The 57,671-nt window shown below is 47.8% G+C and carries 55 protein-coding genes and 3 riboswitches (2 of these 58 only partly in view); of the genes, 30 read left to right on the forward strand and 25 right to left on the reverse strand.

What is annotated here, in order from left to right; genetic code table 11:
• Window positions 1-29 carry the end of a DUF2268 domain-containing protein gene (locus NSQ37_RS03865; RefSeq protein WP_326133998.1) on the forward strand. The gene continues 814 nt to the left of window position 1, outside the view, so only the last 29 of its 843 coding nucleotides appear in the window; its start codon lies beyond the left edge, outside the window; it ends in the stop codon at window positions 27-29.
• 82 nt (window positions 30-111) lie between these two features.
• Here NSQ37_RS03865 and NSQ37_RS03870 read toward each other — a convergent pair whose 3' ends face one another.
• Window positions 112-1,299, reverse strand: a complete 1,188-nt coding sequence (locus NSQ37_RS03870; protein ID WP_326161309.1) for a class I SAM-dependent rRNA methyltransferase — start codon at window positions 1,297-1,299, stop codon at window positions 112-114.
• 94 nt (window positions 1,300-1,393) lie between these two features.
• Here NSQ37_RS03870 and NSQ37_RS03875 point away from each other — a divergent pair, with 94 nt between their 5' ends.
• Window positions 1,394-1,777 carry a VOC family protein gene (locus NSQ37_RS03875; protein WP_341123240.1) on the forward strand — a complete coding sequence of 128 codons (384 nt, stop codon included), beginning with the start codon at window positions 1,394-1,396 and terminating at the stop codon, window positions 1,775-1,777.
• Window positions 1,778-1,805: 28 nt separating this feature from the next.
• On the opposite strand, the gene celB (NSQ37_RS03880) is transcribed toward NSQ37_RS03875, so the two are convergent.
• Window positions 1,806-3,140 (reverse strand): PTS cellobiose transporter subunit IIC, encoded by a 1,335-nt coding sequence (gene celB, locus NSQ37_RS03880; RefSeq protein ID WP_007407728.1) that lies wholly within the window; start codon window positions 3,138-3,140, stop codon window positions 1,806-1,808.
• A gap of 161 nt (window positions 3,141-3,301) precedes the next feature.
• Here celB (NSQ37_RS03880) and NSQ37_RS03885 point away from each other — a divergent pair, with 161 nt between their 5' ends.
• Entirely contained in the window at window positions 3,302-5,047 is a 1,746-nt protein-coding gene (locus tag NSQ37_RS03885; protein WP_335433093.1) for a S8 family peptidase, read from the forward strand.
• Between the two features lie 55 nt (window positions 5,048-5,102).
• Here the strand turns inward: NSQ37_RS03885 and NSQ37_RS03890 are convergent, their stop codons facing one another.
• The 3 genes from NSQ37_RS03890 to NSQ37_RS03900 all read right to left on the reverse strand — a co-directional run bounded on the left by NSQ37_RS03890 (window position 5,103) and on the right by NSQ37_RS03900 (window position 7,922).
• On the reverse strand, window positions 5,103-5,963 hold the full coding sequence (locus tag NSQ37_RS03890) for a glycosyltransferase family 8 protein (RefSeq protein ID WP_041482227.1): 861 nt from the start codon (window positions 5,961-5,963) through the stop codon (window positions 5,103-5,105).
• Window positions 5,964-6,222: 259 nt separating this feature from the next.
• On the reverse strand, window positions 6,223-6,855 hold the full coding sequence (locus NSQ37_RS03895; RefSeq protein WP_015418501.1) for a GTP pyrophosphokinase: 633 nt from the start codon (window positions 6,853-6,855) through the stop codon (window positions 6,223-6,225).
• A 131-nt stretch (window positions 6,856-6,986) separates the two neighbouring features.
• A complete protein-coding gene (locus NSQ37_RS03900; RefSeq protein ID WP_003150884.1) occupies window positions 6,987-7,922 on the reverse strand; it encodes a 1,4-dihydroxy-2-naphthoate polyprenyltransferase in 936 nt (311 codons plus the stop codon).
• A 443-nt stretch (window positions 7,923-8,365) separates the two neighbouring features.
• On the opposite strand from NSQ37_RS03900, the gene NSQ37_RS03905 reads away from it, so the two are divergent.
• The 6 genes from NSQ37_RS03905 (at window position 8,366) to NSQ37_RS03930 (ending at window position 13,928) form a co-directional block, all read left to right on the forward strand.
• Window positions 8,366-8,515 (forward strand): teichoic acid D-Ala incorporation-associated protein DltX, encoded by a 150-nt coding sequence (locus NSQ37_RS03905; RefSeq protein ID WP_003150882.1) that lies wholly within the window; start codon window positions 8,366-8,368, stop codon window positions 8,513-8,515.
• Between the two features lie 15 nt (window positions 8,516-8,530).
• Window positions 8,531-10,042 (forward strand): D-alanine--poly(phosphoribitol) ligase subunit DltA, encoded by a 1,512-nt coding sequence (gene dltA / locus NSQ37_RS03910; protein ID WP_076424732.1) that lies wholly within the window; start codon window positions 8,531-8,533, stop codon window positions 10,040-10,042.
• A complete protein-coding gene (gene dltB / locus NSQ37_RS03915) occupies window positions 10,039-11,220 on the forward strand; it encodes a D-alanyl-lipoteichoic acid biosynthesis protein DltB (RefSeq protein WP_012118762.1) in 1,182 nt (393 codons plus the stop codon). The genes dltA and dltB overlap by 4 nt, the downstream gene beginning before the upstream one ends.
• Before the next feature lie 16 nt (window positions 11,221-11,236).
• Entirely contained in the window at window positions 11,237-11,473 is a 237-nt protein-coding gene (dltC, locus tag NSQ37_RS03920; RefSeq protein ID WP_003150875.1) for a D-alanine--poly(phosphoribitol) ligase subunit 2, read from the forward strand.
• Window positions 11,474-12,652: a D-alanyl-lipoteichoic acid biosynthesis protein DltD gene (dltD, locus tag NSQ37_RS03925; protein ID WP_012118763.1), complete on the forward strand. Its 1,179-nt coding sequence runs from the start codon at window positions 11,474-11,476 to the stop codon at window positions 12,650-12,652.
• Window positions 12,653-12,836: 184 nt separating this feature from the next.
• Window positions 12,837-13,928: a branched-chain amino acid aminotransferase gene (locus NSQ37_RS03930; protein ID WP_025650062.1), complete on the forward strand. Its 1,092-nt coding sequence runs from the start codon at window positions 12,837-12,839 to the stop codon at window positions 13,926-13,928.
• A 41-nt stretch (window positions 13,929-13,969) separates the two neighbouring features.
• On the opposite strand, the gene licH is transcribed toward NSQ37_RS03930, so the two are convergent.
• The 7 genes from licH to NSQ37_RS03965 all read right to left on the reverse strand — a co-directional run bounded on the left by licH (window position 13,970) and on the right by NSQ37_RS03965 (window position 20,305).
• Window positions 13,970-15,298 (reverse strand): 6-phospho-beta-glucosidase LicH, encoded by a 1,329-nt coding sequence (gene licH, locus NSQ37_RS03935; RefSeq protein WP_015240832.1) that lies wholly within the window; start codon window positions 15,296-15,298, stop codon window positions 13,970-13,972.
• Window positions 15,295-15,627, reverse strand: coding sequence for a PTS lichenan transporter subunit IIA (gene licA, locus NSQ37_RS03940; RefSeq protein ID WP_007407739.1), 333 nt, complete (start codon window positions 15,625-15,627; stop codon window positions 15,295-15,297). The genes licH and licA overlap by 4 nt, the downstream gene beginning before the upstream one ends.
• 18 nt (window positions 15,628-15,645) lie before the next feature.
• Window positions 15,646-17,004, reverse strand: coding sequence for a PTS cellobiose transporter subunit IIC (gene celB, locus NSQ37_RS03945; RefSeq protein ID WP_015240833.1), 1,359 nt, complete (start codon window positions 17,002-17,004; stop codon window positions 15,646-15,648).
• 15 nt (window positions 17,005-17,019) lie between these two features.
• The gene (gene licB / locus NSQ37_RS03950; RefSeq protein ID WP_003150863.1) at window positions 17,020-17,328 is read right to left on the reverse strand and encodes a PTS lichenan transporter subunit IIB; all 309 of its coding nucleotides are present in this window, start codon (window positions 17,326-17,328) and stop codon (window positions 17,020-17,022) included.
• Between the two features lie 98 nt (window positions 17,329-17,426).
• Window positions 17,427-19,382 carry a transcriptional regulator LicR gene (gene licR / locus NSQ37_RS03955; protein WP_341123247.1) on the reverse strand — a complete coding sequence of 652 codons (1,956 nt, stop codon included), beginning with the start codon at window positions 19,380-19,382 and terminating at the stop codon, window positions 17,427-17,429.
• Window positions 19,383-19,528: 146 nt separating this feature from the next.
• Window positions 19,529-19,663 carry a hypothetical protein gene (locus NSQ37_RS03960; protein WP_369719122.1) on the reverse strand — a complete coding sequence of 45 codons (135 nt, stop codon included), beginning with the start codon at window positions 19,661-19,663 and terminating at the stop codon, window positions 19,529-19,531.
• A gap of 51 nt (window positions 19,664-19,714) precedes the next feature.
• Window positions 19,715-20,305, reverse strand: coding sequence for a DNA-3-methyladenine glycosylase (locus NSQ37_RS03965; RefSeq protein ID WP_007407743.1), 591 nt, complete (start codon window positions 20,303-20,305; stop codon window positions 19,715-19,717).
• A 242-nt stretch (window positions 20,306-20,547) separates the two neighbouring features.
• Between NSQ37_RS03965 and NSQ37_RS03970 the strand changes: the two genes are divergently transcribed.
• The 13 genes from NSQ37_RS03970 (at window position 20,548) to katX (ending at window position 33,437) form a co-directional block, all read left to right on the forward strand.
• Window positions 20,548-21,546 carry a FecCD family ABC transporter permease gene (locus tag NSQ37_RS03970; protein WP_042635747.1) on the forward strand — a complete coding sequence of 333 codons (999 nt, stop codon included), beginning with the start codon at window positions 20,548-20,550 and terminating at the stop codon, window positions 21,544-21,546.
• Window positions 21,547-22,560, forward strand: coding sequence for a FecCD family ABC transporter permease (locus NSQ37_RS03975; RefSeq protein ID WP_007407745.1), 1,014 nt, complete (start codon window positions 21,547-21,549; stop codon window positions 22,558-22,560).
• Between the two features lie 16 nt (window positions 22,561-22,576).
• Window positions 22,577-23,473, forward strand: a complete 897-nt coding sequence (locus tag NSQ37_RS03980) for an ABC transporter substrate-binding protein (RefSeq protein ID WP_007407746.1) — start codon at window positions 22,577-22,579, stop codon at window positions 23,471-23,473.
• Between the two features lie 102 nt (window positions 23,474-23,575).
• On the forward strand, window positions 23,576-23,926 hold the full coding sequence (locus tag NSQ37_RS03985) for an ArsR/SmtB family transcription factor (protein WP_025285481.1): 351 nt from the start codon (window positions 23,576-23,578) through the stop codon (window positions 23,924-23,926).
• Between the two features lie 12 nt (window positions 23,927-23,938).
• The gene (locus NSQ37_RS03990; protein ID WP_015240839.1) at window positions 23,939-25,237 is read left to right on the forward strand and encodes an arsenical efflux pump membrane protein ArsB; all 1,299 of its coding nucleotides are present in this window, start codon (window positions 23,939-23,941) and stop codon (window positions 25,235-25,237) included.
• A gap of 153 nt (window positions 25,238-25,390) precedes the next feature.
• Window positions 25,391-25,702 (forward strand): PTS sugar transporter subunit IIB, encoded by a 312-nt coding sequence (locus tag NSQ37_RS03995; RefSeq protein ID WP_007614670.1) that lies wholly within the window; start codon window positions 25,391-25,393, stop codon window positions 25,700-25,702.
• 14 nt (window positions 25,703-25,716) lie between these two features.
• Entirely contained in the window at window positions 25,717-26,034 is a 318-nt protein-coding gene (locus NSQ37_RS04000) for a PTS lactose/cellobiose transporter subunit IIA (protein ID WP_012118771.1), read from the forward strand.
• Between the two features lie 18 nt (window positions 26,035-26,052).
• A complete protein-coding gene (gene celB, locus NSQ37_RS04005; RefSeq protein ID WP_012118772.1) occupies window positions 26,053-27,372 on the forward strand; it encodes a PTS cellobiose transporter subunit IIC in 1,320 nt (439 codons plus the stop codon).
• A 29-nt stretch (window positions 27,373-27,401) separates the two neighbouring features.
• Entirely contained in the window at window positions 27,402-28,838 is a 1,437-nt protein-coding gene (locus NSQ37_RS04010) for a glycoside hydrolase family 1 protein (RefSeq protein WP_341123250.1), read from the forward strand.
• Window positions 28,822-29,703 (forward strand): ROK family protein, encoded by an 882-nt coding sequence (locus NSQ37_RS04015; RefSeq protein ID WP_341123252.1) that lies wholly within the window; start codon window positions 28,822-28,824, stop codon window positions 29,701-29,703. The genes NSQ37_RS04010 and NSQ37_RS04015 overlap by 17 nt, the downstream gene beginning before the upstream one ends.
• The gene (manA, locus tag NSQ37_RS04020; protein ID WP_160242413.1) at window positions 29,700-30,644 is read left to right on the forward strand and encodes a mannose-6-phosphate isomerase, class I; all 945 of its coding nucleotides are present in this window, start codon (window positions 29,700-29,702) and stop codon (window positions 30,642-30,644) included. The genes NSQ37_RS04015 and manA overlap by 4 nt, the downstream gene beginning before the upstream one ends.
• A 19-nt stretch (window positions 30,645-30,663) precedes the next feature.
• Window positions 30,664-31,746, forward strand: a complete 1,083-nt coding sequence (locus NSQ37_RS04025) for a glycosyl hydrolase (protein ID WP_251248127.1) — start codon at window positions 30,664-30,666, stop codon at window positions 31,744-31,746.
• 77 nt (window positions 31,747-31,823) lie between these two features.
• The gene (gene katX / locus NSQ37_RS04030; RefSeq protein WP_012118777.1) at window positions 31,824-33,437 is read left to right on the forward strand and encodes a catalase KatX; all 1,614 of its coding nucleotides are present in this window, start codon (window positions 31,824-31,826) and stop codon (window positions 33,435-33,437) included.
• Window positions 33,438-33,476: 39 nt separating this feature from the next.
• Here the strand turns inward: katX and NSQ37_RS04035 are convergent, their stop codons facing one another.
• Window positions 33,477-34,463 (reverse strand): choloylglycine hydrolase family protein, encoded by a 987-nt coding sequence (locus NSQ37_RS04035; protein ID WP_025285486.1) that lies wholly within the window; start codon window positions 34,461-34,463, stop codon window positions 33,477-33,479.
• 316 nt (window positions 34,464-34,779) lie between these two features.
• Between NSQ37_RS04035 and NSQ37_RS04040 the strand changes: the two genes are divergently transcribed.
• Window positions 34,780-36,138, forward strand: a complete 1,359-nt coding sequence (locus NSQ37_RS04040) for a purine-cytosine permease family protein (RefSeq protein ID WP_015240847.1) — start codon at window positions 34,780-34,782, stop codon at window positions 36,136-36,138.
• Window positions 36,139-36,151: 13 nt separating this feature from the next.
• Here the strand turns inward: NSQ37_RS04040 and NSQ37_RS04045 are convergent, their stop codons facing one another.
• The 5 genes from NSQ37_RS04045 to NSQ37_RS04065 form a co-directional block, all read right to left on the reverse strand.
• On the reverse strand, window positions 36,152-36,982 hold the full coding sequence (locus NSQ37_RS04045; protein ID WP_040238716.1) for an NAD(P)H-hydrate dehydratase: 831 nt from the start codon (window positions 36,980-36,982) through the stop codon (window positions 36,152-36,154).
• A 91-nt stretch (window positions 36,983-37,073) separates the two neighbouring features.
• Window positions 37,074-38,804 carry a thiol reductant ABC exporter subunit CydC gene (cydC, locus tag NSQ37_RS04050; protein WP_015240849.1) on the reverse strand — a complete coding sequence of 577 codons (1,731 nt, stop codon included), beginning with the start codon at window positions 38,802-38,804 and terminating at the stop codon, window positions 37,074-37,076.
• The gene (cydD, locus tag NSQ37_RS04055; protein ID WP_015240850.1) at window positions 38,801-40,504 is read right to left on the reverse strand and encodes a thiol reductant ABC exporter subunit CydD; all 1,704 of its coding nucleotides are present in this window, start codon (window positions 40,502-40,504) and stop codon (window positions 38,801-38,803) included. The genes cydC and cydD overlap by 4 nt, the downstream gene beginning before the upstream one ends.
• A complete protein-coding gene (gene cydB, locus NSQ37_RS04060) occupies window positions 40,504-41,520 on the reverse strand; it encodes a cytochrome d ubiquinol oxidase subunit II (protein WP_012118783.1) in 1,017 nt (338 codons plus the stop codon). Before cydB ends, cydD begins: the two co-directional genes overlap by 1 nt.
• Window positions 41,504-42,910 carry a cytochrome ubiquinol oxidase subunit I gene (locus NSQ37_RS04065; protein ID WP_007614697.1) on the reverse strand — a complete coding sequence of 469 codons (1,407 nt, stop codon included), beginning with the start codon at window positions 42,908-42,910 and terminating at the stop codon, window positions 41,504-41,506. Before NSQ37_RS04065 ends, cydB begins: the two co-directional genes overlap by 17 nt.
• Window positions 42,911-43,412: 502 nt before the next feature.
• Between NSQ37_RS04065 and NSQ37_RS04070 the strand changes: the two genes are divergently transcribed.
• On the forward strand, window positions 43,413-44,756 hold the full coding sequence (locus NSQ37_RS04070; protein WP_012118784.1) for a 2-hydroxycarboxylate transporter family protein: 1,344 nt from the start codon (window positions 43,413-43,415) through the stop codon (window positions 44,754-44,756).
• 34 nt (window positions 44,757-44,790) lie between these two features.
• On the opposite strand, the gene NSQ37_RS04075 is transcribed toward NSQ37_RS04070, so the two are convergent.
• The 4 genes from NSQ37_RS04075 to NSQ37_RS04090 all read right to left on the reverse strand — a co-directional run bounded on the left by NSQ37_RS04075 (window position 44,791) and on the right by NSQ37_RS04090 (window position 48,846).
• The gene (locus NSQ37_RS04075; protein ID WP_012118785.1) at window positions 44,791-45,633 is read right to left on the reverse strand and encodes a polysaccharide deacetylase family protein; all 843 of its coding nucleotides are present in this window, start codon (window positions 45,631-45,633) and stop codon (window positions 44,791-44,793) included.
• 99 nt (window positions 45,634-45,732) lie between these two features.
• Entirely contained in the window at window positions 45,733-46,833 is a 1,101-nt protein-coding gene (locus tag NSQ37_RS04080; RefSeq protein WP_061581619.1) for an ABC transporter ATP-binding protein, read from the reverse strand.
• A 116-nt stretch (window positions 46,834-46,949) separates the two neighbouring features.
• On the reverse strand, window positions 46,950-47,843 hold the full coding sequence (locus tag NSQ37_RS04085) for a PucR family transcriptional regulator (protein ID WP_094032018.1): 894 nt from the start codon (window positions 47,841-47,843) through the stop codon (window positions 46,950-46,952).
• 166 nt (window positions 47,844-48,009) lie between these two features.
• Window positions 48,010-48,846 carry a YitT family protein gene (locus tag NSQ37_RS04090; protein WP_003150818.1) on the reverse strand — a complete coding sequence of 279 codons (837 nt, stop codon included), beginning with the start codon at window positions 48,844-48,846 and terminating at the stop codon, window positions 48,010-48,012.
• 65 nt (window positions 48,847-48,911) lie between these two features.
• Window positions 48,912-49,013, reverse strand: a riboswitch (guanidine-I (ykkC/yxkD leader).
• Between the two features lie 345 nt (window positions 49,014-49,358).
• On the opposite strand from NSQ37_RS04090, the gene NSQ37_RS04095 reads away from it, so the two are divergent.
• Complete coding sequence (locus NSQ37_RS04095; RefSeq protein ID WP_119834765.1) at window positions 49,359-49,898, forward strand: DUF4352 domain-containing protein; 540 nt, start codon at window positions 49,359-49,361, stop codon at window positions 49,896-49,898.
• Between the two features lie 46 nt (window positions 49,899-49,944).
• Here NSQ37_RS04095 and galE read toward each other — a convergent pair whose 3' ends face one another.
• Window positions 49,945-50,961, reverse strand: a complete 1,017-nt coding sequence (gene galE, locus NSQ37_RS04100; RefSeq protein ID WP_014419237.1) for a UDP-glucose 4-epimerase GalE — start codon at window positions 50,959-50,961, stop codon at window positions 49,945-49,947.
• Between the two features lie 210 nt (window positions 50,962-51,171).
• On the opposite strand from galE, the gene pepT reads away from it, so the two are divergent.
• From pepT to NSQ37_RS04120, 4 genes are all read left to right on the forward strand, one after another.
• Entirely contained in the window at window positions 51,172-52,404 is a 1,233-nt protein-coding gene (pepT, locus tag NSQ37_RS04105) for a peptidase T (protein WP_341123261.1), read from the forward strand.
• A gap of 576 nt (window positions 52,405-52,980) precedes the next feature.
• Complete coding sequence (locus tag NSQ37_RS04110) at window positions 52,981-53,148, forward strand: hypothetical protein (RefSeq protein WP_003150808.1); 168 nt, start codon at window positions 52,981-52,983, stop codon at window positions 53,146-53,148.
• Between the two features lie 103 nt (window positions 53,149-53,251).
• A complete protein-coding gene (locus NSQ37_RS04115; protein WP_341123262.1) occupies window positions 53,252-53,728 on the forward strand; it encodes an LURP-one-related/scramblase family protein in 477 nt (158 codons plus the stop codon).
• A gap of 84 nt (window positions 53,729-53,812) precedes the next feature.
• Window positions 53,813-53,899: riboswitch (SAM riboswitch) on the forward strand.
• A gap of 78 nt (window positions 53,900-53,977) precedes the next feature.
• Entirely contained in the window at window positions 53,978-55,114 is a 1,137-nt protein-coding gene (locus NSQ37_RS04120; protein ID WP_220007607.1) for a 5-methyltetrahydropteroyltriglutamate--homocysteine S-methyltransferase, read from the forward strand.
• A gap of 35 nt (window positions 55,115-55,149) precedes the next feature.
• On the opposite strand, the gene NSQ37_RS21200 is transcribed toward NSQ37_RS04120, so the two are convergent.
• Together NSQ37_RS21200 and NSQ37_RS21205 are read right to left on the reverse strand one after the other, a co-directional pair.
• The gene (locus NSQ37_RS21200; protein WP_445661281.1) at window positions 55,150-55,515 is read right to left on the reverse strand and encodes a methyltransferase domain-containing protein; all 366 of its coding nucleotides are present in this window, start codon (window positions 55,513-55,515) and stop codon (window positions 55,150-55,152) included.
• The gene (locus NSQ37_RS21205; protein ID WP_445661282.1) at window positions 55,496-55,897 is read right to left on the reverse strand and encodes a putative RNA methyltransferase; all 402 of its coding nucleotides are present in this window, start codon (window positions 55,895-55,897) and stop codon (window positions 55,496-55,498) included. The genes NSQ37_RS21200 and NSQ37_RS21205 overlap by 20 nt, the downstream gene beginning before the upstream one ends.
• A gap of 362 nt (window positions 55,898-56,259) precedes the next feature.
• A riboswitch (purine riboswitch) is annotated at window positions 56,260-56,360 on the forward strand.
• 135 nt (window positions 56,361-56,495) lie between these two features.
• Between NSQ37_RS21205 and NSQ37_RS04130 the strand changes: the two genes are divergently transcribed.
• A protein-coding gene (locus tag NSQ37_RS04130; protein WP_007407776.1) for a NupC/NupG family nucleoside CNT transporter crosses the window boundary here: on the forward strand, window positions 56,496-57,671 show its 5' portion. Its footprint extends 18 nt past the window's final position; only the first 1,176 of its 1,194 coding nucleotides appear in the window; its start codon is at window positions 56,496-56,498; its stop codon lies beyond the right edge, outside the window.

Here is a 57,671-nt window from a genome sequence, read left to right on the forward strand (position 1 = left end):
TACTAAGTAATAGCGGGTTGTTTCTTTAAGATATGAAGATTATTTTATCCCGTATTAACGCGATGAAAGAGGGTTTTCTTTTCCCCTCTTTCCACGCTATAAATGGTCATTCTATTTTTTCCGCAAGAAAACAACCTTCAAATAGTTCCCTTCTTTAAACGCGGGAATCGTTTTGAAATCTTCCGGAAGCGTGTATTCTTCCAAAATGTCGTAATGCTCATTTGTTTCTTTAAAGGCGGTCTCTATAAAGCCTTTAAATTTCTTCATATTGAAGGCGCTGCTGTTTGTCGAAGCGACGATGATGCCGTTTTTTGCGGTGATGGCGATCGTTTCCTTCAGCAGATTTTTATAATCTTTCGCCGCGCTGAACGTCCGTTTTTTTGTGCGGGCGAAAGAAGGCGGATCAAGGATGATGAGGTCAAACTCCAGCCCTTTTTTCTCCGCATAGCCGAAGTATTTGAAAACATCCATGACTTTAATGTCATGCGCCTCATAATCAATTCCGTTGGCGCTGAACTGTTCAATCGTTTTTGCGAGACTGCGGTTGGCGACATCGACGCTGGTCGTTTTCTCAGCTCCTCCAAGCGCCGCCGCAACGGAAAATGCCCCCGTATAAGAGAACGTATTCAGCACCCGTCTGCCGTTTGCATACTTGTCCCGAATCGCTTTGCGCACATGACGCTGGTCTAAGAAAATGCCCGTCATCGCCCCGTCGTTTAAATCCACCGCGTACCGTATGCCGTTTTCTTGAACAATGACCGGAAAATCTCCTCTTTCGCCTTTGACAAAATCGTCGTCTTCCACGTATTGCCCGGCAGTATCGAATCGTTTCTTTTCATAGATCGCTTTATAAGAAAGCTCCAGTCCGTCAATCGCCTCAATCATGCTGTCCTTATAAGCGTAAATGCCTTTACTGTACCATTGAATCAGCAGATAACCATCATAAAAGTCAATCGTGACGCCGCCGATGCCGTCGCCCTCACCGTTGAACAGCCGGAACGCCGTCGTGTCGGGCGCCTTAAACAGATGGGCTCTTGCTTCAGCCGCTTTTTTCAGCTTGTCCAGAAAGAAACGTCCGTCGATCCGTTCATCTCTCGCGCGTGACAGCACCCAGCCGACTCCTTTATTCTGCAAACCGTAATAGCCTTTTCCGATAAACTCACCCTTCTCGGATGTCACATCAAAAAGATCGCCCTCTGTTAAATGAGCAGAGCTTCCGGACAGAGCGTCTTTTTCAATCAGGGGGAATCCTTTTTTCAGCTTTCCGGCAAATGTATCTTTCACTGTAAGTAGCTTCATTGTGCATTCCTCTTTCGTTTTGCTTTCTCTTATCGTACCATAAAACATGATCAACACCGCATTGTCCCGAAAAATTCAAAACAGGGGGAAAACCATGACAGCCAAAAGAATCGACCATACAGGCATTATGGTCAAAGATATTGAAACATCCATCGCCTTTTATCAAGACGTTCTCGGTATGCAGTTAAAGGATCGTATCACTCATACGAACGGCATTATTGAACTTGCCTTTCTCGGCTTTCAGGAAGGGCCGGAGACAGAAATTGAGCTGATCAAGGGCTACAGCAGCGAGCTTCCCGCAGAAGGAAAAGTCCACCACTTCGCTTTATTAACTGAAGATATCGCGGCGGAGTTCACGCATGCGAAGCGTCAGGGCGCCGTATTTATCGATAAAGAAATCACGACGCTTCCGAACGGGTACCGCTACTTTTACATTGAAGGACCTGACGGCGAATGGATTGAATTTTTCCAGCGTTAAAAAAAACGGGCGAAAGCGCCCGTTTTTTTTATGTTTCTTCAGTGACGTTTTGTTCCGCCGCCCGTTCCTCTCTCCATTTTTGAAGATCCCAAATTCGGAAAAACGGATAATAGATGATAAATGTAATCAGGAGATTGATCAGCTGCATGACCGAACCGGAGATTTTCCCGCCCGTCGCTAAATAACCGGAAATCAGCGGCGGCATCGTCCACGGCACGGCGATTCCCGCCGGTTTTGCCACCATCCCCGTGCTCATCCCGATGTACGTCGCCGTAATGGTCAAGAGCGGCGCAATGATAAAGGGCACGATTAATAGCGGATTCATGACGAGCGGCATCCCGAAAATAATCGGTTCGTTAATGTTAAAAATCGCGGGCCCGATGCCGAGACGGCCGAGCTGTTTCATCTGTTTGCTTCTGGAGCGCACAAGCATGGTCAGCACAAGGGCAAGCGTCGCTCCGCTTCCGCCGACATTAATCCATATTTGAAAGAACTGTGTCGTAAAAATGCTCGGCAGCGCTTCTCCCGCCTGAAAAGCCAAACGGTTGGCGTCCATCGCCCCGTACCAGATCGGCGACATGACGCCGCCGATAATGGACGCGCCGTGTATGCCGCACGACCAAAGCAGCATTTGCACGAATTCGGCGATAAGACTTCCGCCGAGACTCCCGCCCAGAATAGACAGCGGGGTGCCCAGCAGATCGCCTACGACATTGTGGAGGCTTTTAAAAGGAGTTATTTCAATAAACAGACGGGCCAGCCATACAAGCGTAATAATAATGAAACCGGGGATGAGCGCAACGAACGATTTGCTGACCGCAGGCGGCACTCCGTCAGGCATTTTAATGACGATATTTCTTTGTATGATAAACCGGTACACTTCCGTAGACAGCATTGCAATGATCATCGCGACAAACAGACCTTTGCTTCCGAGCAGCGAAATCGGAATGCCGCCTCCCACCATAATCTCTGTTGCCGAGCCGTCAGGAATAAACGGAATCTGATACGGCGTCGCCAATAAAAAGGCGGCAAGGGCAATGGCTCCCGACGACAGGGCATCCACCTCATAGCTTTCCGCAAGCCGGTAGGCAATCCCAAAGGCGGCGACAAGCGCCATAATATCAAAGGACGCATTCACGGGATACCCGAGCTTTTCAACCCAATTTTCACCGAAAAGACCAGCCATAAAATCGGCATAACCGGGAATCGGAAGACTCGTCAGAATCAGAAAAACCGATCCGATGATGATAAGCGGCATAGTCAAAATAATGCCGTCCCGCAAAGCTCTTAAGTGCCTTTGGCCGGCGACTTTTCCGGCGACAGGCATGATTTTTTCTTCCATGACCCGATTGAACGTACTCATTTATCAAAAACCCCCTTTTTGAGTTCATTGCGCAGATGTCTTAAAGCATTTTCTCCATCATATTTTGGAAACGCTTACATTTGCATACAGAAATTTTCCTTATCCCTCAGGAAAAAAAGAATTCCGCACTGCCGATATATAAAGAAAAAGGGGGAATCACAATGTATCACACCCTGAAACCGATAATGGCCGCGGCCTTGTGCGCCGGCCTGTTCTCCGCCGCGGCGCCCGCGCACGCCGAGACGCACGACCGGGACGTTATCGTGGTGTACAAAAATCAAAACGGCAAGGAATCCGCCATAGACAGCAGAGCGGATGTGGAACAGACCTATCAGCATCTCCCGGCAGTCGCCGTGTCAGCCGATTCACAAACGGTGAAAGACCTGAAACAGGACCCTGACATCTTATATGTAGAAGACAATGTATCCTTTCAGGCAGCAGGCGGTTCTGATATCCGCCCGTTATCAGCGGTCCAAAGCAGCAGTTACGCGCTGCCGCAATGGGATATAGAACCGACTCAGGTCAAGCAGGCGTGGAAAGAAGGCTTGACGGGAAAAAAGGTGAAAGTGGCTGTCATTGACAGCGGCATTTATCCTCATGATGATCTGTCCATTGCGGGAGGCTATTCCGCAGTCAGCTATACTTCCTCATACAAAGATGACAACGGACACGGGACGCATGTCGCCGGAATCATTGCGGCCAAACATGACGGAGACGGCATTGACGGCATCGCGCCGGATGTCCGGTTATATGCGGTTAAAGCATTAGACAGAAAGGGTGCAGGGGATCTTAAAAGCCTTCTTAAAGCGATCGACTGGTCGATCGCCAACAAAATGGACATCATCAATATGAGCCTCGGAACTAACGCAGACAGCAAAATTCTTCACGACGCCGTAGACAAAGCATACAAAAAAGGAATCGTGATCGTAGCCGCCGCAGGAAACGACGGCAACAAAAAACCCGTCAATTATCCGGGTGCCTACAGCAGCGTAACGGCAGTCTCAGCGTCAACTGAAAAAAACGGGCTCGCGGCTTTTTCCACGACCGGAAAACAAATTGAGTTTACCGCACCCGGCACCAATATTACGAGCACGTATCTGAACCAAATGTACGCCACGGCTGACGGCACATCTCAAGCCGCGCCCCACGTCACCGGCATGTTCGCGCTGCTCAGGCAGAAATATCCCGAGGAAACAAATACACAGCTCCGGCAGCAGATGCAGCAAAACGTCAAAGATCTGGGCGCTCCCGGACGTGACAGCCGATTTGGGTACGGCCTGGTGCAATATCATGTAAAGCAAAAGAGCTATGCCGAACGGGCCGTAATAAAAGCGGAAAAGACGAAAAAACAGGCAGATATCAATCAAGCAAAAATTGCCGTCAGCAAGCTGTCCAAGTCAAAGGGAAAAACCGCTCTCGAGTCCCGGATCAATAAAGTTCAGACGGCAAGAAATGTGACGGACGCAAGATACAAAGTCCGGACTGCCGAAAAACAAAAGAAAAAAACCGCCGTCAATGCCGCACAAAGCGCCATTCGCAAATTACCGGCCGGTTCAGAGAAAAAAGGGCTGCAAAAGCGGCTTAACGCTGTCAACTCAAGCCTTTTGAAAACAGCTGAGGCCAGCGTCAAGCAGGCGGAAAAAAAGACCTCTGAGGCCAGCACCGCAAAAGCCCAAAAAGCAGTCAGCGAAATCCAGCCGGGAAAAGAAAAAAACGCTCTGGAAAAACGGCTTGACCGGATAAAAGATAAACTCAACCGGCAGCAGGCTAGAGACAAAGTAAAAACGGCTGAAAAAACCAAGACGAAAAAAGCAAAATCAGCGGCGCAAACGGCAGTCAGCCGATTGAAGCCGTCTGCCGAAAAGACCAGCCTGCAAAAACGCGTGCGTGCGATTCGGGTGAAATAGCAAAAAAACGCTTATGAGCCGGATAACGGCTTCACAAGCGTTTCATCACACCTGCCTATTGGTTCATGGCCGGGCGGTCGATCGTGTTCCATTTCGTATAGGACATATATCGGAAATAATGATCACGATACGGGTGCGAGGTGCCTGTATTCCAAGGCTTGTCACTGCCGCAGAAATGGACGATGGCCGGTTCGGCACGTGTTTCTCTGTAACGTATACGGTCGATCAGTTCAGGAGGCGTTTTCTCATTCATGATAATATGCGTCTGCGCGTTCCAGCGCGGATGCAGTTCATGCCATTGATCATATAAGATCGCGTTAAGCGCGTCCTGATCATGAAACACGAGAAAATCCTCCGAGCTGTTTTCGTTAATAAAATCAATCACCTTTTCGGAAATATTTTGTTTTCTCCAAGGTTCGAAATCTATAATCATAATACCGGAATTAAAATACTTGGCAGTGTCGCTGATATTCATTTTTTTCAGTCTTTCATGCTGTCCGGCGTCTTCTACCGCCGCAACTATTGCCGGGGAAATATCCAAGTCCCATAAAACCGAAATATCTTCCATCACAATTGCATCGCAATCAATGTAAATCATCCGCTTTACGGACTCATCCTTAATTAAATCAGGGATGGAAATGCGGTAATAAGCCGCTTTTGTAATGTGGCTGCTTTCGACTGCATGCTTGTATTGATCAGCGTCTACTTCTAAAAATTCAAGCGGCGTCCCGAATGACATCGCGGTCTGTTCAAGCTTGTCCTTGTTTTCGGCAGTAATTCCGCCGTCAATCACATATAATTTCGCATCCCTTGTTTTATCCATATTCATCAATAAAGAAGCGAACATCCCACCCAAATGACGAGCATAATGATCATCGGCACATGATACGATATGCATTGTTTCATTCTTTCCCACTGATATTCATCTCCCTTTTTGTTGTACAAATGTCTTTCCCTTTTTTTAAAAAGTAAACCTCGATCTTACACATTTTTTCTGCGGGAATGTGCTGTTTGCGATTTGATATCTATTGCATTCCCTGTTCAAATTCAATCAGGATTTCAGCCTGAATCATCGTCAGAATATATCGCGCAGGAAAGCGAAAACACGTAAACATAAAAACAACCAGCCGGACTGCATATAAAAGCGGTCCGGCTGGTTGTGATGCGTCAATCGTTTAATCGACTTCTTTCTTAATCCCAAGCATCTTTTCGTCTAAGTAATGGGCGATGTCCGCCGCTTCCTTCAGCTCGTCGGTCAGATGCTTTGGGACTTCGTTATTTAATTTGTAATAAATTTTATGTTCAAGACTCGCCCAAAAATCCATGGCGATGGTGCGGATTTGAATTTCCGCCTTCACATATTCCACACGATTCGTCAAATAAACGGGAATTTCAATAATCAAATGCAGGCTGCGGTAGCCGTTCGGCTTCGGTTGTTTGATATAATCCTTCACCTTTACGATCTTCAGGTCCTTATGCTGCTTCAAAACCTCAGCGACATTATAAATATCGGAAATAAAGGAACAGATAATCCTGACACCCGCAATATCATGAATATGCTCTTTCATTTCCTGCGTCGTCACATCACAGCCTTTGCGCATCAGTTTATTGACGATACTCTCAAAACTTTTCACGCGTGATTTTGTATGCTCGATCGGGTTATGCCCGTGAATCAGATTATATTCCTGGCTGATGATAGAAAACTTCGTATCCAGCTCATCTAAAGCGAATTTATAAACTAATAATTCATTTTTCCAATCTTCCATGACCGTTTTCAAATCATCCATATGGGCTGTTGACAAGTCCATTTTTTTCATCTCCTTGCTTTGCTGTCCGTATATAAGACGGGTCAGTCCGCGGTCAGGTTCTTTACAAAATCGTGAAGATTATGTCATAAAAAAAAGCAAATGCCGGTTATGGCATTTGCCCTTTCATTTGATCAGCGGAAATAACTGATCAGGAGCCCGATGGAAAGCAGGAATCCGAAGAATGTATTGGTTTGCGCCGTTGATTTCATCGCAATAATCATGTTCATCGGCATTTCGTTTTTCACAAAGCCTTTCACGGCCTGAACGGGTTTCGGCACGCTCAGGAAGACCAGGAACAGCCACGGGCTTGTGTAACCCATGATGACAAGACCGACAATCCAGATGTAAGCGATGGCAAAAGATGCGGCCAGTATCATAACGGCCCCTCTATGCCCCATCAAAATGGCCAGGGTTTTACGTCCGCCCTTTTTATCTTCCTCAATATCACGGATATTGTTGGACAGATTAATGGCTCCGACCAAGATGGCGATCGGGATGGAAATCAAAATGCTCTGTTCATTAATTCTGCCTGTCTGAATGAAGAAAGAAATAAGAACAAATACAGAGCCCATGCAAATGCCGGAGAACAGTTCCCCGAACGGTGTATACGCAATCGGCAGCGGGCCGCCCGTATACAGATAGCCGATCAGCATGCCGGCAAGGCCGATAGCCGCAAGCCACCAGCTGCTGCTCATGCAGATATAAACACCGAGCACGAGGGCAATCGCATAAGAGCCGAGCGCCAGCTGCAGAATTGTTTTCGGCTTCATGCCGTGGCGGACGATCGCTCCGCCGATACCGACGGAATCCTCCGTATCTAAACCGCGTTTAAAATCGTAATATTCATTGAATAAGTTCGTGGCGATCTGAATCCAAAGACAGGAAAACAGCATGGCCAAAAACAGCAGGAAATCAACCTTTACGTAAAACATCGCCAATACGGTGCCGAGAAGTACGGGCACAAACGATGCCGTCAATGTATGAGGGCGGGTTAGCTGCCACAAAATGCGGCCCATGCTTTCTTTCTCGGGCGTCTTTTGGCTGCCCCCCATATTGTTTTGATTCATTTTCCTCTTCCTTTCTATTAAAAGGCTTTCACAGTCAGCCGATAACAGTAGTGTTGAATTGGGGTTTTCACGTTTTCTGCTACCTTATCTATCATAATAATTTCTTCCTCATTTCACAAGATGCGGCGCTTTATCGGCTATCCTGCCGGAAACGGCTTTTCGCCCTTCTCCATTGGGGTTCGGCACAAGCCTGCTTAAGAAAAAGCCGCCAAAATTTTTTTACCTCGTTTATATTTACGATAAGTTAAAAATCCCGCCTGAACAGCGCCTTTTTAGTATGATCATTTGCCAATTTATACATGCGTGTTTTCCATCCTTTTGTTTCTCATTCATTTTTAAGGAAATTTTAAGCTTAGGATATTAGACATATTTTGAAACTTTTTGTTAATCTAATCGTCATATACTGGTGTAATTATTGAATACGCGGGGAAGGAATTTTGAATATGATGCAAAAATTAAAACGTGCTTATGAAAATACATTGATCAAATGGACGTTTCATACGGGCTTTTATTTTCTGATATTAGTATTGCTCTTTTGGATGTATGGATTTCATACAGCGAATACCGGCACTTATATTTACAACGATTTCTAATCGGGGAGGATAACTATGAAACTACTTGATGCTATAAAAACATACGCAGACGCCAAGCCGCAGGCCGAAGCGTTTCGTTCCTTAGATCATTCCCTCACTTACGGGGAATTATGGGATTTGTCGGAGCGGGTTGCGTCCGGCATTCAAAAACATACAGCTGACGGTTCGAAAGCGCCTGTCCTGGTTTACGGACATATGGAGCCGAATATGATCGTTTCTTTCTTAGGAAGCGTCAAAGCGGGCCGCCCTTACATCCCTGTCGATGTTTCCATTCCGGCGGAGCGGATCGTCAAAATCATTGAAAGCTCAGGCGCAGAGCTGCTTATCACCGTATCGGGCGATGCAGTCGATACGGGAAGCAATCTGATTAAAACCGTTACGCCCGAAGAGCTTGCAGCTGACGGAGATGCAGACCTCAGCCGTGAGAACTGGGTAAAAGAGCTGGACACGTTTTACATTATTTACACGTCCGGCAGCACGGGAAATCCGAAGGGCGTGCAGATATCGGCTGATAACCTGCAAAGCTTCACTGACTGGATCTGCAGGGATTTTCCTGTGGGCGAGGGTAAGACATTCTTAAACCAAGCTCCGTTTTCTTTTGATTTATCTGTCATGGACATTTTCCCGTCGCTTCAAACGGGAGGTACGCTGCACTGCGTAACGAAAGACAAAATCAATAAACCGAAAGTACTATTTGAAGAGCTGGAGAAATCCAAACTGAACGTCTGGACATCGACGCCGTCTTTCGTCCAAATGTGTCTGATGGACCCCGGCTTTACGCAGGAGCTCCTGCCTGAGGCAGAAGTATTTATGTTTTGCGGAGAAGCGCTTCCGGCTGCCGTGGCACAGGAGCTGTTAAACCGTTTTCCGAAGGCCCGCGTATTCAATACATACGGCCCGACTGAAACAACGGTTGCCGTCACCTCCGTTGAAATCACGCAGCAGATCATCGATGAAAATGAATCTCTGCCTGTCGGTTTTGCAAAACCCGATATGGATATCTTCATCATGGATGAAAACGGGAATAAGCTTCCGGACGGAGAAAAAGGGGAAATCATCATCGCGGGCCCGAGCGTAAGCAAAGGCTATCTCGGAGAACCTTCTCTGACGGAAAAAGCGTTTTTCCCGATCGACGGCCAGTGGGCATATCACACGGGTGATGCCGGTTATGTTCAGGATGGTCAGATTTTCTGCCAAGGACGCCTTGATTTCCAGATTAAGCTTCACGGCTACCGCATGGAGCTGGAGGAAATCGAAGTACATGTAAGGCAGTCTCAATATGTGCGCACGGCGGTTGTCATCCCGTATCAGCCTAACGGACCTGTCGAATATTTAATTGCCGCCATCGTGCCTGAAAAACATGATTTTGAAAAAGAATTCCAGCTGACAAGCGCCATTAAGAAAGAACTGGCCGCTTCGCTTCCGGCCTACATGATTCCGAGAAAATTCATTTATCAGGATCACATTCAAATGACTGCGAACGGAAAAATCGACCGTAAACGCATTGGCGAAGAGGTTCTTGTATGACGCCTTACAGCTCGTTTTTCTTCTTTATCTTACTTGGAATCCTTCTTTTGCCGACGATTATTTTAGGGCTGAACGGCAAGAGATTCCAAGGATACAACATGTTTATATCCATCATCGTATTGGCTTTGATTTTCGCGCATGATCTGCACGGCGTGATCGCACTATGTATCTTTACGCTGTGGCAGGTGCTTTTAATCAGGGGTTATCTCGCTTACAGACTGAAAGCCAACAGCGGCTTTGTCTTCAGTATGGCCGTGATCGCGTCCATTTTACCCCTGTTTTTATCTAAATTATGGCCGTTTTTCTTTCCGCCGGCGCCTCATCACCCGGTTCATAACCTGATCAGTTTCTTAGGAATTTCTTATTTGACATTTAAAGGCGTCCAGCTGATCATGGAAACGAGAGACGGACTGATTAAAGAAAAAATGCCGCTTCACCGCCTTTTGTACTTTATTATGTTTTTCCCGACCATTTCTTCCGGTCCGATCGACAGATACCGCAGATTTGCCAAGGACGAACAGAAAGTATGGACAAAGGGAGAATACGCTGATTTACTGTATACCGGCATTCATAAAATTTTTATCGGTTTCTTATACAAATTCATTATCGGATATGCGATTAACACGTATTTCATTATGAATCTGTCTCATATCACCCACAGCAAACTGTGGGGTAATGTGCTGTACATGTACGGATACAGCTTGTACCTGTTTTTTGATTTTGCGGGTTACACGATGTTTGCCGTCGGTGTAAGCTATATCATGGGTATCAAATCTCCGGAAAACTTTAATAAGCCGTTTATCAGCAAAAACATTAAAGACTTCTGGAACCGCTGGCACATGTCCTTATCCTTCTGGTTCAGAGACTACGTATTTATGCGCTTTGTTTTCTGGATGACAAAGAAAAAATGGATAAAGAACCGGATGGCCGTCTCGAACATCGGGTATTTCCTGCTGTTCATGCTGATGGGCGTCTGGCACGGACTCGCCCTGCAATATATTGTATACGGCCTGTACCACGCCGTATTAATGACCGGGTATAACTTTTTTGAGAAATGGAATAAGAAATACAAGTGGCTGCCCGCCAATCGTTTTACGGCCTTTTTAGCCATCGTCATCACATTCCATTTCGTATGTTTCGGATTTTATATTTTCTCAGGAAAACCATTTCATCACTAAAGGAGATTGAAAACACATGGAATTTAAACAGGAAGTATTAGACGTATTAGCTGAAGTTTGTCAGGAGGACGCTGTGAAAGAAAATCCTGATATTGAAATCTTTGAAGAAGGACTGCTTGATTCTTTCGGAACTGTAGAGCTGCTGGTCGCCATCGAAAACCGCTTCGGCATTACAGTGCCGATCACTGAATTTGACCGTGACGAGTGGAATACGCCAAACAACATTGTAAACAAACTGACTGAGTTGAAGTAAATGAAAAAGCGTTTCTTTGGACCAATTATTTTAGCGTTCGTCCTGTTTGTCGGAGCTATCGCAGTTCCGGCTTCATGGCTTACGCGCTTCATTCCTGAAAAACGTGTCGAAGAGTCGGCGGCAGCCTTAAATCCGAATATGTTCCAGGGACTCTATCTTCAAAACAAAATGTTCGAAGACTCGAAGTATCTGCCGATTTTCGGTTCTTCCGAGCTTTCAAGACTGGATGAGTTTCACCCGTCCAACTATTTCCAAGTGAACAACCAAGGCTTTACGCCTTATCTTGTCGGAAAAGGCGGGGACCAATCCTTGATACACGCCGTGAACTTTGCGGCGCATTATCAGCAGCTGAAAGGCAAAAAGCTGGTATTCATTGTTTCTCCGCAATGGTTTATCAAAAAAGGTTCTGATGAACAGCACTTTGCGCCGAATTTTTCATCACTTCAGGCATTGGATTTAGCATTTAATAACCAGATTGATCCCGCGGTCAAAAAGAACATGATGAAGCGCATGCTCCGTTTTAAAGTCGTTCAGCATGATGCCGTCCTTTCTGAATTGTACAAGGGAATGGTCAACGGACAATCATGGAAAGTGAAAGCGGTCATGCCGGCTGCCAAAGCTTATTATTCTCTGCTTGAGAAAAAAGATCTTTATTATTCAATGGGAGAAAACAAGGGCCCTGAACGGACGATCTCTGAAAACCTGAAAGGGAAATCGTGGTCAGAGTTAAAAACAGCCGCCGCTCAATTAGGAGAACGGAGCTCCAAGTCCAATCCTTTCTATATCGATGACGCTTCTTATAAAAAGATTAAGAAGAAAGTAAAGAGAGTGAAAGGAATCAACAAAGGAAGAACATACGCCAAATCAGTCGAATATCACGACTTTGAGGATATGCTGGACATTCTGAAAGATGCAGGCGCTGAACCGATGTTCGTGGTTATTCCGGTCAACGGAAAATGGTATGACTACACCGGCTTCCCGAAAAAAGGCCGGACTGATTACTACAAAAAAGTCACTAAGCAAATTAAAGCGAAGGGCTTTCAGGTTGCCGACTTATCCGGGCACGAATATGATCCGTACTTTATGAAAGACACCATCCATATCGCCTGGAAGGGCTGGGTGTACGTCGATAAAGCAATGGAGCAGTTTTACAAAACCGGCAAGGTGACGGTTCACTGAGCACGGTGATGACAGAATACGTAAAAACGAACACGCAGGGGGCATTCTCTCCCCTGCTTTTTATGTGATTTTGATTTTTTCACAAATTTGAGGAAAACTATTGCGAATATTTGTTGAAGGTATACAATAGAATATAAATTATTTTCAAATAAGTTTGACAATAACACCAATAGGGAGACAGAACATTATGAAACAAGACATTCGTGTTGAATTGACTTCAGCCAAAAAACCGAAACCGGATCCCCATGACCTTGCGTTCGGCAGAATTTTCACCGACCATATGTTTGTTATGGATTACGACGCCGATCAAGGCTGGTATGATCCGAGAATTATCCCTTATCAGTCCATCTCAATGGATCCTGCGGCCATGGTTTATCATTACGGCCAAACCGTTTTTGAAGGGCTTAAAGCGTATGTAACGAAGGATCAGGAAGTGCTTCTGTTCAGACCGGAGAAAAATATGGAGCGCCTGAACCAGTCAAATGACCGCCTTTGCATCCCGCTCATTGATGAAGAGCTTGTTCTTGAAGGCCTGAAACAGCTCGTAGCCATCGACAAAGACTGGATTCCGAAAGCGGAAGGCACTTCCCTTTATATCCGTCCGTTTATCATTGCGACTGAGCCTTTCCTCGGTGTAGCGGCATCCCATACGTACAAGCTGTTTATCATTCTTTCCCCGGTCGGCTCTTATTACAAAGAAGGCATTAAACCGGTAAAAATCGCCGTGGAAAACGAATTCGTGCGCGCCGTCAAAGGCGGCACCGGAAACGCGAAAACCGCCGGCAACTACGCATCAAGCCTGAAAGCGCAGCAGGTTGCGGAAGAGAAGGGATTTTCCCAGGTTTTATGGCTTGACGGCATTGAGAAAAAATACATCGAAGAAGTCGGCAGCATGAACATCTTCTTCAAGATCAGCGGCGAGATCGTGACGCCGGAGCTGAACGGAAGCATTCTTGAAGGAATTACGAGAAATTCCGTCATCACCCTTCTCAAACATTGGGGACTGACTGTGTCTGAGCGGAAGATTTCGATCGATGAAATCATCCAGGCGCATCGTGACGGCCGATTGGAAGAAACATTCGGAACCGGTACGGCTGCGGTCATTTCTCCGGTCGGCGAACTGATCTGGAATGATGAAAGTCTTGTCATCGGCAGCGGTGAAACCGGAGAGATCTCGAAGAAATTGTATGATACCATTACAGGCATTCAAAAAGGCGCGGAAGCCGACGTGTTCGGCTGGACGACGGAAGTCGCCTCACTAAGCGAATCAAAATAAGCAAAAAACCCGGAAGCGAATCCGGGTTTTTTTTACTGCTCTTATGCTTCAATCGACTTAAAGAAATGAGGCAGATGATCTTTGTGGGCCTCAAGCATTTCATCCAGAATGGCCTTTGCCACGGAGTCTGACGGGACGAGAGGATTGATCGTCATCGCAAGTAGCGCCGTTTGATAATCTCCCGTGACGGCTGCTTCAGCGGCGACACGCTCAAATGATTTGATTTGCTGGACGAGTCCGCGGACAGACACCGGCAGATCACCGACGGCGATCGGTTTCGGACCGTCTTTCGTCATAACACAGTTCACTTCGACCGCTGAGTCATTCGGAATGCTGGCGATCGCGCCGTTGTTGATCGTATTGACGGGCTGGATATCATGTTTGTCGTTATAGATGGAGCTGATCAGGTTGCAGGCCGCGTCACTGTAGTACGCTCCGCCCCGTTTTTCAAGCTGCGGCGGTTTGATGGCGAGATTCGGATCTTTGTACAGTTCGAACAGTTCTTTCTCAACCTTCTGTACGACCTCGGCGCGTGTGCCCTCCGTCTGTGACGCTTCTATTTCATGCTCGAGCATTTCTTTCGTTTTGAAATAATAGCGGTGGTAGCCGCAAGGAATCAGATCGAGCGCCTTCAGGAATTCAGGCTCCCATTCCGCCCCTGAAATATTTTTCATCGTCATGGCGTTTTTCGGGTCTCCCATGGCTTCAATGACTTGATCTTTCACGCTGACGCCGTCTAAGAAAACATCTAATCCGAAGACCATGTGATTCAGCCCGGCAAATTGCACTTCGATCCGGCTGACATCCACGTCCAATGCTTTTGCGACGCCCATTTTAATGCCGATCGGCACATTGCAGAGGCCGACGACTTTTGTGAGATTCGAGTAGCGGAGCAAGGCCTCGGTAACCATGCCGGCAGGGTTTGTGAAATTCACGAGCCATGCATTCGGACAAAGCTCTTCGATGTCTTTCGCGATTTCCAGAATAATCGGGATGGTGCGCAGCCCTTTGAATAAACCGCCCGGACCGTTTGTCTCCTGGCCGATTACACCGTATTTTAGCGGAATCCGTTCGTCTTTGGCGCGGGCCTCAAGAAGGCCGACGCGGAATTGAGTCGTTACGAAATCCGCATCCTTCAAAGCTTCTCTCCGGTCAAGCGTCAGGTGAATCTCTATCGGAACACCCGCTTTTTCGACCATGCGTTTTGCAAGCGTGCCGACGATATTGAGTTTTTTCTCGCCTTCGGGAATGTCGACGAGCCATAATTCTCTGACAGGCAGTTCCTCATAGCGTTTAATGATGCCTTCCACAAGCTCCGGTGTATAGCTTGAACCTCCGCCGATCGTTACAATTTTAATTCCTTTTGTCATATTTTTGCTCCCCCTTGCAGACTCACTTTTTCGTAAATCTCGACTAACTCAGCGGCCAAGTCTTTCACGGTCATGGCATTCATTAAATGATCTTGCGCATGCACCATCAAAAGCGTCATGTCTGTTTTTTCTCCGCCGGCTTCATTTTGGATCAGTTCTGTCTGATAATGATGGGCTTCGGTCAGTTCCTTTGCGGCTTCCTGAAGCTTTTCTTCCGCCATGGCTCTGTCCCCCCGCTTTGCGGCGGCAATGGCTTCCATTGATGCGCTTCTGCCGTTGCCGCCATGCAGGATGATCTGAAAAATGGTCTGTTCCATTTTTTCATTCATGTGTTTCACTCCCTTTCTCTACAGCACGGCTTTTTCGTCTCCCTGTACGGCTGGCGCCTGCGATTGTTCAAGTTCGTTTTCTTCTTTCAGCTTTTGCGAATCCCACATTCTGAAGAACGGATAGTACACGATAAAGGCTGTGATGATATTAATCGCCTGCATGACAGCCCCTGATATTTTTCCGCCCGTGGCAAGATAGCCGGAGAAAATCGGCGGCATCGTCCATGGGACGGCAATGCCGGCAGGTTTGGCGACGAGGCCAGTGCTCATGCCGATATAGGTAAGGACCAGTGTGACAAGCGGTGTGATAATGAACGGAATGAGAAGCATCGGGTTCATGACGATCGGCATTCCGAAAATAATCGGCTCATTAATATTAAAGACGGCCGGCCCGATGGCGAGTTTCCCAAGCTGCTTCATCTGCTTGCTTCGCGAACGGAGAAACATGGTGACCACGAGCGCCAGTGTCGCGCCGCTTCCGCCGATGTTGATCCAGATTTCAAAAAACTGCTGGGTGAAAATATTCGGAAGCGCATCGCCCGCCTGAAACGCAATCCGGTTGGCATCCATCGCTCCGAACCAGATCGGCGCCATGACGCCGCCGACTATGTTCGCCCCGTGTAATCCGCACGCCCACAAGAGCATTTGAACCGCTTCGGCTATCAGGCTTCCGCCGAGACTTCCCCCAAGAATCGAGAGCGGTGTCCCCAGTACAACGCTTACAATGTTATGAAGGCTTTCAAACGGTGTCGCTTCGACAATTAAACGCGCGCCCCAGATCAGAAAGATGACGGCAAAACCGGGAATTAAAGCGATAAACGATTTGCTGACCGCAGGAGGCACGCCGTCCGGCATTTTGAAGACGAAATTCCGCTGGATGATCAGGCGGTAAATTTCCGTCGACAGCATGGCGATGATCATCGCGACAAACAGCCCTTTGCTTCCCATGAGAGACAGCGGGATGCCGCCGCCGACCATGATTTCCTCTTTGGCGCCGGAAGGCAGAAACGGAACTTTGTACGGCGTTGCCAAGAGAAACGCCGCCAAAGATATCGCACCGGCCGATAATGCATCCACCCCGTATTTTTCGGCCAGGCGGTAGGCGATTCCAAAAGCGGCGACAAGACCCATGATTTCAAAGGTCGCATCAACCGGATATTGCAGTTTTTGAGACCAGGCGCTTCCGAACGTCTTTGCCATGAAATCCGCATATCCCGGAATCGGCAGGTTGCCGATGATCAGAAAAAATGAACCGATGATGATAAGCGGCATGGTGAGGATGATCCCGTCACGCAATGCTTGCAGATGCCGCTGGGAGGCAATTTTTCCGGCAATGGGCATGACTTTCTCTTCTAAAAACTGGTTCACCTTATTCACACGGCCCGCCCCTTTCTACGATGCGTTTCCGAGCTGTTCCGCTGATTTCAGAACCTCCGCTCCGTTGCATGTGCCGTAATGGACGGTATTGATGACTTCAACCGGCACTCCTTTTGATTCACCCAATTTTTTCAGCTGCGGAAGCAAATAACGGACTTGAGGCCCAAGCAGCAATACGTCCGCTTTATCAATATGCTGGTTGACTGAATCGCCTGACACCGCCCAGATTTTATATTCTTTTCCTTGTTCCTGCGCGCTTTTTTCCATCTTGGTGACGAGTAAGCTTGTTGACATCCCTGCTGCACAAACGAGTAATATATTCATGTAAAAGACCTCCTGAAAGTTTGATATTTTGTATGTCTCGATGTTAGTACCATCATATTATGAAATCGCTTTCATAACTACTCAGGCTTTTTCCGCTGTTAACGGAAAAAAGGTGTATCCCGGTCTTTCTCTGATCGTTTGTCTCTGAATACTCGTAAAACCTCCTGATAGGTTGTGCATTTTAAGAGACGGCTTACCGCGGCCGGATCATCTAACATGCCGCCGAGCCATTTGTACATATGCTGGAGGTCGGCTTTGCTTTCTTTCTCGACGCAGAGCAGGCAGACAAATTGGACACGCTTATCCGCCCAGTCAATCGGCTTCTTCAGCGTGCATACCGCCCAAAACGTCGTGTCTGTCTGCGGAACGAGCGGGTGCGGAATCGCCGTAAGATTGCCGAAACTCGTAGGAGAAATCGCTTCCCTTTCAAAAATAGAATCGGTCAGAGAATCAGAAGCGAGGCCGGCTGCTGCAACCTGCTGTCCGAGAAAACGGATGACGTCCTCCTTCGTCTCCAGATCCTGCTGCAAAAATACCAGCTCCGGTTTCAGAAAGTTCAATTGTTCCCGCTTTTCTTCCAGCATGGTTTCGATTTTTGTAAAATCCCCGCCGCCCAACAGCGTATGAACCTTTAATACGGGAACGGGCAGGTCTTTTTTGATCGGCACTGTGCTGACCACAAAATCAATCGACTCAAAGGAAAGCTGGTCAAGGCTGCAGTAATCAGCCGTTCCGACGATTTCAAGACGCTTTGCGAACCGGGAACGGAGCTTTTCTCTTAAAAGCTGTGCGCTGCCGGCGCCGGACGCACAGACAATCAAGCAGCGTTTAGGCGGCCGTTCCGTCTTTCTCCTTTCAATGGCGGCTCCGAAATGAAGCGCCAAATATCCGATCTCATTCTCATGAATATCAATGCCGGTTTGCTCCTTGATCACGATTCCCGCAATCACTCCCGCTTCAAATGCGAGCGGATAATTTTCCTTTATGGCGGAGAGCATCGGGTTTCTCAGGTTCATTCCGTACCGGTTTCGGTTAATCGCCGGCTTGATGTGGAGCGCAAGACCCGCTTTCAGCTCATTGTCGTCCGTAATTCCGAGCTTCAGCTCCCGCTCAATGGCTTCGATCATGGCCTCCGTCAAACGGCTGGTTTCCCCGTCTATCAGCCTTGTAAGCTCTTTTCCTTCCAGTTGTGACTGGGTCATGCGCTTTGTCCCGAGCAGGTGAATGGCGATATAGGCGGTTTCCTGTTCGGGAAAGGTGACCGAAAGCGCAGATTCAAGCTCTTTTACGATGGCTTCCGCTGACTGATATTCTGTTTCAAGCTTAATATCATGAAGATCTTCCGGAATGAGAGATACATAGTTTTCTGTCCGGATTCGTTTGCAGGCAATGGCGATATGGATGATGAGATTGTTCAGGCCGAAGAAAGAAAGCGGGATCTTATGGTTTCGAACCTGCTTCATAATGGCTGTGCGGATCACATGAATGTCGTCTTTCGGCAGAATACCGGCCTTTTCACTCAGGAGATCAGGCTCAGGCTCGCGGTCGTCCACTAAGTATTCCGCCATACAATAACGGAGGCGGAGCTCTTCGCCGCGCAGCTTAAAGCCGTAGTTCGGCCTTGTTTCCAAAATGATGTCATAGGGGCGGAGCCGTTTTTTGACTTCTTTTAAATCAGATTGAAGTGTGGATTTACTGATGAACAGTTCTTCCGACAAGTCATCCAGCTTGAGGTAGCCGTCGGCCAGAAGCATTCTTTTCATAAGGTAATCTATCCGTTCATCGGGAAAAATCGGCACGGTGCTGTTTTGCTGGAAATTGTCCTGAAGCCAGTTTTTAAACGGCTGCTCATTCCGGATCAGCAGCTTATAGCCGCTCCCTCTGACAGATTGAATGGATGCGCCGTGTTTTTCTACAATGGTTTGCAGTTCCTTTATGTCATTGCGGACCGTCCGCGTCGTTACCTTTACATTTGCAGCGATGACTGAGCTTGTAACCGGTGTTTCAGCAGCTAAAAGCAAGCGCAGAAGTTCACGAAGCCGCCCATGAAGCATGAGAAAAACCTCCTATCAGATCAGATGCAGACGTGAAAAATGGGCAAAAAGAATGAGGAAGGGGTAAATGTATGTAAATTCTATAATGGGGAGGATTTCAAGTCAATGCGGCAATCCGATGCCAAGCCCGTAAAAAAACAGCCGGATCAGCCGGCTGTTCGGGATGCGGACATGCGGTTCCGCTTAGATGCCTTCCGTTCTTTTATGATTTTTCTGATGATCGGATAGATGACGGGCGCCCATTTGATAATCGTTTTGAAAAATTTTTTCAATGTCTGAATCCCCTTTCTTTTACCTTGTCTTTCCCCTGTTATCAGCGTTTATAAACATGGTCAGCGTGAGACATACCGGTTCCCTGTCACCCAATAGCGCCACGGATAATCCCGGGCTTCTCCGCTGTTGTCAATCCCGATTCTCGGGCCTGTTGATATATGCTCAGGCGTAAAGCCCTCCGTAATATACAGCGGCGGTTCCGTGATCATGCCGCCGTAGTCGTTCATTGAAATGCCCATCGCCTTCGTCAGTTTTCCCGGGCCGTTTGTCCACTCTCTCGGGGGTCTGCCCGGTCTCCTGCTCTCCATCAGGAACTGTCCTTCATGAGGCTCCGCCGCCCTGATTAACACGGCCTGCGGAATGCCGATGTCCGCGGCGACGACATTCATTAATGTATGAGTGTGCATGACGTATGTATAAATGCGGCCCGCCTCATGGAACATAATTTCCGTCCGTTTCGTGCGCCGGTTGCCGAAGCTGTGCGCCGCCCGGTCTTCCGCTCCCATATAAGCTTCCGTTTCCACGATAAAACCTGAAGCCGTTCCCTCATCCGTCTCCTTCACCAAGAGACAGCCGAGCAATAAAGGGGCAAGCTCCACTGACGGTCTCTGGTAAAATTCAATCGGCAAAGGCTTTCGTTCTCCCGCCATTTGCCTCCCTCCTTTCTGAATATAGCGATTTCCTCTTTCACGTTTTTCACTTCTTTTTTACAATATAAACATGAGAGAAAAAAAGGACATTATTGTTGAACGCTCTATTGCGTTTTGAAAATCGGCTCGGTATAATATGATGGTTCAAATGAAAATGATTCTCATGTTCAATAAATACCGGACAATGATCATAAAAGTAGGTGAATTGATTTTTGAGCGATTCTGTCAGGTCCGCAAACCGTCTGATCAGCATCTTAAAAAACGGGGTTTTCTTCCTGATCGCGGTGATCGGGCTGCTTGTATCTATTTTTTTCGCCGTCTCATTCGGCGCGAAAGACATTACTTTACATACGGTTTGGTCGGCTGTTGCTGATTACAATCCGAATATAACGGGCCAGCAGATCATTCATGAATTGCGTCTTCCGAGGGTGCTCGGGGCGGCCGTTACAGGAGCCGCTTTTGCCGCAGCCGGCGCCCTCATGCAGGGTGTCACGAGAAACCCGCTTGCCGATTCGGGTGTCTTAGGCGTAAACGCGGGCGCCATGTTTGTTGTTGCGCTCAGTTTTGCTTTTTTCCCTCATTTATCATACGCCCTGCTGATGGTGATGTCATTTTTGGGAGCACTGGCAAGCACCGGCTTGATTTTCTTTATCAGTGCGGCGGGAAAAGGCAGCATGACGCCTTTAAAAGTGACGCTTGCCGGGGCGGTCGTGGCCGCTCTTTTACATTCACTCAGTACCGGTGTGGCGATTTATTACGATTTAAGCCAGGATTTGGCCTTCTGGTACGCCGGCGGGGTGTCAGGGATCAAGTGGGCTCATTTACAAGTCCTTGTTCCCGTGATTGCGGTCTTCATCATTCTCGCGACATTCATGGGCCGGTCCGTCACCCTTCTCTCAATGGGAAATGACGTGGCGGCGAATTTAGGGGTGAACACGGCTCTGACGCGTGCCGCCGGATTAATGATCGCCGTCGTTCTTGCCGGTGTGTCTGTTTCCGCTGCCGGCGCGATCGGCTTTGTCGGGCTGGTCATTCCCCATATCGCGCGAAAGATCGTCGGCGTTACGTACAGGCTGATTATTCCGATGTCCGCGTTACTCGGCGCGATTCTATTGATTTTGGCTGACCTGGCCTCGCGCACGGTCAGTCCCCCGAGGGAATTGGCGATAGGCATTATGGTCGCACTTGTCGGTGTCCCTTTCTTTCTTTATATTGCCCGCAAGGAAGGGAGAGACTTATAAATGAAAGTGCAGAAAGAAACAAAAAAAGCGGCGGCGGCAGGACTCATTCTGCTGGTCATCGCCGTTTGCATTATTCTGATCGGGCTGCATACGGGCTCATTCCGGCTTTCTCCTCTCACGGTGGGAAAAACGCTGTTCGGATACGGCACGTTTCAAAGCACAACCGTTTTATTCGATTACCGGCTTCCCCGGATTCTGGTGACGATGCTGGCCGGCATCGGTTTAGGAGTGTCGGGCGCTATTTTGCAGGGTGTATCCCGAAATCCGCTTGCCGATCCGGGCATTCTCGGACTGCATGCCGGCGCTTCCTTCGGTTTGATGATGTATATCACGTTCTTTCATTCCCTGGAGGCGCAGGCATCGATGTTCATCCCGCTGTTTACGTTTGCGGGCGGAACACTCGCCGCCCTGCTGATCGTAGTGCTTACGTACGACAGGCTGAACGGTTTTTTAACGATCCGCATGCTGTTAGTCGGGATCGCCGTTTCCGCGGGCTTCAGCGCCGTTACATTGTTTATGTCGCTGCGACTGAATGAAGAAACTTATACATTCGCTTCCCGCTGGCTGGTGGGAAACGTCTGGGGCAGGGATTGGATTCACGTGTGGTCGCTATTGCCCTGGATCGGCATTCTCGCACCGCTTGCATGGCTTAACGCCCGCTCTTTGAATATTTTAATGCTCGGTGACCAGGCAGCCGCGGGGCTCGGCGCACACGTGCAGAGAAAAAGGATCATGCTGATCGCCATAGCGGTCGGCTTGTCCTGCGCGAGCGTCGCGATGGCCGGGGGAATCGGCTTTATCGGCTTTGCCGCCCCTCACTTGGCAAGACGGCTCGTCGGCACCATGCATCAGCATATTATCCCGATTGCGGGATTAATCGGGCTCGTCATTCTTGTCGCGGCAGACACCATCGGCCGGTCTTTGTTTCAGCCGAACGCCATTCCGGCCGGCGTGGTTGCGGCAGCCATCGGCGCGCCGTATTTTCTCTATCTCGTCATGAAAATCAAATCATAAAACAAGGAGTATTCCCATGAAAAAAATAATTGCGCTCGTCAGTTTCATGTGTATTTTCTTATTGGCTGCCTGCCAATCTGATTCAACACAGCCGGAGTCAAAAAAGAAATCCGGCGATCATAAAATCGCTTCGATGTCCATTCACCTGACAAATGATCTGCTGGCTCTCGGCGTTACACCGGCCGGTTCCGTCGTGGGCGGAGAATTAAAAGATTTTCTCCCTCATGTGAAAAATCAGCTGAAAGACACGAAAAAACTCGGACCTGCCTCAGACCCGGATATGGAAGCTTTACTTGAGCTGAATCCAGACAACATTTATCTTGATAAAGAATTTGCGGGAAAAGATGTGTCAAAATACAAGAAAATCGGAAACACACACGTTTTCGACCTTGATAAAGGCACATGGCGCGATCATTTAAAAGACATCGGAAAAATCGTCAACCGTGAAAAAGAAGCGAAAACATTTATTCAAGATTACGAAGATGAAACAAAACAAGTCAGATCCATGATGAATAAGGAATTAGGGAAAAACGCCAAAGTCATGGCGATCCGCGTGAACGCAAAAGAGCTTCGCGTCTTCAGCACACGCCGTCCGATGGGACCGATTCTGTTTGACGATCTGAAGCTGAAACCGGCTGACGGCATTAAAGAAATGAACACCTCCCGCCCTTATGAAGTCATTTCTCAAGAAGTGCTGCCTGATTACAACGCAGATGCGATTTTCGTCGTCGTTAACAGAGACGACAAGTCACAGCAAGCCTATAAAGAATTGCAAAAAAGCGCTGTATGGAAAGGGCTGAAGGCCGTGAAAGCAAACCACGTCTATAAAATTGCCGATCAGCCTTGGCTTGATTATTCAGCACTGGGAAATAAATTAGCAATGGATGAAGCGAAAAAACTGTTCCAAAAATAAACATGAGCCGGTTTTGCAAAAAGTGCAAGGCCGGCTTTTTTATATTGTCGTTTACTTATATAAACATCTGCTTATATAATAGTGTAAAAAAGGAGTGAGCGCATGGAACGGAGGCATCATGCTTTAAGTTCCGAAGGGATCAGCCAGTGCCTCAAACTTCTAAGCGACCCGACGAGGCTTTTGATGCTGAAGCTTCTGAAGGATAAGGAATATTGTGTCTGCGAGCTGACAGCTATTTTTCATATAAGTCAGCCCGGCATCAGCCAGCACTTGCGGAAGTTAAAGAACGCCGGCCTTGTGCGGGAAAGACGCGAGGGTCAGTGGCGGTACTATGCCATTCATCCGTCCGGTCCGGAATACGCGCTGGTTTGCTCGATTCTGCAGCAGATAGATGAAAAGGACGAAGTTTTACAGACATTGCGGCAAAAAGAAGTCACTGTTACATGCCGGTAAGGGGGATATATCTTGGGAGTTGCGGTTTTATCAGCGCTGATTTTTGTGCTGACACTTGTGTTTGTCATATGGCAGCCGAAACATGTATCAATCGGCTGGTCTGCCTGCGGCGGGGCGGTCCTCGCTTTGATCGCCGGAGCAGTCAGCCTGCACGATATCGCGGAAGTGACGGGAATCGTCTGGAATGCGACACTTGCCTTTATCGCCATTATTATCATTTCATTGATTCTTGACAGTATCGGTTTTTTTGAGTGGGCCGCGCTGCATATGGCCATGGCGGCCAAGGGCAGCGGGCTGCGGATGTTTCTCTATGTGTCGGTCTTAGGGGCTGTTGTCTCCGCCCTGTTTGCCAATGACGGAGCGGCGCTCATTTTGACCCCGATCGTACTGGCGATGGTGCGGGCTTTGAATTTACCTGAAAAGCTGGTTTTTCCTTTTATTATCGCCGGAGGATTCATCGCCGACACCACCTCGCTTCCGCTCGTTGTAAGCAATTTGGTCAATATTGTATCCGCCGATTACTTTCATATCGGATACATTGAATATGCATCACGCATGCTGGTGCCCAACCTTTTTTCTCTGGCGGCAAGCATTTTGGTGCTGTATCTCTATTTCAGAAAAAACATTCCGAAACGGTATGACACCGGTCTTGTGAAACATCCGGCATCCGCGATTAAGGATGAACGCCTTTTCCGGTTATCGTGGGCTGTGCTGGCCGTTTTATTGATCGGATATTTCGTCAGCGAACTGCTGTCGATACCCGTTTCCTTCGTTGCCGGCTCCATCGCGGTCATTTTTCTCATTCTGGCGCAGCGAAGCCCCGCCGTCCCTGCAAAACAAGTCATCAAGGACGCCCCGTGGGCCATCGTGTTTTTTTCTGTCGGCATGTATGTTGTCGTGTACGGCTTGCGGAATGCCGGACTGACGGATCTTCTTTCTCAGCTTATACAGAAATCGGCGGATCACGGTTTGTTTGCGGGCACACTCGGAATGGGGTTTATCGCGGCGATCCTCTCCTCCGTTATGAATAACCTGCCGACGGTGATGATTGACGCCATAGCCATCAGCGGAACGGGCACTCACGGGCTGATGAGAGAAGCATTGATTTACGCGAATGTTATCGGTTCGGACCTCGGGCCGAAAATTACGCCGATCGGGTCGCTGGCGACGTTGTTATGGCTCCACGTGCTGAGCCGGAAAAACGTGAAAATTTCCTGGGGAATGTATTTCAAGACAGGTCTGATATTAACCATTCCGACGTTATTCATCACCCTGATCGGACTTTATTTATGGCTGTTATGGCTCGCTTGAGATGAAAAACCTTTTAAGTTGAATCTTAAAAGGTTTTTTTGTGTCAAAAATCCGAAAAGTAAAACTTTTATATTTTAAAAGTATAGACATTTAATTTCAAAAGATTATAATATTCATGAAAACGTTTTAACTTTATGAAAGAAGGGATTCCTCATGAAAAGAATTTTATTAGCCTGCAGCTCAGGCATGTCCACCAGCCTTCTTGTTACGAAAATGCAGAATTACGCCCGCTCCATCGGTGAGGAAGCCGAGATTTGGGCAGTCGGACAGGATAAAGCAAAAGAAGCGATGAAAGATGCAGACGTCGTACTGATCGGCCCGCAGATGAGTTTTTTAAAAGGTGAGCTTCAAAAAGAGGCGGACCCGCTTCACATCACCGTTGATGTGATTGACATGATGGCTTACGGCATGGGAGACGGCAAAAAAGCATACGAACAGGCCGTTGCCTTGATAGAGAACAAATAAAGGAGGCGATAAGCATGGAAACGTACACGGATGAACAGATCAGTTTTCAGCTGATTCTTCACAGCGGCAATGCCCGCAGCAATATTATTCAATCGATACGCGCATATAAAGACGGCCGGACAGATGAGTCAGACTCCTTTCTGACAAAGGCTGAAGAAGAACTGGGGAAAGCGCACGACATCCATTTTCAGATGATTCAAAAAGAAGCCGGCGGCGCCAAAACGGATGTCTCTCTGCTTTTTATGCATGCTGAAGACCACTTAATGTCAGCGCTTACAATGAAAGAGCTCGTCAAAGAAATGCTCGACTTATTTCAATCAAAGAATTTATAAAAAGCCGGGGGTGAAGACGTGTTTGAGAAAATCAGCCAATTCCTTGTTCCGATCGCGGGAAAATTAAACAATAACCGCTACTTGCAAGTCTTACGGGATGCTTTTATGCTGGCGTTTCCGCTGACCATTTTCGGTTCGGTGTTCGTCGTGCTGACGAACCTGCCGTTTTTAAACAAAATCATGAGCAGCTCCGCCCTGTCTGTCTTTCAATCCGGATTTGGCGGCGCTTCGACGGCGACGATGGGGATTATGTCCATTTTTGTCGTCTTCGGGATCGGCTATTACCTTTCCAAAAGCTACGAAGTGGAGGCCGTATTCGGCGGAGCGATCGCATTGGTTTCTTTTCTGCTGCTCACCCCGTTCGTTTTAGAGCCGGAAACGGGCAAAGCGGTCGCAGGCGTCATTCCGGTTGACCGGCTTGGAGCAAAAGGGATGTTTCTCGGCATGATGACCGCGTTTTTGTCAGGTGAAATCTACAGAAGAATCGTTCAGAGAAACTTAACGATTAAGATGCCTGCCGGTGTTCCTCCGGCTGTTGCTAAATCGTTCGCCGCATTGATTCCGGCTTTTATCACGCTTACCGTCTTCCTCTTGATCAATGCGGCTGTCACCCAGATCTTTCACACCAATCTGCATGATGTCATTTATCATACGGTTCAAGCCCCGCTTGTCGGACTTGGAAGCGGCATCATTCCTACATTAATCGCTGTTTTCTTTATTCAGATTTTATGGTTTTTCGGACTTCACGGACAAATCATTATCAATTCCGTGATGGACCCGATTTGGAATACATTACAGGTCGAAAATTTGGCAGCGTATACAGCGGGGAAAGAGATTCCCCATATTATTTCTAAGCCGTTTATGGAGATTTACACCGTCGGAATGGGCGGAACCGGAATGACATTGGCCATAGTGATCGCCATCTTGCTTTTTATGAAAAGCAAACAGATGAAACAGATATCCAAACTCGGTCTCGCGCCAGGCATTTTCAATGTCAATGAGCCGGTTATTTTCGGTTTGCCGATCGTGATGAACCCGATCATTATCATTCCGTGGGTGATCGCACCGATGGTTGTCACCCTCGTCACCTACCTGGCCATGTCGGCGGGGATCGTGCCCCCTCCTACCGGCGTGACCGTGCCTTGGACCGTCCCCCTTTTCATTAACGGGATTATGGCGACCAATTCCGTCATGGGCGGCATTATGCAGCTGGTCAACCTCTGTATTGTGTTTGTCATCTGGTTCCCGTTTCTTAAAGCGCTGGACAAATTAAACATGGCAAAGGAAAAAGAAGCTGAGACCGAGCAGCATGCCCGGGATGACAGCATGAGTATGTAATCAAAATCGCAGTAAGGGAGAGAAATCAATTGACTGAATCAAATATTCAATATCGTTTTCCGGAAGGATTCTGGTGGGGGTCTTCCGCCTCCGCCACCCAAACAGAAGGCGCCGCTGACAGAGACGGAAAAAGCCAAAACATATGGGATTACTGGTATGAAAAAGAGCCGAGCCGTTTTTTTAACGGCGTCGGCCCCGGCGACACGTCACGTTTTTACGATCAATACAAGGAGGATATCCGGCTGATGAAAGAAATCGGCCATAACTCCTTCCGGCTGTCTATTTCCTGGTCAAGATTGATTCCGGACGGAACTGGCGAGGTCAATCAGAAAGCGGTCGCGTTTTATCAGGACGTCATCGATGAAATGCTTGCCCATCGCATTGAGCCGTTTGTCAATTTGTTTCACTTTGACATGCCGCTCGCCCTTCAGCGTAAGGGGGGCTGGGTCAGCCGGAACACCGTTGACGCGTTTGAACATTACGCCAAAACCTGCTTTTCGCTATTCGGTGACAAGGTGAAAAAATGGTTCACTCACAACGAGCCGATTGTGCCGATTGAAGGCGGCTATTTATACGACTTTCACTACCCGAATCACGTTAATTTTCAAGAAGCGGTGCAGGCCGGTTTCCATACCCTGCTGTCGAATGCAAGGGCTGTCAAAGCCTACAGAGAATTGAAACAGGACGGACAAATCGGAATCATTCTGAATCTGACGCCTTCTTATCCGAGAAGCTCACATCCAGAAGATGTCAAAGCGTCCCGGATTGCCGACGCCTTTTTCAACCGCTCATTTTTAGATCCCGCCGTAAAGGGCGAATTTCCTGAGGAGCTTGTCGAGATTCTCAAGGCGGAAGGCTTTCTGCCGCATTATGAGAAAGAAGATCTCCGCCTCATTCAGGAGCATACGGTCGACCTGTTAGGTGTGAACTACTATCAGCCGAGGCGCGTCAAGGCAAAAGAATATGTTCCGAATCCGCATGCCCCTTTCCTGCCTGAGCGTTTCTTCGATCCGTATGTCATGCCCGGCCGGAAAATGAACCCTCACCGCGGGTGGGAAATTTACGAAAAAGGAATCTACGACATTCTTACCAATCTCAGAGAACATTACGGAAATATCGAGTGTTTTATTTCTGAGAACGGCATGGGAGTTGAAGGCGAGGACCGCTTCCGCGATGAAAACGGCATCATTCAGGATGATTACAGGATTGAATTTATCCAGGAACATCTCAAATGGGTGCATCGGGCCATCGGAGAAGGTTCAAATGTAAAAGGCTATCACCTGTGGACTTTCATGGACAACTGGTCTTGGACAAATGCTTATAAAAACCGCTACGGCTTTGTATCTGTCAATCTGGAAAACGGGGGCGAACGGACCGTCAAAAAAAGCGGCCGCTGGTTCAAATCCGTTTCCGATCAAAACGGATTTGAACAGATGAGGAGGGACGGCCATGCTTGGAGGTATTGAAGCCGGCGGCACGAAATTTGTCTGTGCCGCCGGACAAAGAGACGGCACCATTCTGGACAGAGCAGAGTTTCCGACGGGAGAACCGGATGACACACTCAGACAGGTCATCCGTTACTTTACAGATTTCCCGATAGACGCCATCGGCATCGGTTCGTTCGGGCCGATTGATATCCGTCCTGACAGTCAAACATACGGGTGCATCACCGCGACGCCGAAGACAGCCTGGCGGAACTGCCCTATTCTTCAAACGATCAAAAGCGCTCTGGATATTCCCGCAGGCTTCACCACCGACGTTAATGCAGCGGCGCTCGGAGAAGCTTCTTTCGGCGCGGCCAAAAACGCGGACAGCTGCCTGTATTTGACGGTCGGCACAGGCATCGGCGCGGGCGCCATCATGAACGGCAGATTTGTTCAAGGGCTGTCTCATCCTGAAATGGGCCACATTTATGTCAGAAGACATCCGGACGACGGCTACAAAGGCAATTGCCCATACCATACAGATTGTCTGGAAGGCCTCGCGGCAGGCCCCGCCATTGAGAAACGCTGGGGGAAAAAAGCATTTTTGCTCACGGATCAGCAGGAAGTGTGGGAGCTTGAGGGCTATTATATTGCCGAAGCGCTTGTGCAGTATATTCTCATACTTTCGCCGGAAAAGATCATTCTCGGCGGAGGCGTCATGAAGCAGCGGCAGCTGTTCTCTTCTATCCGTCAGCACGTGAAAAAGCGGCTGAATCAATATATTGATCTGCCCGACATTGAACACTTCATCGTTCCCCCTCAATTAGGGATTCACTCCGGCGCGGCCGGTTCGCTCGTATTGGCGGAGCGCGCATTAAAGGCGGCAAACCCGGAGGCGGAAAAATGACGAAACTCTTATTTTTGGAACCGGTTTTTAAAGAAAGATTATGGGGCGGGACGAAGCTGCGCGATACATTCGGGTATGAGATTCCTTCTGAGCGGACGGGCGAGTGCTGGGCGATTTCAGCTCATCCTCACGGCACATCCATCGTGCGGAACGGGCCTTTTTCCGGAACATCATTACACCGTCTCTGGAATGAACACCCTGACCTGTTCGGACATCCGAAAGAAGACGCCTTTCCCCTGCTTACAAAAATTCTTGACGCAAATATGGACTTATCCGTACAGGTGCATCCGGATGACGCATATGCACATCGGCATGAAAACGGAGAACTCGGAAAAACGGAATGCTGGTACGTGTTGGACTGCAAAAAAGACGCGGAGCTCATTTTAGGACACCGCGCCCAAACGAGAGAAGACTTCGTTCGGCTCATTGAACGAAACGAGTGGGATCACCTGCTCCGCCGCATCCCCATTAAGCCCGGCGACTTTTTCTATGTCCCGAGCGGCACACTGCACGCTTTATGTGAAGGTACGCTCGTTCTTGAAATCCAGCAAAGCTCTGATGCCACCTACCGGCTTTACGACTATGACCGGACGGATGGGAACGGGAATAAACGCGAGCTTCATCTTCAGAAAGCAATTGACGTAACAGACATTCCCCATACCGATGAAAATGTAAAAAGCACAAAGCATCAGATCGGAGATGCTCTGATTACGATACTCGCCGAAACACCTTTCTTTTCAGTTTATCAATGGGATGTGAGCGGGAAAGCATCATTCCCCGCACCCGGCCGGTATTTACTCGCAAGCGTCATGAAAGGACGCGGAGAACTGGATGGATGCCCCATTCACAAAGGCGATCACTTTATCGTGCCGGCGGATTCCGGAGATTTTGTTATAGAAGGAGATTGTGAGGTTATCGTTTCACATCCTTCATCATCCTAAAAATCAGGAGGTCTTTTATATGCTCAAAAGGTTAGCAGTCTGCCTGTCTATCGTTTTATTACTCTTAGGAGCCGCCAGTCCGATATCGGCTCACACCGTTTATCCCGTCAACCCAAATGCCCAGCAGACGACAAAAGATATCATGAACTGGCTGGCGCACCTGCCCAACCGTTCAGAAAACAGGGTCATGTCCGGGGCGTTCGGCGGGTATAGCGATGTCACTTTTTCAATGACAGAGGAAAACCGCTTGAAAAACGCGACGGGACAGTCTCCCGCCATCTACGGCTGTGACTATGGGAGAGGATGGCTTGAAACAGCGGATATCACCGATTCTATCGATTACAGCTGCAACAGCAGCTTAATCTCATACTGGAAAAGCGGCGGCCTCCCTCAGGTCAGCCTGCATCTCGCAAATCCGGCTTTTCCATCCGGAAACTATAAAACGGCCATCTCAAACAGCCAGTACAAAAACATCCTGGACCCTTCAACTGTTGAAGGAAAACGGCTTGAGGCGCTGCTCAGCAAAATCGCCGACGGCCTTACTCAGCTGAAAAATCAAGGCGTCACCGTTCTGTTCAGGCCGCTGCATGAAATGAACGGCGAGTGGTTCTGGTGGGGGCTGACAGGCTACAACCAAAAAGACAATGAGAGAATCTCGCTGTACAAAGAGCTTTACAAGAAGATATACCGCTATATGACAGAGACAAGAGGGTTGGATAACCTTTTGTGGGTGTATTCGCCGGATGCCAACAGAGACTTTAAGACAGACTTTTACCCAGGCTCATCTTATGTGGATATTACCGGTCTGGACGCTTACTTCACTGATCCGTATGCGATATCAGGCTATGATGAAATGCTGTCTCTGAAAAAACCGTTTGCCTTTGCCGAAACCGGTCCGTCCGGTAATATCGGAAGCTTTGATTATGCTGCTTTTATCAATGCGATCAGGCAAAAGTATCCCGAGACAACGTACTTTTTGACATGGGATGAACAATTAAGTCCGGCGGCCAATCAAGGCGCGCAGGCCCTTTATCAAAACAGCTGGACGCTGAACAAGGGCGAAATATGGAACGGCGGGTCCTTGACGCCGATCGCGGAATAACCGCTTCTTTTGAAAATCGGTTTTAAAGAACGGCTCTGCTGGGCATATTGTTACCGTTCAAAAAGGAGGGTTCGACAATGGAAAATAACAAAAACAGCGAAGAAACGCTTTCCAGTAAGACGACCGGTAAAGGCGAGTCAGAAGACACGCTGACAAACCGGCAGGGCCATCCGGTCACTGACAACCAGAATGTCAGGACAGTCGGCAATAGAGGACCGACGACATTGGAGAATTATGATTTTTTGGAAAAAATCAGCCACTTTGACCGCGAACGGATTCCCGAGCGCGTCGTTCACGCGCGCGGCGCCGGCGCACACGGATACTTTGAGGCGTATGGAAGTTTTGGAGACGAGGAGATTTCTACATACACAAGAGCGAAAGTGTTTCAAAAGAAAGGAATGAAAACTCCGGCGTTTGTACGGTTTTCTACCGTCAACCACGGAAAGCATTCCCCGGAAACATTGCGTGATCCCCGGGGGTTTGCCGTTAAGCTTTATACCGAAGACGGCAACTGGGATCTGGTCGGCAACAACTTGAAAATCTTTTTTATCCGTGATCCGCTGAAGTTCCCGGATCTTGTGCACGCATTTCAGCCTGATCCCGTTACGAACATTCAGGACGGCGAGCGTATTTTCGACTTCATTTCCCAATCACCGGAAGCGACTCATATGATCACTTTCTTGTTTTCGCCGTGGGGCATCCCGGCCAACTACCGGCAGATGCAGGGCTCAGGCGTCCATGCCTACAAATGGGTCAATGAAGAAGGAAAAGCCGTGCTCGTCAAATATCACTTTGAACCGAAACAGGGCATCCGCAACCTGACACAGAAGGAAGCGGAAGAGATTCAGGGGAAAAACTTTAACCATGCGACACAGGATTTGTATGAAGCGATTGAAAAAGGCGATTACCCTGAATGGGAAGTGTATGCGCAAATCATGACTGATGACGAACACCCCGAGCTGGATTTTGATCCGCTTGATCCGACCAAGCTGTGGTATAAAGACGATTTCCCTTGGAAGCCGATCGGTAAATTGGTTCTGAACAAAAACCCGGAAAACTACCATGCCGAGGTGGAACAAGCGTCATTCGGAACGGGCGTGCTTGTGGACGGCCTTGATTTTTCGGATGACAAATTACTTCAGGGGCGGACATTCTCCTATTCAGATACCCAGCGGTACCGCGTCGGCGCAAACTACCTGCAGCTTCCGATCAACTCGCCGAAAAAGCATGTCGCCACCAACCAGGAAGGCGGGCAAATGCAGTATCGGGTCGATCGGGCAGAAGGACAAAACCCGCACGTCAACTATGAGCCGTCCATTATGGGGGGACTCAACGAAGCAAAGCAGGATGGGAAAGACCATACACCTCATGTCGAAGGCGATGTGATGCGGGAGGCGATCGACCGGTCGAATAACTTCGGCCAGGCCGGAGAAACATACCGCAGATTTTCGGAATTTGAACGGAACGAATTGATCACAAACCTGGTCAATACGCTTTCTTCCTGCCGCAAAGACATTCAGGATCAAATGATTGAGAATTTCACAAAAGCAGATCCGGACTACGGAAAACGTGTGGCGGAAGGGCTGAAAAAAGCCGCCGAAAGCAACAGCGGCGGGCCGATCGGCACTACTGATACAGCACAAGCCGCAAAACAGGCTGAACAGGAAAGCCATCCGTCTGATCCGTATTAAATAAAAAAACAGGACAATCGCGTCCTGTTTTTTTTTGAGCTAATTCAGCTCCTGTATATTCTGCTCCGCCGCGGCCGCAAATACTTTCGGCTCCGGACGGTCAAGATCTTCATGGAATAAACTTACTTTGTGAATCTGCCGGTTGTCGTACAGATGAAAGTAGTAGTTCCCGGTGTCACAGCACATGACCGACGTATACTGCGTATAATCAATTTCATTCTCCTCTGTGATCACCGCGCCTTTTGGAATATTCACATTGGACAGCACGTGAAAAGCGGCCGTAACGCCATCCGTTTCATGAGCGGCAGGCTCTAAATGCTCTTTCAGATAAGCGGCTCTGATGAATCGGGATGGCGGCGTGTAATCACCGGGAAGCCCGATCGTTCCAGATCCTTGGCCGAAAGCGGTTAATGTCATTCCGCCCAATGTTTTGCTTTCTGACTGCTGCGGCCTGATTCCGATATAATGGCGCAGATTGGTCACATGCCAAGGAAATTCCGGGCTGTTGGTCATCACTCCGGGTTTGTTGTCATATACTTTCATTCCCTCCGGTGTCGGCTCGATGACAATGCAGCCGCCCGTGCGGTCTGATAAAATCCAATGAAGAGGCAGCACCGTATCCAATAACATCAATTTCTTCTCTACAATCGTCAGCGAACCGAGCTTTTCCTTTATGTCTTCAAGAGATTCACAGTTTGATAAGGCCCAGGTGACAAACTCATGAGGAGCGATGTGACAGGTGCCCTCCCGTTCCGCTTTCTCGTATCCCGCAAAGCCCGGAAAATACAGCGTCGCACACGACAGCCCTTTTTCATTTACGCCGTCGGCAAACAGAACATTGCCGAGATTTCTCCCCATGCCGATAAATGCGTATTTCGTCTTATGCATCCTGCCGTCAGCTTCGCTTTTCCAGCTGTACTGACGAGGATAAAGCACGACGTCCGTCCCGAGCTGAAATGCAAAATCCATCGTTCGCGCCAATAGGTGATTACCGTCTGTCGTTTTCAATGTAAGACTTGTACACATATCATCAATCCCCTTTTCATTAATGAAATTTACACAAAGTAAACTATTCTTCCAGCTTAACGAATAATGGCTCCATTCGTCAAAAGATTGACACATTTCTCCTTAATACATATTAGTCCGTAAGCATATCCATGCCTTTTAAACCCTGGCAAATCGTTTTGGCGGCAGTGTTTGTTCCGTTTTTCAAAAAAACTTTTGAACGGCTGTCAACGAGGCTTTACAATGTTTTTCCTGCATGCTGGAATTTGTAAACGGCAGGTCAATCTGTTAAGCTATGTCTTTATGTTAAAGAAGAACATACGGAGGAGATTATCTATTGAAAGTAGAAAGGCGAACGATTGAACATATTCCGCATGACGAAAGACACGGAAAGGCTAAAGATTTATTCCCCGTCTGGTTCGGGGCTAATATGCATATTACGACGTTAGTCACAGGCACACTGCCCGTTACAATGGGGCTCGATCTCTTTTGGAGTATCGCCGCCATTATTATCGGAACCTTTATCGGCGCAATCTTTATGGCGTCTCATTCCGCACAAGGACCTCAGCTCGGAATTCCGCAAATGATTCAAAGCCGCGCGCAATTCGGCGTGATCGGAGCGATTCTGCCCCTCTTTTTGGTCATGTTTATCTACTTGGGCTTCTTTGCGAGCAGTACGATTCTCGCAGCCGGTACACTGAGCAGCTTTGTACCGATTCCGGCTTCATGGTGTATTATCGGCTTAAGCGCCATCTGTTTTTTACTCACGATCTACGGTCATGATCTGATTCACAAAATGCAGAAAATCCTCTCTTGGACCTCCTTTGCCGTTTTTTTTGCTGCAACGATTCTTATTTTTCAACTGCCGATTCCTTCAGGAAGCTGGGTGCCCGGCTCATTAGATCTGCCTGTTTTTCTAGTGGCGGTCAGCGCGGTGGCCACATGGCAGCTGGCATATGCGCCATATGTCGCAGATTATTCCCGTTATCTGCCGGTCAAAACACCGGCATCGCATACCTTTTGGTACAGCTACGCAGGTACGTCAGTCAGTTCCATCTGGATGATGCTTCTCGGCGCCATTTTGACGACGGCGCTCCCGGAATTTACCGCTAATGCGGGAAATGAGATTGTCCGATTGTTCGGTCCGTTTTCCTTTATTATGCTGATCATCGTCCTGTTCGGGCAAATGGCGATCAACGTCTTTAATTTATACGGAGCCTTTATGTCAACCACGACTACCTTGGAGCCGTTTTTAAAACTGAAGGTGACGCCGAAAACGAGAGTGGTAATGATCCTTTGTGTGACGGCAGCGGGTACTGTATTAAGTCTCTTGGGCCAAAGCAATTTCATGGAACTGTTTTTAAATTTCATCTTTTTCATCAGTTATTTCTTAATTCCATGGACGGCGATCAACCTCGTGGATTACTATTTTATCCGCCGCGGAAAATACCACGTCAAATCGATGTTTGACGTCAACGGACAATACGGCAGGGTCAATTGGATTACAGCGGCCGCCTTCGTGTTGTCGATTATATTAGAAATCCCATTCATCAATACATCCTTTTACATCGGGCCGCTCGCTGAAATATTCGGCGGAGGCGACATTGCCTGGGTCATCGGCCTGGCCGTTCCGTCGCTGCTGTATTATGTCCTGATGAAATCAAGGGTAAAACAACAAGAGGCGCCTTCTCTATGAAGACGCCTTTTCTTTATTCATATTCCTTCCATACACGCGGCAGCAGTTCAGAAAGTTCGTGCGCCAATAAGGTATGGGCGGAGCGCTCTTTCGTCCATAACTCCGCACATTCACCGTGAAGGCGGACGGCGTTCAATACGGCATGCTTCGGGTCTTGATGACAGCACAGCATGCCGAGAATCATTCCCGTCAGCGTGTCGCCGGTCCCGCCTTTTGCAAGCGCGCCGTTTCCGGTTGTATTCCTGCGGCATTCCCCGTCGGGAAAAGCGATAATGGTTTCGTTTCCTTTCAGGACAATCGTGACGTGAAGCCGCTCCGCCCATTCCGCGGCATATCCCGCTCTGTTCTGCTGAATCTCTTGAATCGGAAGGCCTGTCATTCTGGAAAATTCGCCGGGATGAGGCGTCAAGATCACGGGGGCTTTCCTCTTTGGATAGGTTCTTTTCGTAATGGCGCCCGCGTCCAGTATGACGGGATAATCGGCAGAAAGCAGCTGATCAGCCGCCTGCTGCACTTCGTCTGTTTGGGGAAGGCCCGGTCCGATGGCAGCGGCCCGGATGGTTTCCCCGGGCTGGCCCGCCGCGGCTTTTTTCCAGCCGTCACGCCAGTACGTCGCTTCCGGCAGCACCGGGACGATAAGCGGGATGACGCCTGCCGATGTACCGATGACGAGCTTGCCGACACCGCTTCTCATCGCGCCCAATCCGGCCAGAAGGGCGGCTCCCGGCATGTCTTCGCTGCCGGCCAGCAATAACGCCGTCCCGAACGTCCCCTTATGGCTGTCTGCTTCCCGCTTCGGCAGCGTATCTTTCACATCCTGTTCCGTCCAATCCATTATATTCATCTCTGTACCTCCTCTTCTGTCTCCTATTTATATTCCAAACAAGAAGAGATTTTAAACCGCACAAAAAAAACAGCCGCTTGTTTGCGGCTGTTTATGTTCTGATTGGAACATCAAGACGGTAAAGCTTCCGGTACCGTTCGTTTTCTGCAAGCAGCTCTTGATGAGTTCCTTCCATTTCTGCTTTTCCATTTTCTAAAAAGACGATTTTATCAGCTGTTTCCACACCCGCTAAATGGTGTGTAATCCAGAGGATCGTTTTCTCTTTAAAGACATCAAAAATCGTATCAAGCAATTCGCGTTCAGTGACCGCATCAAGGCCGACCGTCGGTTCATCAAGGATAATGACCGGCGTGTCTTGGAGCAGAATACGGGCAAGCGCGATCCGCTGCCGTTCCCCGCCTGAGAAACGAATCCCCGTCTCCTGCACGGACGTTTCATATCCGTCAGGCAGTGATTCAATATAATCATGCAGCTTCACTTGCCGAGCCGCACGCTTAACATCTTCATCACTCGCCTTGCCGTTTCCGAGCCGGATATTGTTCATAATGCTCGTGTTAAAGAGATGAGGTTTCTGATTCAAAACGGCCACCGCTGAGGAAATCTGCTCCTGCACGGCCGCAGTTTCCAGCCCGTTCAGCATCACTTTGCCCGAATCGGGAACTAAGGCGCCTTCAATTAAAGCGAGAGAGGTCGACTTACCGGAGCCGCTCCTGCCGAGCAGCGCCATTTTTTCACCTTGGCGGAGAGTGAAGGAAAAACGGCCAAGCACATGACTGTGCTGATCATAAGAAAACGTCACGTTATCAAATGTAAGTGTCACATCAGATACATCCAGTTTCTCATCCGTCTGCTTCACCTCACGACTTCGCAGCTCCGGAGCCGCCTGACTCATTCTTTTGATGGAATCCTGATAAGAAGGCACTTCCGTCAGCGCATCCGAAAGGGGCAGAAACGCATCCGTCAATGGAAATACGACAAGCACAAAGGCCGCGATCATCGTGTTGGCGATGCTGCCGTCCGCATACTGACCCGCCGTCCAGAACAGCATGATCAATATGAAGCCGCCGACAAGGCATTGCGCGGCGAGATCACGCCATCTCGTAAACCGCTGACGTTTGCTTTCAAGATCAAACCATGCCTTCTCTTTCTCTTCATAAGAGGAAATAAAGGCCGCCTGGCGTCCCGAGAACATCCAGTCGCTCACGCCGAGCACGGCATCTGTCAGCCGGCTGTAGAGCGTATTCCGTCCGCTTTTCAGCCTCATGTTTTTCGCTCTCGTCACAAGAAGCGACACAACCGGAAACAATACAACCAATATAAACAGGTAAATCGCCGCAAAAGCGGCAAACGGCCAGGAAAAAAAGCCGAGTCCGATAACGGAGGCCGCATACAGCAGCAAAGCGGAAACCGCCGGGAAAATCGTTTTTAAAAACGCATCCTGCAAATGCTCAATATCCTCAGCCAAAATGCCGAGCATGTCGCCCGTCCGAAAACGGGATGAAAGCATGAGCGAGGCCGGCTCCAGCATATTGTAAAGCCGCACCCTCATGTCGGACACGATTTTCAGAATGATATGGTGCCCCGTCAGACGCTCGGCGTACCGTGAGACTGAACGGGCAATCCCGAAGGTCCGCACGGCTACAATCGGAACGTACACCAGCAGGATATTCTCAGGCCTGGTCGCCGACTTAGAGATCAAAAAACCGGAAGTGAACATGAGAAAGGCCGCCGAAAAAATCGTCACCGCGCCTAAAAAAATCACAAGAACAAACAAACGGGCATTTTGCTTCATATACGGCAGAATCCATTCTTCTTTTCTCATGTTCTTTCCCCCAGTTGCGCCTTTACAAGTTTGGCGTATACGCCTTGTTTCGCCATCAATTCGTCGTGGGTGCCGATTTCCGCCACCGCGCCGTCATCAAGCACGATAATTTCGTCCATCTCAAGCATCCAGTGAAGACGGTGAGTGGCCAGAAAAACAAGCTTGTTTTCAAACAGGTCTTTCATCGTTTCTTTTATTTCATATTCTGTTTCAATATCAAGGTGAGCGGTCGGCTCATCCAAAAGGAGAATCGGCCGGTTTCCTAAAAAGGCTCTGGCCAGCGCGACACGCTGAGCCTGCCCTCCGCTGAGCGCCCGTCCGCCCTCGCCGATCCGGCCGTCAAGGCCGCCGGGCAGATCACGGATCAGTTCGGAAAGACCCGCCGATCTAGCGGCCTGCGCCGTTTCCTCACGCGAAGCATCAGGATGATAAAACCGGATATTATTCAAAAGCGTGTCATCAAAAATATACGGGTGCTGCGGAATATAAAGCAGCTGCTTCTGCCAGCCGTCCGACTGCAGATGCGAGCGGGATTCACCGTTTACCTTGATCTCACCGGACGCAGGCTCTAAAAAGCCGCCCAGCACATCAATGAGTGTCGATTTTCCCGCACCGCTTTCCCCGATAATTCCGATTTTCTTCTTCCCTTTAAAGGACAGATGAAATTCAGACATCGATTCTCGGACGGACAAACGCGTAAGCTGTAATTCATCCCCGTCAGTCCACGTATCAAGTTCGAGCGGCTTTTCTTCTTTAAAACCGGGCTGCGCCAAAATCGCTTGAATGGTTTTCCCCGCCTCCTGCCCGTTTAACGTCGCGTGGTAATCATTCCCCACTTCGCGGACCGGGAGAAAATATTCAGGCGCGAGAATGAGCGCGGTCAATGCCGGTCCGAGCAGAATTTGTCCGTCTATCAGCCGCAAGCCGAGAAACACCGCCACTGTCGCCACCGACAGCATCGTAAAAAAGTCCAGGGCGAATGATGATAAAAACGCGACCCGGAGCGTGCTCATCGTCGCCTTGCGGTATCTCTCACTGACATGAAAGATATTTTTACTGTGTGATTTGCTTAATCCTAAAAACCGCAATGTCTCCAGTCCGCGGAGCGAATCCACGAAATGATTGGAAAGCGTCTGATAGGACTTCCATTGGCGATCGGCTTTTTTCTGTGCGACAAGTCCGAGCAGAATCATAAATACAATCAAAATCGGAAGCGCAAGAATCAGAATCAATGCCGATGTTTTATCCTGAAAAAACACGTAAATAACAACGGCCGCCGGCACAATCGCCATGCTGACCATTTTCGGCAGAAACAGCTCTAAATAACGGCGGAACTGGCTGATGCCTTCCATCGCCAGCGTCACCATCCGGCCTGTCCCCTCTTTTTTCGCAAAGCGGGGGCCGAGACGGAACAATTGCTCAAGAAATCTTTTTCTTAAGTCTGCGCCGGTTTGCGCGGCATATTGGTACACGATTTTCTGCCGGACCGTTGTCACCGCATGCCGGACCAAAAACGCAAGCAGGAAAAAGCCGATAACCGGATAAAGAGAAGCAATCCGCTTCCCGTTAAATAATCCGGTTACCGCCTGGCTCAGCCATTCCGCCTGCAAGATGATGGCGGCCGTTTGTATAATCGTTAATCCCGTAATGATCGCAAGAATCCGCTTCATTCCTTTATAAAGAAACAGGTCTTTTCCCATTAATAAGTCATAGGCTCCTTATGGCTGACGCGTTTCCGGAAGACATAATAGCTCCAGATCTGACTGCCGATGACAAACGGCAGCAGAGTCAGTGCGACAATTGTCATGACCTTAAGTGAATAATCACCGGAAGACGCGTTAGCTACTGTTAAGTCATACGCGCTTTTCAGCGAGCTGACCATGACGCGCGGGAACAGAGAGATAAAAATCATCGCAACTGTCAAAGCAAGACCCGCGCCGGTCATACCGAATGCCCAGCCGTCTTTTTTCTTGCTCATGAACACAATGGCAAGAACGTTGCAGATGACAATCAGCACGAATACCGGAATCGTGATGTTTGCCCGGCGTGTAAACATATCCGTATCGTATGCAGACATCGCAAAGAAAGCAAGTACAACAAGAAAGATAACACCGATTACGCGTTTTGCCATTTTTCTCGCACGCTCTTGTAAATCACCGATCGTGCGCAGGGTGATAAACATTAAACCGTGCAGGAATGAAAGAAGGGTGACGGCTGCTCCGCCAAGAACGGAATACACGTTCACAATATCTGAAAAACCTGCGTGAATGTTCATATGTCCGTCAATCGGAACACCGCGGAACAAGCTTGTGAAAATAAGTCCGAATACAAATGGCGGGATAAGGCTGCCGAAGAAAATCACCCAGTCCCATGTTTTGACCCATTTCAGATTATTCACCTGGCCGCGGAATTCAAATGCCACGCCGCGCCCCATCAAGGCAAGAAGAATGATGATAAACGGAATGTAATATCCGCTCAGCATCGTCGCATACCAGTTCGGGAATGCCGCGAAGATCGCTCCCGTACCTGTGATAAGCCACACCTCATTCGCATCCCAGAACGGGCCGATGGTGTTAACCAGCACTCTGCGTTCTAATTCATTATGGCCAAGAAATCGGGTCGAAATGCCGACACCGAAGTCAAAACCCTCTAAAAAGAAAAATCCGACAAACAAAACTGAAACGAGTATAAACCAAAGATCATGAAGTGACCCCATGGTAGACCTCCTGACTGAACGGATCCGTTGATACAGGAACATCCTTATGATCATCATGGTCCGCACCTTTTTTAATTTCACGAACGAATAGGAAAACAAGCAGCGCGCCTAAAATCAAGTACATGACGCCGAAGCTGATAATTGAAAACAGCAGAGATCCCGTCGTTACGTTAGGAGAAACGGATTGTGCGGTCGTCAATTGTCCCATGACCGTCCACGGCTGGCGTCCGATTTCAGTCATAATCCAACCGGCAGAGTTCGCAATGAATGGAAATGCGATTAGTGCGATCATGCCCCGTAAATACCACTTGCTCGTATGAAGCTTTTTGCGGCGGTTCAGAATAAAGCCGGCAATCGCGGCAAATATCATAAGCGCGCCCGCTCCCGCCATAATGCGGAAACTCCAGAACGTCGTTTTAACAGGCGGGATATAGTCGCCTTTTCCGTACGTTTTTTCGTATTCTTTTTGAAGTGTTTTCATCCCTTTCACACTGCCGCTGAACTTCTGGTAAGCCAAGTAGCTCAGTGCGTAAGGAATTGAAATTTCTGATGTGTTTTTTTCTTTATTCGTATCAATATTCGCAAAAGCCGTCCACGCGGCAGGATCACCGCTGTCATCCCAAAGCGCTTCACTGGCAGCCATTTTCATCGGCTGCGATTCCATTAAATGCTCAGCCTGCATATGTCCGCTGAACGCAACGCCGATACCGGCGATCAGACCGACAATCATCGAAAGCTTGAAAGATTTATGGAAGAAAGGCACTTCTTTTTTCTTCAATAATTTAAATGCGCTGACACCGGCGATAAAGAAAGCACCCGTCGCAAGCGCCCCGAAAATGACGTGAGGGAATTCAACCCAAAGCTGAGGGTTTGTCAAAAGCGCCCCGAAATCATTCATTTCCGCGCGGCCGTTTTTAATCGCAAAGCCGACCGGCTCCTGCATGAATGAGTTTGCCGTCAAAATCCAGAAAGATGACATAATCGTTCCGAAGGACACAAGCCAAATGCAAAGCAAATGCACTTTTTTAGATAAACGGTCCCAGCCGAAAATCCATAATCCGATAAAAATAGACTCCATAAAAAACGCCAAAAGCGCTTCAACCGCAAGCGGAGCTCCAAATACATCTCCGACAAAACGGGAATAATCAGACCAGTTCAATCCGAACTGGAATTCCTGAAGAATCCCTGTGACGACGCCGACAGCGAAGTTAATTAAAAAGAGATGCCCCCAAAATTTAGCCATTTTGAGATAGGTCTCTTGTTTTTTGACAACATAAAGCGTCTCCATCAAAGCAACCATAAACACAAGCCCGATAGACAAAGGCACAAACAAGAAGTGAAACAATGTTGTAGATGCAAATTGAATGCGGGCTAATACCAACTCACTCATGATGTTTTTCCTCCAATCTGGTAAATTGCTCAACATTTCACAAACATAGCAAAATCATTGCTCGGTATTTCACAAAAAATGATATATTTGCTCAATGTTTCACAAATTCGTCAAAACTATTGAAATATCAGCCTGTACACCCTGGGGGACAGCGGCTGTCATAGAAATGATTCAATATCATTACTTTACAACGATTCAGCCTAAAAAAAAAGATCAATATACCTAAAATAAGGCTGAAATTGTGACCGATTATTGTCGGATTTGTAGAGATTTTATGTCAGCACCTAGGATATTTGTCCCTTTGATATCGTACCTCTTTTTTATTCGTGTGGCGAACAAAATGCTTTTCTCGATGAAAAAGCCCGCCAAATCGCCATTTTGAGAAAGAAGATGTGAAGAAAGCATGCCCTCTAGTAAATTCATAATATATGAACAATTTAAATTTTTTAGTATACTTTAAATGGGGATATTTTTTCACTACATAACGACTGGGGGAACAAGCATGGGAGAACTTCAACCAAAATTGCAAACGGATTCAATCCAAAAACAGGAACGGACTGATAACTGGTTTGCCAGAGCAATGAATATAAGAATCGGCATTATTCCTCTTCCTATCTATATCCTGCTTTTCTTGCTTATTACGGTGTTTGTCATGAGCCGTGATGTAAAAAGCGACATTCTGACATCAATTGCCGTCATGAGTTTTTTCGGATTTACCTTCGGCCAGATCGGAAAATCCATTCCGATCGTGCGGTCCATCGGCGGCCCTGCGATTCTCGCAACCTTTATTCCATCCGCTGTCGTCTACTACCACTTGCTTCCGAAAGACATTATTACTTCAACAACAGAATTCACGGAAAGCTCCAACTTTCTCTATCTATTTATTGCCGGTATCGTCGTCGGCAGTATTCTCGGGATGAAAAGAGAGACGCTCGTCAAAGCTTTCGTCAAGATTTTTATTCCGCTGATCGCCGGCTCGATCGCGGCCGCCATCGTCGGCTTATGCGTCGGGACGCTGCTCGGGCTCGGCTTTCAGCACACACTGCTTTATATTGTCGTTCCGATTATGGCGGGGGGTGTCGGTGAAGGCGCGATTCCTTTATCCATCGGCTACTCCGATATTATGCCGATGTCCCAGGGAGACGCCTTTGCGCTTGTGCTGCCGTCCATCATGCTCGGCAGCCTGTGCGCCATTATGTTATCGGGTTTGCTGAATGTCATCGGGAAACGCAAACCGGAATGGACGGGCAACGGGAAGGTTGATAAGTCTGATCATTCCGCTCCCGCATTGGAACAGCCGGCCAATGATAAAACGTTTGATTTGTCCTTTTTCGCTTCGGGCGGTATTTTAGCGGTTTCCCTCTATTTGGTCGGCATGCTGGCGCATGATTTCTTTCAGCTTCCGGCTCCTGTCGTGATGCTCGTCCTTGCCGTTCTCATTAAGCTGTTCAGGCTGGCGCCGGCTTCGATTGAAAACGGAGCCTTCGGCGTCTCGCGCTTTTTCTCGACAGCCGTGACCTATCCGCTCTTATTTGCGATCGGCGTTTCAATGACACCGTGGGACAAGCTGATTGCGGCGTTTACGATCAGCAACATCATTACCATTTTATCAATCGTCGTCACGATGATGGCCGTCGGTTTTCTGACCGGAAAATGGCTGAATTTGTACCCGATTGAGACGGCAATTATTAATGCCTGCCATTCCGGCCAGGGCGGCACCGGCGACGTCGCGATCTTGAGCGCCGCTGAACGGCTTGAGCTTATGCCGTTCGCCCAAGTGTCGACCAGAATCGGCGGAGCGATTACCGTGAGTGTCACCCTTCTGCTGCTTCATCAATTCTATTAAACTGAAAAAAGCCTCCGCATATGCGGAGGCTCTGTTATTTCATCACATTTTGAATATAAGAGCCAAACGCCGCGCCGGACATGCCCGGCGACACACGGACGCGGTGAAGCCCGTAAAGCCCCTGATCTCTTGACGCCGCTCCCGGCTCCGTCGTAACCGCCATACGGTAGCCTGACGCGGCGGCGGCTTTTAATGTTTCCTTATTATATCGTCCGACTGGGTAGCTGATCATAGACGTCCGCTGCCCGAACATTTGATCAAATAAACGCTTAGAGTCCTTCATTTCACGTCGCTGCTGCTGCGGTGTGAGCCCGTTCAATTCGAGATGGTTCATCGTATGGCTCTGAATGGAAATGCCGTGGGCGGCCATCTCCTTCATCTGCTTCTCAGTCAGATGATTCTTATGCCCGATATAGTTTCCGATCATAAAGATTGTCGCTTTCATCTTGTATTTCTTTAAAATGGGATAGGCCGCTTTCACATTGTCGGTATAGCCGTCATCAAATGTGATCAGAACACATTTTTCACGCGGCTCCTTATCCTCCGTCAGCATCAGATAGGCCTCTTCAGGAGTCATCGTATAATAGCCGTGATCATGAAGCCACTTCATATGCTGCCGAAATTCTTCCTTCGGCACACGCAGGCTGTTTCCCTCAGAAATGCTGTGGTACATCAGAATCGGCAGTCTTGCCGTTCCTTTCGTTTGAACCCAGGCGGACGTATCCGGCTCTTTTTTGATTTGGCGCTTTACAGACTTTTTATCGTGGTGCGCTTCTGCCTTCGGAATGCTTTGTTCGGCGCTTGCCTCATGACCCGAGCAGGCGGCAAGCGTAAACACGGCAGCCAAAAGGCACATGCACATGATCATGCGTTTCATCGTTTTCCTGCTTTCTGTCTTCTATTTACTTTTTATATCGGTTATGCGTCATAAATTGTTACATCAAAAAAGCCGGACATCCAGCTGTCCGGCTTTGCGTTATGAGCGGATTCTGATTTCTGTTTCACTGTCAAAAAAGTGAGCTTTATTCATGTCGAAAGCGACGGTCAATTCCTCACCGGCACGTATGTCATGGCGGGCGTCAATCCGGGCGATAAAATCCTGATCCCCGATCCGGGAATAAACCATAATTTCTGACCCGAGCAATTCCGCGACATTGATTTTAGCTGTGATGGATGAATTCTTATAGGATTCTACCACAATCAGCTCATCATGTATGTCTTCCGGGCGGATGCCGAAGATAACCTCTTTGCCGGCATACCCTTTTTCCCGGAGCATTTTCATTTTCCCTTCCGGCACGCTGAGAGCGGCTGAACCGATCTGAATGGCGCCGTCCGTCAGCTTTCCTTTGAAAAAGTTCATCGCTGGGGAGCCGATAAACCCGCCGACAAATACGTTTTCGGGATGTTCATACACGTCTTTCGGCGTGCCGATCTGCTGAATTTTTCCGTCCTTCATGACGACGATGCGTGTCGCCATCGTCAGTGCTTCTGTTTGGTCGTGCGTCACATAGATTGTGGTTGTTTGCAGCCTTTGATGCAGCTTAATAATTTCTGCCCGCATCTGCACCCGAAGCTTTGCGTCCAGATTTGACAGCGGCTCATCCATTAAAAACACTTTGGCGTCCCTGACAATCGCCCGGCCTAATGCAACCCGCTGCCGCTGCCCGCCGGAGAGCGCCTTCGGTTTGCGGTGCAGATACTCTGTGAGCCCCAGCATTTTCGCCGCTTCTTCGACCCGTTTTTTTATCTCAGGTTTCGGCATCTTCCTCAGCTTCAGACCGAAAGCGATATTATCATAGACCGTCATGTGCGGATATAACGCATAGTTTTGAAACACCATGGCGATATCCCTGTCTTTAGGAGCGATGTCATTCACTCTCGTGTCACCGATATAGAAATCGCCCTTCGTAATGTCTTCCAGCCCGGCAACCATCCGCAATGTTGTCGACTTGCCGCACCCCGACGGACCGACAAACACAATAAACTCTTTATCTTTAATATGAAGGTTAAAATCATCGACAGCCGCTTCTTTTTGATCGTAATACTTATAAATATGCTCCAGCCGAAGTTCCGCCATGTCATCTCCCCCTTTTTGCAAACGCTTTCTTTAATAGGATTGTAACAGCGTCAGACGGCGGCGGATATAGGCAATGTTCATAAAAAAAGTCCGCTGCCTTCGTGCACATTTCCCATTTAATGTGATTTTTCATACTGCAGACAAATGAAATAAGCCAGCAGGGCGCCCCGATATGTCTTAATATCAATACCCGAGCGTTCCGCAAATTTATCAATCCGATATTGAAGACTGTTGCGGTGCAAATGCAGTCTTTTCGATGTGAGCGACATGTTCGAGTTATGTTCAATAAAAGTCTGAATCGTATGCTTCAGCTCCGGTTCTTTCTGAAACAGCAGCACCGCTTCTTCGTGAAGCAAGGCTGAGAGCTTTTCTCTGCTTTCTTCCATGAGCATAGCCGGAAATACCGTTTCCGCGGTCAGCGTGCTCAGCTGCGGGAGATAACGCCGGCCAATCTGACAATATTGCTGTTCTCTCCGATAATGAAGGCGCAGACGTTCTCCCGCGCCATAATACCTTCCGATGAAAAAACGGACACTGAAATAAAAATCGCCTTCGAGAATCTTCACAAAAGATGCGATGTCATCCGAATCTGGCGCTTCCAGCTTTTCTTCCTCCACAATCACGCCCTGATCCCTTCCCGTCCGGACAACTGTATATGAAACCGGCCAGAAATGGCGCAGCGCTTCCGTAAATGCCCCCCAGTCCCGTTCTCCCAATAAGTCATAATGGATAAAACGGACACGCGGCTCCTTGACATCAGGCACCGGGCCTTCTTCCAGCAGAAACCGCCGCCACCTCTTTGCTGCCGCCGTCTCCGGAAAAAAAACGCCTTTTTCTTCAGCGGGCGCCAAAAATGATTCCAGAAGCAGTTTCTCCTTCGGGGTGATATCCTCCTTCGGAATGGCGACATAGACCCGCCTTTTCTCATCATAAAAGCAAAAGACATCCTCCGCCGTACAGCACTTATCAGACAACACAGCCCTCGGGTAAATTGCCAATAACGGGTTCATATGCGCTCCTCTCTATCGCTCTATCATATTGTCAGTATAAAACGTCCGGCCGATTGTATCCACTTCGTTTTAAGAAACAGCTTTCAGGCTATTTCCCGGGAAACGGATCATAACAGCTTCTGCCGGCATAAGAAAAAAACCCTCCGCGCCGGCAGAGGGATCCTTTTTATTTAGAGATATCGACGAAGCCTTCACCAAAGACGTCACGCACATCATGAACAATGACAAACGCTTTTGTATCACAGCTTTTAATAATTTTTTTGAGCATGGAAAGCTCTTGTTTCTGGATGACGATATATAAAATTTCTTTCGACTGCCCCGTGTAATTTCCTTTACCCGACAGCAGCGTAACCCCTCTGTCCATAAGCGTGTTGACCTGTTCGGCGATTTCGTGCTTATGCTCAGATATAATCGTCACCGCTTTTTTCGTATTCAGGCCTTCAATGATAAAGTCCATCACCTTCGTTCCGATGTACAGCATGACAATGGTAAACATCATTTTTTCCGCACCGATGATGAAATAAGAACTGAAGACGACAATCAGATCAAAGAACAAAAGCGCATAGCTGATATTCCAATCGAGATATTTGTTCGCAATCCTCGCCAAAATGGCAGAACCCGCAGTCGTGCCTCCGACTCGAATAATGATCCCGATTCCGACACCTGCAAACACACCCGCAAAAATAGTATTAATAATGAGTTCATGTGAAGGCGAGTGCCAATCATGCGTCAGATGCAGAAACAGTGAGTTGGCGACAACGGTAATGATCGTATAAAGCGTTGTTTTTCCGTCTAAAAATTTGTATCCGATAATCAATAAGATTCCGTTCAAAATGATATTCGTCACCCCGGGCGACCATTCAAACACATAGTACAAAATCAGGGTGATTCCCGTTACCCCGCCCTCTCCAAGATCATTCGGAATGGCGAATAAATTAACGGCCAAAGCAAAGATAAAAGCCCCAATAATCAGCATCAGCACATCCAGCAATCTCTTTTTCATCCCAGACACTCCCTTTATATAAAATCAAAAAAGCCCGGGAGAGCACTCTTCATTAAAAGAGCAGAAACTCCCGGGCTTTTATCCCAACGTGTCACAGCAGGAACCTGCTGTGTGTTTTCTCTCGGTCCAGACCAATTCAGCATTGCGGAACCCTAGAAAACCACTGTTTTTTATGTTCAGTTTTTGTATATCTTTCAAGATTATACGGGAAATCACGAACATGTTCAACCACTCTTTTTTCAATAAACGTATAAAAAATATGAACGATCTGCCGATACTAAAAAAGGCACTAAAATACATGACTAAAAAATCATTAAAATACTTTTTTTCTCAAAATATTATTGACTATAGGTTATTTTACAGGCATTATAGTATGTAGTTTTCAAGAAATAGTTTACATAGGAGGAAATATTATGGCAGGTAACCTGGTGTCTTGTAAGGCATGCGGCAAAGAAATCGCTAAAGGCGTTAAAAAATGCCCAAACTGCGGTAAAGATCAGAGAAACTTTTTTATGAGACATAAAATTATCACATTGCTTCTGGCAGTAGTGGTTATTATCATTCTCGTAAACATCGGCGGCGGAGGCGGATCTTCATCATCTAAAACCGCGTCTTCAAAAGCTGCGGAATCCAAGGAAAAACTGTATAACATCGGTGACACTGTTAAGACTGAGAAAACTGAAGTTACTGTTACGAAAGTCGAAAAAAGAGATTCAGTAGGCTCTCAATTTGTCGAGAAAAAAGCGTCTGACGGCGGCGTTATCGTAGCTGTTCAATACACAGTTAAAAATGTTTCAAACAAGCCGTTAAGCTCTTTCTCCATTCCAAGAGCGAAATTAGTAGATTCTAAAGGAACATCCTATGATTCAGATATTGATGCTTCTTCAAGCTATGCAACAGAAACAAAAGTAGACAACAGTAAAATTTTAAGTGACTTGAACCCGAACATTAAAGTTACTGACGTAAAAGCTTTTGAAGTTGATAAAAACGCATACTCTAAAGGCACTTGGAAATTAAAGTTCAGCAACGATGTTGAAGTGAAAATTAAATAATGACCGTAATAAAAGAGACCTTCACCATTTGAAGGTCTCTTTCTTTTTACACCTTTTGGTACCCGTTCACATTGGAGGACTGCCACTTCCAAGAGTCGGCGCACATTTCTTCAAGCCCGCGCTTTGCTTCCCAGCCTAATTCAGCCTTTGCTTTTGCCGGGTCTGCGAAGCATGCGGCGATGTCTCCCGGGCGCCGGGCGGCAAAACGGTACGGCACTTCTTTTCCCGATACTTTTTCAAACGCCTTGACCATCTCAAGAACGCTGTAGCCTCTTCCCGTGCCGAGATTATAGGCATCCGCGCCTGTTGTGTTCAGCACCTTCTCAAGCGCTCTGACGTGGCCCTCGGCAAGGTCAACGACATGGATGTAATCCCGCACGCCGGTGCCGTCCTTTGTCGGATAATCATTGCCGAACACCTGCAATTGCTCAAGCTTGCCGACAGCGACTTGTGCGACGTACGGCATTAAATTATTCGGGATGCCGTTCGGGTCTTCTCCGATCCGCCCGCTCGGGTGCGCGCCGAACGGATTAAAGTAGCGGAGCAGCGCAATGCTCCATTCAGAATCCGCTTTATGCAGATCGCGTAAAATCTGTTCCAGCATCAGCTTTGTCTGCCCGTAAGGATTGGTCGCGCTTAATGGAAAATCCTCAGTGATCGGCGTTGTTTCCGGAACGCCGTAAACCGTCGCTGAAGAACTGAAGACGATTTTTTTCACACCGTGTGCCTGCATGGCTTCACATAAAATAAACGTCCCCGTCAGATTATTATGATAATAACGGAGCGGAACAGCCACAGACTCACCGACGGCTTTTAATCCCGCAAAATGAATGACGGCTTCAATCTCATTTTCAGCAAACACCCGGTGAACGGCGTCACGGTCAAGGAGATCCGCTTCATAAAATACAAGCCCTTTTCCGGTAATGTCTTTCACACGCTCCAATGCTTCCGGTGAACTATTTGACAGATTATCCAAAACCACGATGTCATAGCCGCCGTTTAACAGCTCGACACATGTGTGGCTTCCGATATAACCCGCTCCGCCTGTCACTAAAATCGCCATGAAGAAAGCCTCCCCTATTGAATGAATTGACCATATTATATCGGTTTTTTCTTCCTCAATCATCCATTTCCAAAAAGTTTAATCGTTTAGTCATCGTTTCTTCATAATTTGTTTTCATTCGCGTAAAACACAGAGCCTTCGATTCAAACCGGTTGCGAAATAGAAATCCCTCCCCCGCGCATGGTAAGATAAGACAAAGGAGATGACGGTATGAAAAATGAAATCATTGAACGCTTTACCTCTTATGTAAAAGTCGATACACAGTCTGACGAAAACAATGAAAACTGCCCTTCAACCCCCGGCCAGCTGACATTGGCCAACATGCTGGCAGATGAATTAAAGTCGATCGGCATGACAGACATCACAGTCGATGACAATGGGTACGTCATGGCGACTCTGCCGGCAAATACGGATAAAGACGTGCCGACTGTCGGTTTTCTGGCTCACGTGGACACCGCGACCGATTTTACCGGGAAAAATGTGAATCCTCAGATTATTGAGAGCTACGACGGACATGATATCGTTCTGAATGACAAACTCAATGTCGTCCTGTCGCCTGAGCAATTCCCGGAGCTCTCCCGCTATAAAGGCCAGACGCTGATCACAACAGACGGCACGACGCTGCTCGGAGCCGACAACAAAGCGGGCATTGCCGAAATCATGACGGCAATGGCGTACTTGATCAAACATCCGAACATCAAACACGGAACGATCCGGGTCGCGTTTACGCCCGATGAAGAAATCGGCAGAGGCCCTCACAAATTCGATGTCGGCCGCTTCAACGCCGCATTCGCCTACACGATAGACGGAGGCCCCCTCGGCGAACTGCAATATGAAAGCTTTAACGCAGCCGCCGCAAAGCTTACTTGTTACGGAAAAAGCGTCCACCCGGGAACGGCGAAAAACAAAATGGTCAACGCTTCAAAAATCGCGATGGAATTTCATCACGCGCTGCCGAAAGAAGAAGCGCCGGAATATACGGAAGGGTATGAAGGCTTCTATCATTTACTTTCCATGAACGGAGACGTTTCTGAAGCCGCCCTGTCGTACATCATCAGAGACTTTGACAGAGACCGCTTTGCAGAACGAAAAGAATATATGCAGAAAACCGCCGATGCGCTGGCGGCCAAATACGGCAAGGAAAGCATCAAGCTTGAACTGCGTGATCAATATTACAACATGAGAGAAAAAATCGAACCGGTCAAAGAGATAGTCGATGTCGCCTATCAAGCCATGAAAAACCTCGATATCGAACCGATTATCGAACCGATCCGGGGCGGAACCGACGGATCACAGCTCTCTTACATGGGGCTGCCGACACCGAACATTTTCACGGGCGGCCAAAACTTCCACGGAAAATATGAATACATTTCCGTCGATCATATGGAAAAGGCGGTAAACGTCATTGTTGAAATCGCCAGGCTCTTTGAAGAGCGCGCTTAAAACCAAAGCCCCCTGCTTTGGTTTTTTTCTTTCACATGAAACCTTTCCTTCTTTCTTTCCGTATATAAGGTATGAATTGGAAAGAAGGAGTGAAGACTATGGCAAGAGGGACTGTAGCGAAAGAATTGAAAAAAACCTTAAAAGACCCGCGTATTCTGGAGACGAAATCAAACCCTTTTAAAAAACTGCGGAAAATGTTCAAACGATTTTTTTAAGATAACATCTCGTTTTCTTTAAAAAAATAAAGAAAGCGCTGTCATCCCGCAGTCATCTGTTAGAAGCAGTTATTTTGCATATGATAAGGTTTTTTAGGGTACTGAATAACACAAGGCAAACGAAAACACTGAAGTAGTTAATTAGACACTTACAAAAAATAGTGAAAAAGTTATATAAACGATCATCATTCATCAGCCGATACAATCTATAGAACCACAACAAGAGCAAAATCTCTTCAACCCATAGTCATTTTTACGGAAAATGACGTTATTTTTTAAAAAAGTGACAATTGTTTGAATACTTTTCGTTTGTTTTTTCGTACAATAATAATACCAAAACTTTTTTTGGGAGGTATGTAAAATGATGCTACTTATTTTTGCTGCTTTGACAGGGTATCTTGTTTTCTCTTTCAGTAAGGACAACCGCCGGAAAACGCCAAAGACAAGCCCGCTGGTGACAGCTGCCGACACGAATAACATCATTGATTTAAATGCGATCCGTCAAAAACGCCGGATGCCGCTATCATAAAAACGACAGCTGCCGCAAAATCGGCAGCCTTTTTTTTATGTACCCGCCCGATATGAAACCAACCGCCTCCTTTTTTCGTAAAACATAAAAAAGGAGTTTTTTTATGTACCATTTTTACATCAAAGAGCAAATGTTTACGTTTAAGAATCGTTTTCAAGTGTTTCTTGAAAGCGGAAAAGAAGTCTACAATGTTGAAGGAAAGCTGTTTTCATTCGGTGATGAACTGAAACTGACTGATTTGGACGGCCGCACGCTCGCCAGCGTCAACCAGAAACTGATGTCGCTCGTTCCCCGTTACGAGATTTCCGTCAGCGGCAAACCCGTCTGCCAAGTCATCAAGAAAGTCACGTTTTTCAAACCGAAATTTGAAATTTCCGGACTCGGCTGGGATCTTACCGGCGATGTGTGGGGCCGGAATTTTCAAGTGACAGACGGAAAATCAAACCGGATGACCGTTACCAAATCATGGATGATCTGGGGCGATTCCTATCATTTGCAGATTGAAAAGGAAGAGGATATCGTTCTTTGTCTCGCGATCGCCATTGTGATAGATATGATTCTATTTGAGGGTGATAAATAAAAATATTTATCGAAATATATTGACAATATAAGATAATATACTAAGATTAAGAGTATTACAGTTTATTCTGAAAAATAGCATATTTCCTTATCAAGAGAGGTGGAGGGACTGGCCCTATGATACCCGGCAACCGCTGTTCAGCAGAATGGTGCTAAATCCTGAAGATAAGGTTGAGATTTGCGGACGCAAGCTCTTCCCTATCCGAGGGAAGAGTTTTTTTATATTTCATCAGGAAAGAAGGAATCGTTCATGTCACAGCAAAACACAGAACAACCATTGCATACGCTTCTAAGAAAAAACCCGCCGTTTCGCGCGGATCAGGTCGGAAGTCTGCTGCGGCCGGCGGCTGTGAAGCAAGCCCGCCTGCAAAGAGCGGCGGGTGAGATTTCGGCAGAACAGCTGCGCGAAATCGAAAACAGAGAAATCATCCGCAGTGTGAAAAAGCAGAAAGAAACCGGCCTCAATGTCGTGACTGACGGCGAATTCCGCCGGGCCTGGTGGCATTTTGATTTTCTCGAAAATTTAGACGGCGTCGAAGCGTTTACGCCTAAAAGCGGCATTCAGTTTCACAACGTACAAACGAAAGCGCGCGGCATTAAAGTAACGGGAGATATTGATTTTTCTCAGCATCCGATGCTCGAAGATTATAAATTCCTGCACAGCATTGCCGGCGATGCTGTTCCGAAAATGACCATCCCAAGTCCGAATATGCTGTTTTTCCGCGGAAAATTGGAAAAAGCGTCCTACCAGAATGATTACAAACAATTTCAGCACGATGTGTCAAAAGCGTATAAAAAAGCGATTCAAGCTTTCTATGACGCCGGGTGCCGCTACCTTCAGCTCGATGACACCGCATGGGCCGTTTTCTTATCAGAAGCGGGGCTTCGTCAGATTGAAGCTTTCGGCACGACGCCGGATGAGCTGCGCAAGCTGTTTGCCGCTTCCATTAATGACGCCATCAAGGATCGCCCTGACGATCTGAAGGTTACGATGCATATCTGCCGCGGCAACTTCCAATCCACATGGACGGCTGAAGGCGGCTATGATGCAGCGGCTGAAACGATTTTTGACGGGCTTGATCTTGACGGATTGTTTCTGGAATATGATGATTCCCGCTCCGGCGGCTTTGAACCGCTCCGTTATGTCAAACGCTCTGATCTTCAGCTTGTGCTTGGCTTGATTACGTCAAAACATGGCGAACTTGAAGACAAGGACGCGATTAAACGAAGGATTGAAGAAGCTTCACAATATGTCAGCCTGGATCAGCTTTGCCTCAGCCCGCAATGCGGATTCGCCTCCACTGAGGAAGGAAACCTGATCACAGAAGAACAGCAATGGGCGAAACTGCGCCATGTCGTCAACATTGCCGGTGAAGTCTGGAAATAAAAAAAAAGACACGCGATTAGCGTGTCTTTTCCGTTTTACAGCGGATCGGTTCCGATTAAAATATCGATATCTATCGTGACAGCAGCCTCTTTCCGGCTGATAAACCGCTGGATGCTGGCATCAGTACATTTCCATGTTAAGGGCGTCATTTTCACAAGCCGCTCGAGGTCAGGCTGCGCTAAAGTCTTTGTGTAACACAGCCGTTTGCGCTCAAAGGTTTGAAAGCCCGCGCTGCATTCCTTGTAATTCCAAGGTGATAAAACAGACATTACGACATCAAAACGGCTGTCGGCAAACGGCGCATCCGCCACATCAGCGACGGCAAAAACCATATGATTCCCGAAGGCCTTTGCGGCATGCAGCACACCTTCTTTCGAGAGATCAATGCCGATTCCCGTCACGGAAAAAGCAGGGCTGAAGCCATTTGCATACGGCGGCTAAATGAGACCCTTCTCCGCACCCCGCATCCAATACCGCCGCTGATGTTTGCGGAGATTGAATATGGGTGATGATGGCGGCGATCTCCTTTTGAACCGGCCCAAAAAATTCCCGGCTGTCAAAAAGCTCGCGTCTCGCTTCGAACAGCTGTCTGTCATAGCGGGTTTTGACCGATTTATTGAGGAAATTCACATATCCTTGTTTTGATATATCAAATGTATGCCCCTGTCCGCAAATCAAGCTTCGGTATTGTGAGACCGCCATGGCCGACCGGCATAGCGGACACCTGAACACGGACTGGCATGATTGCAGTAATTCCGCGCGTTTTCTTTTTATAGACGTCAAAAAAACACCTCATTCATTCGTTATTCCGATGAAATGAAAAAGGCATAGACAAATAAACCTCGCCAAATTGGAAGGTTTAACCTATTCATCTATACCTCTCATTATCTGTAACGAATGAACTGGATGATCACGAAAATGACCCCTTTTCTGCCGTCTTTTGAAGGCTGTGCCCTCAGATCCATTTTATCAGCTGCATCCCGTCTTTACAATGAACCAGAACGGTTTTCAGGGGTTTTTTGTACCTTTATTATCCAATTACTTATGAACATCCTTTATTTTCTTTATTTATAATATAAATTTATTATTTTGAAAATATCTAAAAAGGTTGATTTTCAAAAATTGAAACGATAAAATACTGCTATCTCATGTAATATCGTTATTCTTGTATATGATCAGTAATATGGTCTGATTGTTTCTACCTAGTGCCGTAAAAGACTAGACTACAAGAAAGTTTGCATAAATTTGAACGAGTGAAAAGCATATGACGCTGTCTATTCTTTTCTTTTGGCTCTTATTTATCACACTTTCTGACTTTCAGGAATTTGTGACGAATAAGAGCTTTTTTTATTTCCATAATACCCTTATAGGAGTTGCTCACATGTACTTTTTATTGAACATTGTCGGTCTCATTGTTGTCATGGCTGTTGTTTTCTTATGCTCTCCCAACAAGAAGAAGATTAAATGGCGTCCGATTGTCATGCTCCTCGTCTTTGAGTTTCTGATTACTTGGTTTATGTTAGGGACAAAAGTCGGCGGCTTTGTCATCGGGAAGATCGGCGCGTTCTTTACATGGCTGATTTCCTGCGCCAGTCAAGGGATTGCGTTCGCTTTTCCGTCTGTCATGGCCAATCCGACGGTTGATTTTTTCTTCAGCGCATTGCTGCCGATTATCTTCGTCGTGACCTTCTTTGATATGCTGTCGTATTTCGGTATTCTGCCGTGGCTCATTGATAAAATCGGCTGGCTGATTTCTAAAATATCCCGTCTGCCGAAGCTGGAGAGCTTTTTCTCCATCCAGATGATGTTTTTAGGAAATACGGAAGCTTTAGCCGTCATCCGCCAGCAGCTTGCCGCCGTCAGCAACAATCGGCTTTTGACATTCGGGCTGATGAGCATGAGCAGCATCAGCGGCTCGATCATCGGATCATACTTGACGATGGTTCCGTCCACTTATGTGTTTACAGCCATCCCGCTGAATTGCTTAAACGCGCTTTTAATCGCCAATATGCTGAATCCCGTGGACGTTTCTAAAGAGGATGATATTATTTACGTTCCTTCAAAAGCGGAGAAAAAAGACTTCTTCTCCACGATTTCTAACAGTATGCTTGTCGGCATGAACATGGTCATTGTCATTTTAGCGATGGTAATCGGCTATGTGGCGTTAACGGCCGCGTTAAACGGCGTACTCGGGCTGTTCATGCACGGGTTGACCATTCAAAAGATTTTCTCATACATCTTCAGTCCGTTTGCCTTCCTCCTCGGATTAGGCGTACATGACGCGATGTATGTCGCACAGCTGATGGGCATCAAGCTCGCGACGAATGAATTTGTGGCAATGGCCGATCTGAAAGGGCAGCTGAATTCACTTCCGCCGCACACGATTGCCGTGGCTACGACATTCCTGACATCATTCGCAAACTTCAGCACCATCGGTATGATCTACGGATCTTATCAATCTCTGCTTGATGGTGAAAAATCAGCCATCATCGGAAAAAACGTCTGGAAGCTGCTTGTCAGCGGAATTGCCGTTTCCTTATTGAGCGCGGCGATTGTC

It is taken from the genome of Bacillus sp. FSL P4-0334 (genome assembly GCF_038004825.1).
Taxonomy (GTDB): Bacteria; Bacillota; Bacilli; order Bacillales; family Bacillaceae; genus Bacillus; species Bacillus velezensis.

What these genes read in the sequence shown, in the direction of transcription:
- NSQ37_RS03885 (WP_335433093.1), top strand. Translation starts at nt 3,302, where the DNA reads ATGTATCACACCCTGAAACCGATAATGGCCGCGGCCTTGTGCGCCGGC.
- NSQ37_RS03995 (WP_007614670.1), top strand. Translation starts at nt 25,391, where the DNA reads ATGAAAAGAATTTTATTAGCCTGCAGCTCAGGCATGTCCACCAGCCTT.
- NSQ37_RS03870 (WP_326161309.1), bottom strand. Translation starts at nt 1,299, where the DNA reads ATGAAGCTACTTACAGTGAAAGATACATTTGCCGGAAAGCTGAAAAAA.
- NSQ37_RS04015 (WP_341123252.1), top strand. Translation starts at nt 28,822, where the DNA reads ATGCTTGGAGGTATTGAAGCCGGCGGCACGAAATTTGTCTGTGCCGCC.
- NSQ37_RS04080 (WP_061581619.1), bottom strand. Translation starts at nt 46,833, where the DNA reads ATGGCGGAACTTCGGCTGGAGCATATTTATAAGTATTACGATCAAAAA.
- katX (WP_012118777.1), top strand. Translation starts at nt 31,824, where the DNA reads ATGGAAAATAACAAAAACAGCGAAGAAACGCTTTCCAGTAAGACGACC.
- NSQ37_RS04075 (WP_012118785.1), bottom strand. Translation starts at nt 45,633, where the DNA reads ATGAAACGCATGATCATGTGCATGTGCCTTTTGGCTGCCGTGTTTACG.
- licR (WP_341123247.1), bottom strand. Translation starts at nt 19,382, where the DNA reads ATGCTTCATGGGCGGCTTCGTGAACTTCTGCGCTTGCTTTTAGCTGCT.
- NSQ37_RS04095 (WP_119834765.1), top strand. Translation starts at nt 49,359, where the DNA reads ATGAGACATAAAATTATCACATTGCTTCTGGCAGTAGTGGTTATTATC.
- NSQ37_RS03965 (WP_007407743.1), bottom strand. Translation starts at nt 20,305, where the DNA reads ATGGCGGGAGAACGAAAGCCTTTGCCGATTGAATTTTACCAGAGACCG.
- NSQ37_RS03895 (WP_015418501.1), bottom strand. Translation starts at nt 6,855, where the DNA reads ATGGACTTGTCAACAGCCCATATGGATGATTTGAAAACGGTCATGGAA.
- NSQ37_RS04085 (WP_094032018.1), bottom strand. Translation starts at nt 47,843, where the DNA reads ATGAACCCGTTATTGGCAATTTACCCGAGGGCTGTGTTGTCTGATAAG.
- NSQ37_RS03985 (WP_025285481.1), top strand. Translation starts at nt 23,576, where the DNA reads ATGGAACGGAGGCATCATGCTTTAAGTTCCGAAGGGATCAGCCAGTGC.
- NSQ37_RS04045 (WP_040238716.1), bottom strand. Translation starts at nt 36,982, where the DNA reads ATGAATATAATGGATTGGACGGAACAGGATGTGAAAGATACGCTGCCG.
- NSQ37_RS04115 (WP_341123262.1), top strand. Translation starts at nt 53,252, where the DNA reads ATGTACCATTTTTACATCAAAGAGCAAATGTTTACGTTTAAGAATCGT.
- dltC (WP_003150875.1), top strand. Translation starts at nt 11,237, where the DNA reads ATGGAATTTAAACAGGAAGTATTAGACGTATTAGCTGAAGTTTGTCAG.
- NSQ37_RS04120 (WP_220007607.1), top strand. Translation starts at nt 53,978, where the DNA reads ATGTCACAGCAAAACACAGAACAACCATTGCATACGCTTCTAAGAAAA.
- celB (WP_007407728.1), bottom strand. Translation starts at nt 3,140, where the DNA reads ATGAGTACGTTCAATCGGGTCATGGAAGAAAAAATCATGCCTGTCGCC.
- licH (WP_015240832.1), bottom strand. Translation starts at nt 15,298, where the DNA reads ATGACAAAAGGAATTAAAATTGTAACGATCGGCGGAGGTTCAAGCTAT.
- NSQ37_RS03875 (WP_341123240.1), top strand. Translation starts at nt 1,394, where the DNA reads ATGACAGCCAAAAGAATCGACCATACAGGCATTATGGTCAAAGATATT.
- pepT (WP_341123261.1), top strand. Translation starts at nt 51,172, where the DNA reads ATGAAAAATGAAATCATTGAACGCTTTACCTCTTATGTAAAAGTCGAT.
- licA (WP_007407739.1), bottom strand. Translation starts at nt 15,627, where the DNA reads ATGAATGAAAAAATGGAACAGACCATTTTTCAGATCATCCTGCATGGC.
- NSQ37_RS04000 (WP_012118771.1), top strand. Translation starts at nt 25,717, where the DNA reads ATGGAAACGTACACGGATGAACAGATCAGTTTTCAGCTGATTCTTCAC.
- galE (WP_014419237.1), bottom strand. Translation starts at nt 50,961, where the DNA reads ATGGCGATTTTAGTGACAGGCGGAGCGGGTTATATCGGAAGCCACACA.
- NSQ37_RS04035 (WP_025285486.1), bottom strand. Translation starts at nt 34,463, where the DNA reads ATGTGTACAAGTCTTACATTGAAAACGACAGACGGTAATCACCTATTG.
- NSQ37_RS04025 (WP_251248127.1), top strand. Translation starts at nt 30,664, where the DNA reads ATGCTCAAAAGGTTAGCAGTCTGCCTGTCTATCGTTTTATTACTCTTA.
- cydD (WP_015240850.1), bottom strand. Translation starts at nt 40,504, where the DNA reads ATGGGAAAAGACCTGTTTCTTTATAAAGGAATGAAGCGGATTCTTGCG.
- NSQ37_RS03975 (WP_007407745.1), top strand. Translation starts at nt 21,547, where the DNA reads ATGAAAGTGCAGAAAGAAACAAAAAAAGCGGCGGCGGCAGGACTCATT.
- dltD (WP_012118763.1), top strand. Translation starts at nt 11,474, where the DNA reads ATGAAAAAGCGTTTCTTTGGACCAATTATTTTAGCGTTCGTCCTGTTT.
- NSQ37_RS04070 (WP_012118784.1), top strand. Translation starts at nt 43,413, where the DNA reads ATGGGAGAACTTCAACCAAAATTGCAAACGGATTCAATCCAAAAACAG.
- NSQ37_RS04090 (WP_003150818.1), bottom strand. Translation starts at nt 48,846, where the DNA reads ATGAAAAAGAGATTGCTGGATGTGCTGATGCTGATTATTGGGGCTTTT.
- NSQ37_RS03905 (WP_003150882.1), top strand. Translation starts at nt 8,366, where the DNA reads ATGATGCAAAAATTAAAACGTGCTTATGAAAATACATTGATCAAATGG.
- NSQ37_RS03900 (WP_003150884.1), bottom strand. Translation starts at nt 7,922, where the DNA reads ATGAATCAAAACAATATGGGGGGCAGCCAAAAGACGCCCGAGAAAGAA.
- licB (WP_003150863.1), bottom strand. Translation starts at nt 17,328, where the DNA reads ATGAATATATTACTCGTTTGTGCAGCAGGGATGTCAACAAGCTTACTC.
- NSQ37_RS03980 (WP_007407746.1), top strand. Translation starts at nt 22,577, where the DNA reads ATGAAAAAAATAATTGCGCTCGTCAGTTTCATGTGTATTTTCTTATTG.
- cydC (WP_015240849.1), bottom strand. Translation starts at nt 38,804, where the DNA reads ATGAGAAAAGAAGAATGGATTCTGCCGTATATGAAGCAAAATGCCCGT.
- manA (WP_160242413.1), top strand. Translation starts at nt 29,700, where the DNA reads ATGACGAAACTCTTATTTTTGGAACCGGTTTTTAAAGAAAGATTATGG.
- dltA (WP_076424732.1), top strand. Translation starts at nt 8,531, where the DNA reads ATGAAACTACTTGATGCTATAAAAACATACGCAGACGCCAAGCCGCAG.
- NSQ37_RS04110 (WP_003150808.1), top strand. Translation starts at nt 52,981, where the DNA reads ATGATGCTACTTATTTTTGCTGCTTTGACAGGGTATCTTGTTTTCTCT.
- cydB (WP_012118783.1), bottom strand. Translation starts at nt 41,520, where the DNA reads ATGGGGTCACTTCATGATCTTTGGTTTATACTCGTTTCAGTTTTGTTT.
- dltB (WP_012118762.1), top strand. Translation starts at nt 10,039, where the DNA reads ATGACGCCTTACAGCTCGTTTTTCTTCTTTATCTTACTTGGAATCCTT.
- NSQ37_RS04065 (WP_007614697.1), bottom strand. Translation starts at nt 42,910, where the DNA reads ATGAGTGAGTTGGTATTAGCCCGCATTCAATTTGCATCTACAACATTG.